This is a genomic window from Microcoleus sp. S13_B4 (assembly GCF_036700885.1).
In the GTDB taxonomy this organism is placed as follows: domain Bacteria; phylum Cyanobacteriota; class Cyanobacteriia; order Cyanobacteriales; family Microcoleaceae; genus Microcoleus.
The window spans coordinates 1-57671 of the sequence record NZ_JAUBPU010000026.1 but is presented as its reverse complement, the minus strand read 5'-3'; the positions used below and the strand labels follow the sequence as shown (position 1 = coordinate 57671).

Annotated in this window: 50 protein-coding genes, 1 other RNA gene and 2 pseudogenes (1 of these 53 running past the window's edge); 32 read left to right on the top strand and 21 right to left on the bottom strand. The window is 45.9% G+C overall.

All coding sequences use genetic code 11. The features are described 5' to 3' along the window. The 6 genes from rimP to QT994_RS15595 all read left to right on the top strand — a co-directional run. Positions 1-409: the 3' portion of a ribosome maturation factor RimP gene (rimP, locus tag QT994_RS15620; RefSeq protein ID WP_333050528.1), read on the top strand. The gene continues 59 nt to the left of window position 1, outside the view; the window shows 409 of its 468 coding nt (coding positions 60-468); its start codon lies off the left edge, out of view; its stop codon occupies positions 407-409. Positions 410-686: 277 nt separating this feature from the next. Beyond that, a complete protein-coding gene (nusA, locus tag QT994_RS15615) occupies positions 687-1976 on the top strand; it encodes a transcription termination factor NusA (RefSeq protein ID WP_333175963.1) in 1290 nt (429 codons plus the stop codon). 93 nt (positions 1977-2069) lie between these two features. After that, on the top strand, positions 2070-2384 hold the full coding sequence (locus tag QT994_RS15610; RefSeq protein WP_333175961.1) for a YlxR family protein: 315 nt from the start codon (positions 2070-2072) through the stop codon (positions 2382-2384). Positions 2385-2766: 382 nt separating this feature from the next. Continuing rightward, positions 2767-5955, top strand: coding sequence for a translation initiation factor IF-2 (infB, locus tag QT994_RS15605; RefSeq protein WP_333175959.1), 3189 nt, complete (start codon positions 2767-2769; stop codon positions 5953-5955). 401 nt (positions 5956-6356) lie between these two features. Continuing rightward, the gene (locus tag QT994_RS15600) at positions 6357-7097 is read left to right on the top strand and encodes a low-complexity tail membrane protein (protein WP_333175957.1); all 741 of its coding nucleotides are present in this window, start codon (positions 6357-6359) and stop codon (positions 7095-7097) included. A gap of 241 nt (positions 7098-7338) precedes the next feature. Further along, a complete protein-coding gene (locus tag QT994_RS15595; protein ID WP_333175955.1) occupies positions 7339-7563 on the top strand; it encodes a hypothetical protein in 225 nt (74 codons plus the stop codon). A gap of 416 nt (positions 7564-7979) precedes the next feature. Here QT994_RS15595 and epsE read toward each other — a convergent pair whose 3' ends face one another. The 7 genes from epsE to QT994_RS15560 form a co-directional block, all read right to left on the bottom strand. After that, positions 7980-9248, bottom strand: a complete 1269-nt coding sequence (epsE, locus tag QT994_RS15590) for an exopolysaccharide biosynthesis GT4 family glycosyltransferase EpsE (protein ID WP_333175953.1) — start codon at positions 9246-9248, stop codon at positions 7980-7982. A 296-nt stretch (positions 9249-9544) separates the two neighbouring features. Then, a complete protein-coding gene (locus tag QT994_RS15585; RefSeq protein WP_333175952.1) occupies positions 9545-10762 on the bottom strand; it encodes a DegT/DnrJ/EryC1/StrS family aminotransferase in 1218 nt (405 codons plus the stop codon). Between the two features lie 625 nt (positions 10763-11387). Then, complete coding sequence (locus tag QT994_RS15580) at positions 11388-11963, bottom strand: alpha/beta hydrolase (RefSeq protein WP_333175950.1); 576 nt, start codon at positions 11961-11963, stop codon at positions 11388-11390. A 333-nt stretch (positions 11964-12296) separates the two neighbouring features. Next, a complete protein-coding gene (locus QT994_RS15575) occupies positions 12297-12605 on the bottom strand; it encodes a DUF3493 domain-containing protein (RefSeq protein ID WP_333045141.1) in 309 nt (102 codons plus the stop codon). A gap of 167 nt (positions 12606-12772) precedes the next feature. Further along, positions 12773-14005, bottom strand: a complete 1233-nt coding sequence (locus tag QT994_RS15570) for a DUF445 family protein (protein WP_333045142.1) — start codon at positions 14003-14005, stop codon at positions 12773-12775. 85 nt (positions 14006-14090) lie between these two features. Next, complete coding sequence (gene ubiE / locus QT994_RS15565; RefSeq protein WP_333175948.1) at positions 14091-14798, bottom strand: bifunctional demethylmenaquinone methyltransferase/2-methoxy-6-polyprenyl-1,4-benzoquinol methylase UbiE; 708 nt, start codon at positions 14796-14798, stop codon at positions 14091-14093. Positions 14799-15019: 221 nt separating this feature from the next. After that, entirely contained in the window at positions 15020-15964 is a 945-nt protein-coding gene (locus tag QT994_RS15560) for a response regulator (RefSeq protein ID WP_333175946.1), read from the bottom strand. A 157-nt stretch (positions 15965-16121) separates the two neighbouring features. Here QT994_RS15560 and QT994_RS15555 point away from each other — a divergent pair, with 157 nt between their 5' ends. Then, the gene (locus QT994_RS15555; protein ID WP_333175944.1) at positions 16122-17222 is read left to right on the top strand and encodes a RuBisCO accumulation factor 1; all 1101 of its coding nucleotides are present in this window, start codon (positions 16122-16124) and stop codon (positions 17220-17222) included. 86 nt (positions 17223-17308) lie between these two features. Here the strand turns inward: QT994_RS15555 and QT994_RS15550 are convergent, their stop codons facing one another. Beyond that, positions 17309-18313, bottom strand: coding sequence for a DUF4349 domain-containing protein (locus QT994_RS15550; protein ID WP_333175942.1), 1005 nt, complete (start codon positions 18311-18313; stop codon positions 17309-17311). Positions 18314-18479: 166 nt separating this feature from the next. Between QT994_RS15550 and QT994_RS15545 the strand changes: the two genes are divergently transcribed. Further along, positions 18480-20936, top strand: coding sequence for an ATP-dependent helicase (locus tag QT994_RS15545; protein WP_333175940.1), 2457 nt, complete (start codon positions 18480-18482; stop codon positions 20934-20936). Positions 20937-21108: 172 nt separating this feature from the next. Here the strand turns inward: QT994_RS15545 and QT994_RS15540 are convergent, their stop codons facing one another. Then, positions 21109-22839, bottom strand: coding sequence for a pseudouridine synthase (locus QT994_RS15540; protein ID WP_333175938.1), 1731 nt, complete (start codon positions 22837-22839; stop codon positions 21109-21111). A gap of 247 nt (positions 22840-23086) precedes the next feature. Here QT994_RS15540 and QT994_RS15535 point away from each other — a divergent pair, with 247 nt between their 5' ends. Then, complete coding sequence (locus QT994_RS15535) at positions 23087-24769, top strand: tetratricopeptide repeat protein (RefSeq protein ID WP_333175936.1); 1683 nt, start codon at positions 23087-23089, stop codon at positions 24767-24769. A 138-nt stretch (positions 24770-24907) separates the two neighbouring features. Here QT994_RS15535 and QT994_RS15530 read toward each other — a convergent pair whose 3' ends face one another. Continuing rightward, entirely contained in the window at positions 24908-25744 is an 837-nt protein-coding gene (locus QT994_RS15530; protein ID WP_333175934.1) for an MBL fold metallo-hydrolase, read from the bottom strand. Between the two features lie 219 nt (positions 25745-25963). Continuing rightward, complete coding sequence (locus QT994_RS15525) at positions 25964-26773, bottom strand: SDR family NAD(P)-dependent oxidoreductase (RefSeq protein ID WP_333175933.1); 810 nt, start codon at positions 26771-26773, stop codon at positions 25964-25966. Between the two features lie 945 nt (positions 26774-27718). On the opposite strand from QT994_RS15525, the gene QT994_RS15520 reads away from it, so the two are divergent. Together QT994_RS15520 and QT994_RS15515 are read left to right on the top strand one after the other, a co-directional pair. Next, entirely contained in the window at positions 27719-28033 is a 315-nt protein-coding gene (locus QT994_RS15520) for an RNA-binding protein (RefSeq protein WP_333045160.1), read from the top strand. 409 nt (positions 28034-28442) lie between these two features. Next, positions 28443-29054, top strand: a complete 612-nt coding sequence (locus QT994_RS15515) for a hypothetical protein (RefSeq protein ID WP_333045161.1) — start codon at positions 28443-28445, stop codon at positions 29052-29054. Positions 29055-29169: 115 nt separating this feature from the next. Here QT994_RS15515 and egtD read toward each other — a convergent pair whose 3' ends face one another. The 3 genes from egtD to egtC all read right to left on the bottom strand — a co-directional run bounded on the left by egtD (position 29170) and on the right by egtC (position 32649). Next, positions 29170-30216, bottom strand: coding sequence for an L-histidine N(alpha)-methyltransferase (gene egtD / locus QT994_RS15510; RefSeq protein WP_333175931.1), 1047 nt, complete (start codon positions 30214-30216; stop codon positions 29170-29172). 380 nt (positions 30217-30596) lie between these two features. Beyond that, on the bottom strand, positions 30597-31889 hold the full coding sequence (egtB, locus tag QT994_RS15505) for an ergothioneine biosynthesis protein EgtB (protein WP_333175929.1): 1293 nt from the start codon (positions 31887-31889) through the stop codon (positions 30597-30599). Next, positions 31861-32649, bottom strand: a complete 789-nt coding sequence (gene egtC / locus QT994_RS15500) for an ergothioneine biosynthesis protein EgtC (RefSeq protein ID WP_333175927.1) — start codon at positions 32647-32649, stop codon at positions 31861-31863. Before egtC ends, egtB begins: the two co-directional genes overlap by 29 nt. A 165-nt stretch (positions 32650-32814) precedes the next feature. On the opposite strand from egtC, the gene QT994_RS15495 reads away from it, so the two are divergent. Then, positions 32815-33033 carry a hypothetical protein gene (locus QT994_RS15495; RefSeq protein ID WP_333045167.1) on the top strand — a complete coding sequence of 73 codons (219 nt, stop codon included), beginning with the start codon at positions 32815-32817 and terminating at the stop codon, positions 33031-33033. Between the two features lie 74 nt (positions 33034-33107). Here QT994_RS15495 and QT994_RS15490 read toward each other — a convergent pair. After that, positions 33108-33278, bottom strand: a pseudogene (locus QT994_RS15490) (transposase); the annotation flags it as partial. Between the two features lie 957 nt (positions 33279-34235). Between QT994_RS15490 and QT994_RS15485 the strand changes: the two are divergent. Continuing rightward, complete coding sequence (locus QT994_RS15485; RefSeq protein WP_333175925.1) at positions 34236-35813, top strand: methyl-accepting chemotaxis protein; 1578 nt, start codon at positions 34236-34238, stop codon at positions 35811-35813. Between the two features lie 637 nt (positions 35814-36450). Further along, positions 36451-36738, top strand: coding sequence for an RNA-binding protein (locus QT994_RS15480; protein ID WP_333175923.1), 288 nt, complete (start codon positions 36451-36453; stop codon positions 36736-36738). A 269-nt stretch (positions 36739-37007) separates the two neighbouring features. On the opposite strand, the gene QT994_RS15475 is transcribed toward QT994_RS15480, so the two are convergent. After that, on the bottom strand, positions 37008-37454 hold the full coding sequence (locus tag QT994_RS15475) for a hypothetical protein (protein ID WP_333045172.1): 447 nt from the start codon (positions 37452-37454) through the stop codon (positions 37008-37010). Between the two features lie 464 nt (positions 37455-37918). Further along, on the bottom strand, positions 37919-40405 hold the full coding sequence (locus QT994_RS15470; RefSeq protein WP_333175921.1) for a putative PEP-binding protein: 2487 nt from the start codon (positions 40403-40405) through the stop codon (positions 37919-37921). Positions 40406-40477: 72 nt separating this feature from the next. Here QT994_RS15470 and QT994_RS15465 point away from each other — a divergent pair, with 72 nt between their 5' ends. Further along, entirely contained in the window at positions 40478-41164 is a 687-nt protein-coding gene (locus QT994_RS15465; RefSeq protein WP_333175919.1) for a ComF family protein, read from the top strand. A gap of 135 nt (positions 41165-41299) precedes the next feature. On the opposite strand, the gene QT994_RS15460 is transcribed toward QT994_RS15465, so the two are convergent. Beyond that, positions 41300-41854: a 2'-5' RNA ligase family protein gene (locus tag QT994_RS15460; protein ID WP_333175917.1), complete on the bottom strand. Its 555-nt coding sequence runs from the start codon at positions 41852-41854 to the stop codon at positions 41300-41302. Positions 41855-41974: 120 nt separating this feature from the next. Here QT994_RS15460 and QT994_RS15455 point away from each other — a divergent pair, with 120 nt between their 5' ends. From QT994_RS15455 to QT994_RS15400, 12 genes are all read left to right on the top strand, one after another. Then, positions 41975-42241, top strand: coding sequence for a YciI family protein (locus QT994_RS15455; RefSeq protein ID WP_015179070.1), 267 nt, complete (start codon positions 41975-41977; stop codon positions 42239-42241). A gap of 23 nt (positions 42242-42264) precedes the next feature. Next, positions 42265-42361: signal recognition particle sRNA small type (ffs, locus tag QT994_RS15450), an RNA gene on the top strand. Between the two features lie 23 nt (positions 42362-42384). Further along, a complete protein-coding gene (locus tag QT994_RS15445) occupies positions 42385-42765 on the top strand; it encodes a phasin-related domain-containing protein (RefSeq protein ID WP_333045180.1) in 381 nt (126 codons plus the stop codon). A gap of 198 nt (positions 42766-42963) precedes the next feature. After that, positions 42964-43407, top strand: coding sequence for a hypothetical protein (locus tag QT994_RS15440; protein WP_333175915.1), 444 nt, complete (start codon positions 42964-42966; stop codon positions 43405-43407). Positions 43408-43441: 34 nt separating this feature from the next. Further along, positions 43442-44017 (top strand): Uma2 family endonuclease, encoded by a 576-nt coding sequence (locus tag QT994_RS15435; protein ID WP_333045184.1) that lies wholly within the window; start codon positions 43442-43444, stop codon positions 44015-44017. A 90-nt stretch (positions 44018-44107) separates the two neighbouring features. After that, positions 44108-45454, top strand: a complete 1347-nt coding sequence (locus QT994_RS15430; protein ID WP_333175980.1) for a DNA phosphorothioation system restriction enzyme — start codon at positions 44108-44110, stop codon at positions 45452-45454. 84 nt (positions 45455-45538) lie between these two features. Further along, complete coding sequence (locus tag QT994_RS15425) at positions 45539-45814, top strand: hypothetical protein (RefSeq protein WP_333045185.1); 276 nt, start codon at positions 45539-45541, stop codon at positions 45812-45814. Further along, positions 45811-47877: an AAA family ATPase gene (locus QT994_RS15420; protein ID WP_333175913.1), complete on the top strand. Its 2067-nt coding sequence runs from the start codon at positions 45811-45813 to the stop codon at positions 47875-47877. Before QT994_RS15425 ends, QT994_RS15420 begins: the two co-directional genes overlap by 4 nt. Next, entirely contained in the window at positions 47867-48523 is a 657-nt protein-coding gene (locus QT994_RS15415) for a Uma2 family endonuclease (protein WP_333175911.1), read from the top strand. The genes QT994_RS15420 and QT994_RS15415 overlap by 11 nt, the downstream gene beginning before the upstream one ends. 12 nt (positions 48524-48535) lie before the next feature. Next, complete coding sequence (locus QT994_RS15410; RefSeq protein ID WP_333175910.1) at positions 48536-48856, top strand: nucleoside triphosphate pyrophosphohydrolase; 321 nt, start codon at positions 48536-48538, stop codon at positions 48854-48856. Between the two features lie 88 nt (positions 48857-48944). Beyond that, positions 48945-49415: a DNA phosphorothioation-associated protein 4 gene (locus tag QT994_RS15405; RefSeq protein ID WP_333045190.1), complete on the top strand. Its 471-nt coding sequence runs from the start codon at positions 48945-48947 to the stop codon at positions 49413-49415. A gap of 208 nt (positions 49416-49623) precedes the next feature. After that, complete coding sequence (locus tag QT994_RS15400; RefSeq protein ID WP_333045191.1) at positions 49624-50484, top strand: endonuclease/exonuclease/phosphatase family protein; 861 nt, start codon at positions 49624-49626, stop codon at positions 50482-50484. A gap of 12 nt (positions 50485-50496) precedes the next feature. On the opposite strand, the gene QT994_RS15395 is transcribed toward QT994_RS15400, so the two are convergent. The 3 genes from QT994_RS15395 to QT994_RS15385 all read right to left on the bottom strand — a co-directional run bounded on the left by QT994_RS15395 (position 50497) and on the right by QT994_RS15385 (position 52831). Then, positions 50497-50889 carry a type II toxin-antitoxin system VapC family toxin gene (locus tag QT994_RS15395; protein WP_333175908.1) on the bottom strand — a complete coding sequence of 131 codons (393 nt, stop codon included), beginning with the start codon at positions 50887-50889 and terminating at the stop codon, positions 50497-50499. Then, positions 50890-51141 carry a DUF2281 domain-containing protein gene (locus QT994_RS15390; RefSeq protein ID WP_333175906.1) on the bottom strand — a complete coding sequence of 84 codons (252 nt, stop codon included), beginning with the start codon at positions 51139-51141 and terminating at the stop codon, positions 50890-50892. 97 nt (positions 51142-51238) lie between these two features. Beyond that, positions 51239-52831, bottom strand: a complete 1593-nt coding sequence (locus QT994_RS15385; RefSeq protein WP_333175904.1) for a DGQHR domain-containing protein — start codon at positions 52829-52831, stop codon at positions 51239-51241. A gap of 201 nt (positions 52832-53032) precedes the next feature. Between QT994_RS15385 and dndB the strand changes: the two genes are divergently transcribed. From dndB to QT994_RS15360, 5 genes and pseudogenes are all read left to right on the top strand, one after another. Next, positions 53033-54145: a DNA sulfur modification protein DndB gene (gene dndB / locus QT994_RS15380; RefSeq protein WP_333175902.1), complete on the top strand. Its 1113-nt coding sequence runs from the start codon at positions 53033-53035 to the stop codon at positions 54143-54145. A 165-nt stretch (positions 54146-54310) separates the two neighbouring features. Continuing rightward, positions 54311-55279, top strand: coding sequence for an HNH endonuclease (locus QT994_RS15375; RefSeq protein ID WP_333175900.1), 969 nt, complete (start codon positions 54311-54313; stop codon positions 55277-55279). A 22-nt stretch (positions 55280-55301) separates the two neighbouring features. Then, the gene (dndC, locus tag QT994_RS15370) at positions 55302-57017 is read left to right on the top strand and encodes a DNA phosphorothioation system sulfurtransferase DndC (protein WP_333175898.1); all 1716 of its coding nucleotides are present in this window, start codon (positions 55302-55304) and stop codon (positions 57015-57017) included. 130 nt (positions 57018-57147) lie between these two features. Then, positions 57148-57402: a GxxExxY protein gene (locus QT994_RS15365; RefSeq protein WP_333175896.1), complete on the top strand. Its 255-nt coding sequence runs from the start codon at positions 57148-57150 to the stop codon at positions 57400-57402. Positions 57403-57447: 45 nt separating this feature from the next. Beyond that, a pseudogene (locus tag QT994_RS15360) lies at positions 57448-57671 on the top strand (ISKra4 family transposase); the annotation flags it as partial.

Genomic DNA, 57671 nt, shown 5'->3' with positions numbered 1-57671 from the left:
GGGATTGGAAGTAGTGGGAGCAGTGTTTCACACCAACCAAAATCCTCCCGTCTTGCGGGTAGACATCCGCAACCTCCAACAAGACACCGGTTTAGCCGACTGCGAGCGCATGAGCACAGCCCTCGATGCCGAGTTAGAGGCAGCCGACATCATACCCGATGCCTACGTGCTAGAGATTTCCAGTCCCGGAATATCCCGATTGCTCAGCAGCGATCGAGAATTCATTACCTTTAAAGGTTTCCCCGTGACAGTCAAAGCCAGCGAACCGGACTCGCGAATCAAAGAGTGGAAAGGACTACTCCTCTCCCGGGATGAAACAGCGGTTTATCTCAATCAAAAAGGGCGACAGGTTAAAATTCCCCGCGCTCAGATTGTCAAAGTTGAACTAGACGAAGGAAAGGAGAGGTAAAGGGAAATTTTGAGTTTTGAGTTTTGAGTTTTGAGATTTGAGTTTTGAGATTGCCTCGCAGCAAGCTGAAAACGCTTGGCTGCGAGTTAATTTTTAACAATCACATCTGTAGGATCGGGTTGAATAGGAACAACAAATAAATTGTTACACCACCTAGCTTCCCTAATCCTATCCAGTAACTCATCAATCATTGGTCATCACTCTTTATCTAAAATTTCTCAGGATCAATTACCAATTACCAGTTACTTATTACCACAGCAAAAAAGGAGAGTTTTATATGTCAATGGTTCCCCTGCCCGGACTAAAAGAAATGGTCGAAGGTATTAGCAAAGAACGCAATTTACCCAAACACGCCGTCCAAGCAGCCTTGCGAGAAGCCCTGCTTAAAGGATACGAACGCTACCGCCGTACCCAAAAACTCGATCACTTCAGCGAAGAATACTTCGACAACTTTGATGTAGAACTCGACGCAGAACAAGAAGGTTTCCGCGTTTTAGCCAACAAAACTATTGTCGAAGAAGTCATCAATCCCGATCACGAAATCTCACTTACGGAAGTGCAAGAAGTAGCCACGGAAGCTCAGCCGGGTAGCATCGTGCTCGTAGACGTAACACCAAATCAAAAAGAATTTGGTCGCATGGCCGCGATCCAGACCAAACAAGTTCTCGCTCAAAAACTGCGCGACCAACAGCGCAAAATGATTCAAGAAGAGTTTAAAGATTTAGAAGAAACCGTTCTTCAAGCAAGAGTGCTCAGGTTTGAGAGGCAGTCGGTAATTTTAGCAGTTACCAGCAGCTTCGGTCAGCCAGAAGTAGATGCCGAACTCCCTAAGCGCGAACAGTTGCCTAACGACAATTACCGGGCAAACGCTACATTCAAGGTTTATCTCAAAAAAGTAGGCGAAGGATCTACTAGAGGGCCGCAGTTACTTGTTTCTAGAGCCGACGCAGGTTTGGTGGTTTACCTGTTTGCTAACGAAGTACCAGAAATAGAAGACGGGGTGGTGAGGATTGTTGCCGTAGCCAGGGAGGCAAATCCGCCATCCCGGCACGTCGGCCCCCGGACTAAAATAGCAGTTGATACTCTCGATCGCGACGTAGACCCCGTAGGAGCCTGCATCGGAGCGCGGGGATCGCGGATTCAGGTAGTAGTCAACGAATTGCGCGGCGAAAAAATCGACGTGATCCGCTGGTCTCCAGACCCAGCAACTTATATTGCCAACGCTTTGAGTCCCGCTAGAGTAGATGAAGTGCGTTTAGTTGCTCCCGAAGGCAGGAGAGCTCACATTTTGGTCGCTGAAGACCAACTGAGTCTTGCCATTGGCAAAGAAGGTCAGAACGTGCGCCTCGCGGCCCGCCTAACCGGTTGGAAAATCGATATCAAAGATATTGCTAAGTACGATCGCGCCGCCGAAGACACCAAATTGGCAGCAGAAGCAACCAGGCTCGAAGAACTAGCAGGCGACTACGACGGAGACGAAGCAGGCGACTACGACGGCGACGAGGAAACCGCAGAATTTGAGGAAGAGGAGGCAGCAGCCACGGAGGAAACCGAAGCCGCAGTCTAAAAACTGTGACATTTACAAGATTTTCTCTCTTCGGGAGACCAGGAGGACTTGTCCCCTACTCCCCCCTCTCCCCCTACTCCCCTCTCACAAGAAATGAAACCGAACTACCGGTGCTGTGCAAGTTGTCGGAAAATAGCTCCTAAGGAAGCTTTTTGGCGAGTAGTCAGGCTCTATCCTTCTCATCAGGTACAATTAGATCGTGGCATGGGCCGTTCTGCTTACCTTTGTCGGGAAGCCGAATGCCTCAAAGCAGCTCAGAAAAAAAATCGACTTGGGCGATCGCTCAAAGCGCCTGTGTCTGACGAACTGTACCAAACACTTTGGCAGCGTTTAGCCACATCTGACTGTACATCTTACTCTGGCTCACCCGGACGAAAAACCGACAATAGTTGGGCATCGACTGTATAAACCCTCTTGGCAGCCCTACCAGTAATTACTGGTAGCGCCAGCTATAAAACCCCAATCCGATCTGCCCACCAGTCTGGAAAGATTTGTGTCAGATTAGATAAGGGTAGGGTACTAGCAGAGGTATCCTCAAGGTGGAAAGGCAAACTTTGAAGCTTGAGAGAGTGGGTTTTGCCAAAACTCAGACTTCGGAGTTCCAAGTTCCCAAACAGACTTGAGAATTCTTCAACCGCAGACTTCAGCGAGTTGCATCTTTTAGGTAAAATTGCTGAGCGAGTACCAAAACCCCGATTCCTGACACTGAATCAATCACACCGAATGATGTCGTCATTAGCACAAAAAATCACAATGTAAAAACTGGTTGGCACAAAAGAGGGCAGAGTGGATGAACAACGGCAAAGTAAGAATTTACGAATTATCACGGGAACTAAATTTGGATAATAAAGACATCTTGGCAGTATGCGAGCGGCTCAATATTTCAGTCAAGAGCCACAGCAGCACAATTACAGAATCAGAAGCAGAGCGCATTCGCAAAACGGCGGAAAAATACGTAGCCAGTAGCCACTCTTCCCCCGGCAAGCCAGCTCCACCCGAAAGAGCAGCAGCGCCATCTAGAGAATCTGGCCCTCACCCTAACGACCAACAAAAAAAGCAGCAAATTTTAGAAATACGCAGTCCAAAAGTACGGCCGGCTGGTGCAAACTCCCAGCCTGCGGGCAACGAGGAGCAAAAAACCCAGCCTGGGGCCACCGTGGCAACTCCTCCCAAGTCGCCCGCAGCTCAACAACTCCAGCCTCCAGCTAAACCAAATATCAATCGACCTGTACTGTCGAAGCCAAATGTCGCTGTCTCGGCGGCTCCGTCAGAAACAGTCTCGGAAACAGTCTCGGAAACAGTCTCGGAAACAGTAGGTGCGATCGCGGAAACAACCGCGCAGGCTCAGGCACCTCTGACACCTCAACCTTCATTGGAAAAGGCTCCCGAACGCACCAAGCAACCGCCGATCGCCCCTCCCGCGCCTTCGGCAAAACTCACGTCGCCGCCAGTCAGAGGGGCGTCAGAGTCGGCTAGCCGTACCCCACAAAATCTGGGGAACAAGCCGGTACTCAAACTTGCAAAAACCGAGCAAGAGCAATCAGAACAGTCAGAAACTCTGGAAGCGCCGGCTAAACCGAGCCGCCCCAGCAGACCTACACCGGGAGGTACCGAATCCCGCGACGCGCAAAGACCGCGCCGGGAAGGCGCTGGTGGCCCAGTCAAAACTCCACTTGCCGATCGACCCCAGCCCGGTGGTCCGCGCCGGAGCCTTGCCCCCGCAACGTCAGCTACCGGACTGCGTAGCCGGGGCGGTGACACCGGAGCCGCAGGGGATGACACGGATGACAATGAAGAAGATAATACGCCGTTGCTGGGGATTACTCTCCTCGAAAGGCCGTCCCTCCCTCGTCCTGCCAAAAAGACATCGGTCATTTGGGAAGAAGATGATGACGAAAACTCAGATGCTGCCAAAGCTGCCAAGGCTGTTAAGGCAAAACGTTCTCGCCTCAAACCAATAGATGAGGATGACGACGACTTAGAAAACGGCTTGGATATGCCAGCACCAGTCACGGTCAGCCTGTCCCTAGCCCGCCCAGCTAAGGCGAAGTCACAAGCAGCACCCAAGTCAACACCAACTCCGGGCGCACCCGGAAGCAGTGGAAAAAATAAGAGACCGGGCCCTTCTCACGATAAAAGTTCTTCTTCTGGCTCGAGTGGGGGACGCGGCAACCGGGGCAAAACAGCCGAAGCTAAGGTAGAACGTCCAGAAAAGCTGCTGCTGAGCAGGCCGATGACCGTTCAGGAACTAGCAATTACTTTGGCAGTTCCCGAAACCGAAATTATTAAGCGGCTGTTCTCTAAAGGTATTGCGGTCAACATTACCGAAACCTTGGACATTTCAGCGGTGAGAATGGTAGCCGAAGAAATGGGCGTAGAGGTGGAAACCCCAGAAAAAGTAGCCCCAGCTATCAAAGTGATCGAGATGCTGGACGCAGCCGATTTGGAATACCTCGAACGCCGTCCGCCAGTCGTAACGATTATGGGTCACGTGGATCACGGTAAAACTACTTTGCTCGACTCGATCCGCAAAACCAAGGTGGCTCAGGGAGAAGCTGGGGGCATTACCCAGCACATCGGTGCTTACCACGTGGATGTGGTACACGAAGGCAAGAGCCAGCAGGTGGTATTTTTGGATACGCCGGGTCACGAAGCCTTTACAGCGATGCGGGCTCGGGGAACACGGGTTACTGACATCGCCATCTTGGTGGTGGCGGCCGACGACGGCGTGCGACCCCAGACAATTGAAGCGATCAGCCACGCGAAAGCGGCGAAAGTGCCAATTGTCGTGGCTATCAATAAAGTTGACAAGGAGGGTGCTCAGCCGGAACGGGTGAAGCAAGAGCTTACTGAGTACGGCTTGGTGGCAGATGACTGGGGCGGCGATATCACGATGGTTCCCGTCAGCGCGATTCGAGGCGAAAACCTAGATACGCTGTTGGAAATGATTCTGACAGTGGCGGAAATGGAAGACCTTAATGCCAACCCGCACCGACCGGCTAAGGGTACTGTGATTGAAGCTCACCTCGACAAGGCAAGGGGACCTGTGGCAACTCTGCTGGTGCAGAACGGCACTCTGCGAGTGGGCGATATTGTGGTCGCAGGCTCGGCTCTGGGCAAGGTGCGCGCAATGATCGATGACCGGGGCGATCGCGTAGAACACGCAACTCCATCCTTCGCGGTGGAAGTGCTGGGGCTGCGGGAAGTTCCTCGCGCCGGAGACGAGTTTGATGTCTTCGCAAATGAAAAAGAAGCTGCGGCGATCGCCTCTGGAAGAGCTACCTCCCAACGAGATTCCCGCCTGCTGCAAGGCGGCCGGATCAGCCTCAGCGGCTTCTCTCAACAAGCTAAGGAAGGCGTTCTTAAGGAACTAAACTTAATCCTGAAGGCAGATGTCCAAGGCTCCCTCGAAGCAATTGTCGGCGCTCTGACTCAACTTCCTCAAAAAGAAGTTCAACTCCGACTGCTGCTATCTGCTCCTGGGGAAATTACAGAAACGGATATTGACCTCGCTGCAGCCAGTAATGCTGTAATTATCGGGTTCAATACTACTCTCGCCACCGATGCTCGCCTCGCGGCTGACCAAGCAGGCGTAGACGTGCGGGAATACAGCATCATCTACAACCTCTTGGATGACATTCAAGGGGCCATGGAAGGCCTGCTGGAACCCGAATTGGTGGAAGAACCTTTGGGTCAAGTCGAAGTCCGCGCTGTCTTTGCGATCGGTCGCGGGGCTGTGGCTGGATGTATGGTACTCTCTGGCAAAGTCATCCGTAACTGTAAGGTGCGGGTGCGCCGGGGCAACAATGTCGTTTACGAAGGTGTCCTCGACTCCCTAAAACGGATGAAGGAAGATGCCAAGGAAGTCAATGCTGGCTTTGAATGCGGCATTTCCTTGAGCGGGTTTAGCGACTGGGCGGATGGCGATATGATTGAAGCCTACCGGATGGTTACTAAGCGCCGGACTCTCTCTCAATAGTTTTGAGTTGTGAGTGTTGGGTTGGAAGAGAAGTTTTGAGCGAAGGCAACTAAATTGCCGATCGCTCGCAACTATTCTCTTCACTCAATACTCCTAAACTCATCACTCCCAACTTTTGTTTTTAACTTATAGCAGAAGGAAGAAGGTTTTAGTTATGTAGGAAAGAATGAAGAAGCAATAAAAGCAAAGATATAGCAATTAACAACCTCCTAATCGTCTTGGCTGTTGCTGAAAATTCAAAATTTAAAACTAAAATAAGACTTACGCAAATCCACCGAGTTTCCTCCCACAATGCTCGGTTTGACCGGAAATATACTTTTCGCACCGGCTTTCTGGGTCAAAAGTGCGTCCCAGACTCTCAAAATTCAAAACTCATAACTCATAACTCATAATTATTTAAAGTGCGTTCTTTTTGGTCAGATCCTTTTTTGTGGATTCACCTTTCTGGGGCGGCTACACTGCCGATTTTCCTAGGACTGTGCTTGCTGGGACTGGCAGTGGGTTCTCCCCTGCTCCCTGTGTGGTTAGAAATGTTTTTAGTGGCTGTAGCAGGTATTGTTCCTGTGCTGTGGATGCAGTGGTTCCGCCCTTTTTACATTTTTAGTATTTTAGTTGTGGCGGTAAAACCGCAGAATTTAACTTCTGTGCAGCATCGGCTTCTGACTCGGTTTAAAACAAAGTTAAATCAAGGAATCGCTCTTTTTGTCGCTGTTTTGCTGGCAGTAATTTTGTGGCAGCTTTACCGACTGGCTCCCCTCGCGGCTTCGGTGGCTCCCTTTCCTCCTTCGGGGCGGTGGGCTGGATTGTTGTTGGCAGTTGCTGCTTTTTTAGCTAGCAATTTGTTTTTGCAGGTGTCTGCTAGTGTCATGGCGGTTTTGCTGACGCCGGAATCAGAATTTGCAGCGACAAAGCCTCATGTTTTAGAAAAAATTCGGCAGGATTTTACGATCGCGCCTTGGCAAGTCGATCGACTTTTGCCGGCTTTGGCAGCCGAGACAACTGCGGCTGTGCCTGCACCCGTAGAGTCAATTGGGTCAGCATCCGGCATAGGGAATCCGTCAGTGGGTAGTATTGTCAACCCAAAACCTGCTGACACCAACGACGTTACATCTCTACCCGAACAGTCGAGCGAAAAAAAGTGAAATAAAAAATTAAGAGGAGGACAATTGTAGTTTAAGCTACTTTAATTTGTACAGATGTATGCTGTGAAAAAAATAGTTAAGGCCTCTCTTCGGATAGAGATTATTAATAGTCTTAATATTTAATTTTTAATCGCAGGTTGTGGATATTTTATGTTGGCTCTTTGGAGAGAAGAATCTATAATAGAGAGTGTCAAGGTCAGCTTTCAATCCTTACAAGGGATTAAAACAGATGTATAACAATATGGCGAATTATCTACCGCTCGCAGAAGAACCTCAAGCCGCAGCTCCGATCGAGCTGTGCGAAGATTCTGAAATCTGGGGCAGTCTCAAATCGGCGATCGGCGCAAGTTCAGGATTTCAACGCTGGCAGCTAGAACTCAATTTTGAGCGTCAGCAGCAAAATGTCACCATCGATCAGCAGGTTCGTTCCTATCTGCGGGAAACTTTAGAAACTTTGGCTTACTGAGAGCAGCCAAGCCAAATTCTGTAACCGATAGTACCTTCCCATCGCCCCATGTTTAAAACCAACTTGAAACACGGCGTTAATGTCACGATTTTTCAGAACAAAGGGCGTTTTAGAATGAATCATAGATATCCTAGCTCCTTCTATTGAGGAGCTAGGACGTTATCGATACCTACTCAAAAAAATCACCCTGTTCAATCTTATAAAAATGAGCTGAGTTCCTTGGCGGGGCGACAACGCCTATCTTACCTTGATGGTCAAAGCATTGAATCCCCCGAACCTCAAAAAAGATAGCGGATTCTGGACAGGCTTATTGACTCATAAGATCGTATGAGATAGGCGTGAACCTGATTCTCTACGATCGCCACTCTCTTTTATTGACTCAAGCCCGTGAAGATATTTTCGCTTGGTCATTTAACTCAAAACCTTGACCCAGCAATGCTTTCAACCTGCTTTTCACCCCGTGAACTGAGATCCTCCAAGGATTGAAGTAATATCTGAGCACTACGCCGATGGTGGAATTTAGCAGCAATCTTCTGTCGTGATTTGTGAATCAGGCTCAATGTTAATTCTTTGTCCTTTAGCAATTTTGCTATGGCCTCTGCCATTATTTCGGGATTTTCCGGCGGGACTAGCATACCGTCAACACCGTTATCTATCAGTTCCGCCATTCCACCCACCTGCGTCACTACTACAGGAGTTTGCATAGCCATTGCTTCCATAACAGCTACAGAAATTCCCTCTTTCAAGCTGGGTAAAACAAAAATATCAGCCTCTTGATAACCTTGGCGATTTCGTTCTTCTGAGACAGAACCAAGCAGCTCAACATAATCAGACATTGATTGCTCTTGAATGAATTTTTCGAGTTCTTTACGGTAGCCATTACCCGATTTTGCATCCTCCCCAGCAATCTGCAAGCGGACATCAAACCCTTGTTGTCGAAGCAACTTAATTGACTCAATCAGGTACTTTTGTCCTTTGGCTATATTGAGACGGCCACAAGTGTAAATTAGGCATTGACTGCCTTCCTGCCAAGGAGTATAGGGAGTTTCACGCTTAATTTCATCGAGATTTACACCCACTGGTGACACCCTCACATCCTTTGGCAAGAAGCCTGCCAGGTCATTTTTAACAGAGTTGAGGAGTTGTTCAGACATTACAGAAGCAAAAGCAGAATGTTTCCATTTTTGTTCTTGATTGGGCCCAAAATCTTCTAACTGACCGAGAAGAGCCAGACTATAAGTGATGTCCGAAAGTATGGAGGCAAATAGGGCTATATTAGCAGCATTGCTACAGGAATGAACGTGGACGTGAGACCAGCCCTGGGTTCGGGCAAGCCAAGCTAGCTTAGCCCCCATAACAACCCATACCAAATAGTTAAGCCTTTGAGAAAAGGATATATTTTTAGTATTAGCAATTACACTGAGGCAGCGCCACCAGGCAATGGGGCCCGCTTTGATGAGTTCTATGGGAACCTTCACAAAATCTTTGATTTCAAAGGGTATCAAATAATCAGTCATACTTTGCGCTTTCTCAGCCCAAGTATGTACAACTTTAGTGGGCGGACGGCGGGTTGATATCATGTGAGGTTTCATACCAAGATCGAGCATTGCTTGATATTCTCGCCATATCCAAGTATGAGTTTGTCCGGGAAATTCAGGGATAAAGTAGCCAATCTGTTTATTCATTATTGATTCTTTTCCTTAGCAACTCGACAAATTTAAATATGCTAAACAATCGGTTGTTTGTTCACGATCAAAGATTTTTAGCTGGCGGAACCCACGCCCTGCCATTTTTTTGGTATTAGAACTTTTCATAGCTACAAATATAGTTTTGGGTATACCCAAAACTATATTTGTATCTACCAAAAACTCCAATCCCACTACGTTGAAAGAGTGTAAAATTTTAGGGGACTGAATGTGAGCCGTCATTCAATAAATGCTGACTAGCCGGAGAGGTTTCACATTGTTTGGTGGCTAATAGTCTAGGCGACTTGGCCGGCTGTCACTTCTAATGGAGGCCGATCTTTGCCCAGCGCCAAACATTTTTTAACACCAGCAATTACATCTTCCACATCTGCATCTGTTAATTTTGCCGAAATCGGCAAGCTAATTGTATGTAGGCCGATGTAGCTAGCATTCGGATAGTCTTCCGGCTGCCATCCAAACATTTGTTGATAGACAGGATGTTCCGGCATACTCATGTAATGTACGCCGACACCGATATTTTCAGCATTGATAGCATTGAGAAACTCGTCGCGGCTGATTCCTGCTTTGGCTTCATCTACCAGAATGGTGTACAGGTGATAAGCATGAATTGTATCCGGTTCGGGGTTTGCGGGCAAAGTAATCGGCAGATCCGCAAATGCTTCGTTGTAGCGCTGCCAAATTTGCTCCCGCCGCTGCCAATAAGGGGTGACTCGTTTCATTTGATGAATGCCGATCGCAGCTTGCAGATCCATCATATTGTATTTAAAACCGACTTCCACCACTTGGTAGTGCTTGTATCCTGAATCGCCGAAGCGCTTCCAAGCATCTTTGCTCATACCGTGCAGCGCCAAAATTTTGAGCCGGTCGGCGTATTCTTGACTGTCGACGAGAATCATTCCTCCTTCGCCGGTCGTGATATTTTTGGTAACATAAAAGCTGAAGCATCCGAAGTCGCCAAATGTGCCTGCTTTCCGTCCCTTGTACTCTGTTTCGATCGCGTGAGCGCAGTCTTCAATTAACTTCAAGTTGTGACGGCGAGCCATCTCGCAAAGCGCATCCATATCGCAGGGACGACCCGCGAAGTGAACCGGCAAAATTGCTTTTGTTTTTGGAGTTATTTTAGCTTCGACTTGAGCGGGGTCAATATTCATAGTCACCGGATCTACATCCGCCAGTACCGGTGTTGCGCCTGCGTGAATAATCGCATTAACTGTGGCACAAAAAGTCATCGGAGTAGTAATAACTTCATCCCCCGGTTGTAACGAAGCAGCGAGGATGCTCAAGTGCAGTGCCGCGGTACAGGAATTGACAGCTATCGCGTACTGGGAACCTTTGTAAGCTTTGAAGTCATTTTCAAAACTCATGACTTTAGGACCTGTACCCAACCAACCTGTTTTCATGGTTGACACCACTTCTTGAATTTCAGCATCTTCGATCGCCGGAGCACCGAAAACCAAGAAACGGTCTTTTGAACGAATAGGATTGTTGTTCATGTTGCTAATGTTACCCAGTAAATACGGTCTATAGAGTGAAAGTGGACTATCCTGGCAAGTACGGTTTTATTGGGAATTGAGGTGCTGTTAGTTAATACAGTCTCTCACTTTTTTTTTTCAACTTTTTTAGTCAAGAGTTTTAGCCTATAGGTTGCGTAATAGTGTCTGTTATAGCACGAGCTTACTAATTACCCGTGGTTTTTCCCCAAGCGCCTGACTCTGACAGCGTTGCTCTATCTTAAGATAGATAATCTGCAATGTCCACCCGATCGTATTTCAGTTTATGGGCGATACACAAGCTCTTGCCCGGTTTTTTATTCTTCAATAGTTTTATTAATCAAAATATACATATATTTTATTTTAAATTTGTGTAAACCATCGAACGTTTATCCGGACACTTCCTTTACAGCCAACTTATACCCTTTTAGATTTTAGATTTTAGATTGGAGAATTGGGAATGCCTGATTACCGTCAGGTTTGGAGCTTGTCTACCGTTGCATTCTTTTTTTTAAGTCGTGTCAAAATTAGGCAAATTTTGCACAAAAAAAATGTAACTCCCCTGTAATTGATGCAGGTTCAGCAATATTCTGCGATCGCACGAATCAACCCTCCTTGCCAAAATCCGCTACAGTCTAGGCAGGCGAATTCTGTTCAAAATATCTTGCAGCCGTTCTGAAACGCCACCCAATTGTTCAGACAAAGCTACAAGCTTGCCGTAAGCTTCAACTAAGCGATCGCCCTCAACATAAACCTCTGGAGTCGGATAATTCTTCATCGCTTCCAGCAGGGTAATCTCGTTATCATTAGTTGCAGAAAGCACCAAGGCCTCGCGCAAAGCTTCTCGATTTGCATTCCCAGAAGGAGTGCGAATTACCTGACCCACTTCATCGAGAATTATTTCCCCAACTTTGCTGTTGAGCGTCCGATCCAAAAAGCTTTGACTCACTTTCACCGATCTCGTCAGACTGTTGCGAACCGCTTGCGGGTCTTTTTTGGCTTTTCCCAGCAGCATTTCTAAACCGGGCGACATTTGCCCAGTTTCTGCAAAAATTTCTAATTCGCTGACGGGTAAAGTCATTCGGATCGCACTGTATTTGAGCACTACCTTTTCGGCCGCCGCCGCAGCATTGCTGTAAAATACAATTCCCACGCCTGCTGCTAAAAATAACGTCCACCGCCCTTGGAAAAATGACCCGCTCATAGTAAAATCTCCCAACATCTTTTTCTAATTCGACTGTGACACATCTTCAATCTCCCGATCCTACCAAAATGCCGAAAGCCAGCTCTTCTATTAGTGAAGGCTGGCGCTGGGCTTAAATTTATTTGATATATTTAGGGTCTTTATGAGGCTGACCCCAATTGAACGAATTACAAGCGGTTTATGACTAGGGCCTTTAAATTTGCTGACCCCAATTGAACCCACTTTTTGACTATAACAGGGATCGCTAGGAAACCAGGACTTCGTAATATTTTCTTTATCTTTCTAACTTTTCTTTGCCTCAAATAGATTTTTGTCTCGATTTGTAAATTTTTGTTACTTCCCCTTCGGGGCTCGGCTCTCGGCGCGCTGCTCCCAGCGAAACAGGAACACCATCAGGGCCACAACTCCGATTTGGAGGGCAAAATTAGGCAAAGCAGAGCCAATTTCCCGGCCAGAGGCAATTTTAGCGAGGAAAACCAAGCCCCCGATAAAGCCCGAAGCGCCACAAGCTACGTAAACAAACTGTCGCAGAGGGCGGTAGGGAGTGGCCATTTCTGCGGTTAAACGCTCGTATTGTTGGCGGCTGAGGTTGCGCGGGTTTTTGGGGATGTATGTACGATCGTCCGAATTTGGGGCTGGCATAGATTTAGGAAATAGGTAAATTAGGATGGGGCCACAAAACCCGGTTTCTACCAAAAACCCTCTGGCTGAGGTGGCAACTACTGCCGAAAAACCGCGTTTTTGGTACTGTGGGCGTAATTCGAGTGAATATTAGACTACAACAAATATCTCACAACTGCCGAAATAAATCATCGCTGAATCCAAACCACAACTGTCTGCAAACAGCCGACAAAAACACCCAAAAGACCTCCTAAATTTACAATTCCTTGCAATTCGCTTTGGACAATTCCCTGAATTGCTAACTCCAACTCTTCAGGAGAAGTACCTTTTACTCGATCGACAATCACCTGGTCGATATTCAAAATTGGGATAGCCTGAGCTACAATATTTTCTAAATCCCGCTCTAAATAACGCTCTAAAACCAAAGCAAGTTCTTTGCTAACAATTTCCAGGGAAGCACTCATCACCGCTGAAGTTTGCAAGCGATTAAGAAGCAACCGGGAAATATTTTCCCAGTCAATAGATTTGCTCAACCCCTCAAGTACCTCTGTACCGCGCTGTTGAACGTAGGTGCGAACGCTGTCGCGCATAGTTTTTCGCAACTGTCTCACAGTCGAAACCGGTAAATTTTGCATCGACAAATTTTGCAGCCATTCCTGAATTCGCCCGCGAATTCCCAAAGAAATAGTTAACTCTGCTAACCGCTGATTTGTCGCTTCTCTGTCATCCAGACAAAAAGTCCGCAGCCGAGTTAAAGTGTTCCGCAAACCAAACAAATTTGCTACTACCCAATAAGTGCCGCTGGTTTTTTCTCGAAACCCTTCATCGATAATCGAAATATTGCGATCCGTTAAAAAGTCAATTAAAGCCTGCCGCAGCACTTCCGGTGGTATTACTACCTGCAACAACCACTCAGCAAGCTGAGCCGCCTGAGCTTCCGTTAGCTGAATCTCCAGCAAAACTTGGTCAAAAATTTGATTTAGCTGAGCTTCTAAAAAATCTTCCCGGCGCGCCAAAACTTTGAGAATTCGGGGCACAGATTCCCCTAGCAAATCTCGCAGAATGTTAGCGAGAATTTTAGCGGTTTTTTGCTCTGCGTCTGCTTTTACCTGATCCAGCGCCAACTGCAACAGCCAGAGAATCACCGACTGCATCCGCTCGGTTTGCAGGAGGCGGCGCGCTAAGTTTTGCAGCTCCTGTGGCGTCAGCAGCGAACCCATAATTGTGTCGGAAATTCGCTTTGCCAAGCGCTCTTGATTGCGGGGTATCAAGCCTGGAGTGAAAGGCAACTGCCGCCCTTTGATGTAAATAGCTCGATAGGGGCGGAACAGCATTTTGATAGCTATATCGTTAGTGAAATAGCCAATAATTCCTCCCACTACAGGTGGGGCAACCAACAGCCAAATGTCAGACGGATTCATAAAGGATTAAAAATAGGGTAAGGTGCACAGGGATCGGTGCACCCTATAGTTAGATAGCTGATATAGACTGCAAGCCTTTTTAATTTTAAATTGCTTTGCCGAGTACCAATACTCCCATCATAGCTCCGGCAATGGGGTAGTGGGTGGCGGCGGCAAATCCGGCTTTGTTGGCGATCGCGACTTGCTGCTGGCCGATCGGGAATTTTTCTAAACTAGGATTAATGTAAGCATATTCTTGAGTCATGCCAAATTGCTGAGCAATGGGCACTACGAGACTGTCTAGATAAAACTGCTGAAAGCTCCGCATTAGGGAATTGCTGGGGCGGTGGAGGTCGAGAATAGCTGCTTTGGCACCGGGTTTGAGCACGCGGTGCAATTCCTGAAGACTGCGGGGGATGTCAGTCACGTTACGCAGGCCGTAACCCATTGTGGCGCAGTCGAAGTAATTGTCGGCAAAAGGCAAGTCTAGGGCGTCAGCTTCTACCCAGGAAATGGGACTGGCAGGGGTGAGAAAAGGTCGATCGCGCCTGGCGGCCACGGCCAATTGTTCGGGGGAAAAATCTACTCCAAATATGCAACCGGTCGGCCCTGCTTGTTTGGCCAGCAGCAAAGCTAGATCTCCGCTACCGCAGCACAAGTCTAAACAAGTATTTCCGGGGCCCGCACTGCTCCATTTCACCGCCATTTGCTTCCAAATCCGGTGTTGCCCAAAGCTCAACCAGTCGTTCAATTGATTGTAAACTGGTGCAATTCGATTAAATATATTTTTAATTTGTTCGGCGTTATTAGTCATTTCTCATTTGTCATTGGTGATTGATAATTTGTAATTGGTCAGCCGGAAAAAACAATTAATCCGTGCATTCATGTCATGCTGTCGCCAGTCATTAATGCTTTTTTATTTGTTAGCAAGCGATGAGCTTTTGTCGAGAGTCATTGGTTGGCTATCATTTTAAACTCAAGACTTAGAGCCGACTAAGGACTAATGACTGATGACTCATGACTGATGACTAATGACTAATGACCCTTAAAACTCGTCAATACCAAAGCAACTTCTTGAGCGGCGAGGTGAACTGTTGTGAGTTCGTCGGGGCGCAGGGAACAAGGTTGCTTCCACTGCATGGAAATCAGGGCGATCGATCGACCTTTGTGAATCACCGGGATGGTCAGGTGAGCTTGAATGCCGGATTTCTGATAGTGCGGCAGACTCGCTAAGGCTGTGTCAAGCCCAATATTCACAGCACCCTGAATAGTTTGAGAGGTAATTGCTTCTCGCACCAGAGGGTCATCTGCCAGCCAATTTTCCACAGTTGAACCAGTGGTGTGACAGCCTTGGACTGATATTAAAGCATTTCCTTCCACCAGTTGCAAAATGCAAGAGTCCGCCAAAAAGTTATCACTTATAGCAGTAGCAATTGGGTCTAAACTTGCTTCCAAACTCGGATAATCCACAGCCGTTTGCATGATTGTTGCTAACAGTTGTATTTGATTTTGGGCACGATCCAATTCCTCAGTCCGCTGCTTGAGAATTTCATAAGTCTCGGCCGCCTTTTGCACCACCATTTTCAATTCGTTCGGGTCCCAAGGCTTAGTGATATACTTGTAAACCTGTCCTGAGTTAATCGCATCCACCAAGTCTTCAATGTCCGTAAAACCAGTCAAGATAATTCTGACCGTATTCGGAAACTGGGGCACGGTTTTGCTCAAAAACTCCGTTCCCTTCATTTCGGGCATCCGCTGGTCGGAAATGATGACGGCGACCTCGCCTTCGATGCCGAGGACTTCCAAGGCGCGAATTCCGCTCTCAGCTTTGAGCACGTTAAAATCTCGTCGGAAAGTGCGGTAGAGTAAATCCAGATTGTCTGGTTCGTCGTCTACTACCAGCATTTTGGGCTTTTTCGGTCTGTGTAGGGTCATGAGCTGGCGTTTAATTTGATCTAGCTCTGAAATGGCATTATCCATAACAATACGATAAACTCCCCTTTGTAAATTTAGGCGAGCAACTATTCTGTAACAATAGTCTCATAACTCACTTACTATTAATCTATCGCTCTGCCGCGACACGAGCCTTGCCGGTAATCCAATCACACATAACTTAGCCCTGGTTTTTGATTCAATTATGACTGATACACCGCAAGATTCATCCCCTCCTGCATCTGCATCCTCCACAAATGCTGTGGATGCCGAAAAGTTAATTCGATCGCTCCGCCGAAAAGAAGGCACTTGGGTAGAGTGGGGACAGGCCTGCACAGCACTGCTAAAAGCTGGCTACAACTCTCAAAGGATTTTTGAAGAAACTGGTTTTGAGCCAATTCAGCAAAATCAAGTGAGCGTCGCAGCCCAAGTTTACACCAGCATGGTCAATGCTGGGGCTTCAGACGAAGTTCGATCGCACTTCCTGGGCAAAGGTAGTGATATCTTATACGAGTTTCGGATTCTCTCTCAAGTAGAGCGGGCCGGGGCAGCAGCTTTGATGCTAACCCACAATTTGGATGTTGACGATGCTCGCCAAGTTGCTAAAGCGATCAAGGAGTTTTCGCACTTCGGGAGTCTCCCCCAAGGGTTCACAGACACTCCCGGCGATGCTATGGCTTACCAATGCTGGCAATTAGCGAGACAGAAAAGCGATTTGCAAGAGCGATCGCGCTTAATTGCTCGCGGTTTAAAATTAGCTAGCAGCCCAACCGCTAGGGCGCAAATCGAGCAGTTGCTCGTCGATTTTACCGTAGTTCCGAGACGGGAAGCGCCCCGCTTGCCCGTCTACCGACTCGATACCGAGGAACAATTGCCCCGCGTTGTCCCGGTTGTGGGCAAATTGCCGCTTTCTACGAGAGATTTGCTGGCAGTGCCTTTGCCGGAGGAAATCGAGCCGTTCCGAATGGTAAAATTTTCTGGAGCTGGAGCTGGAGCTTGGGTGGCGATTCCCGGATGGCAGGTAATTTTGAACGCTGAAGATCCGGTGGCGGTTTTGGGAATGAGCGATAGATTGCCGGTACCGCTGCAAGGCAAAGTTGAAGAAGTTTTGATTATTGCCGATCGAGCCCAAAGACAGTGGGATGCTGAGAGTTATTTCCTCGCCGATAACGCTGGCAATTTAGAATTGTACTGGTTTGAACAATCCCCGGATATTCCTATTTTGGGACGAGTTGTTCTGGTGATGCGTCCGAAAAAGATTGTGGATGAAGACTATACCAAAGATGGATGGCAAATTGATGATTAGTCAGATGTCAGATGTCAGTTGACTGTTGACTGTTGACTGTTGACTGGAAAGCTAATAACAACGAACAACTCACAACTGACTACTGATTACTGAGGCGGTTTCGGTTCTTGAATTTGCGGAACAGAAGGCTGTTTCTTAAATCGATTAAAGCCGTAAACCGCAGCCGCAATTAACAGAAAATAAGGACTGTAAGCCAACAGCCAAATACCCAAACCAAACAAACCGACCGTCAATTCACCCACCGAATGAGTCGCTTTCCCCCAAGTTTCCTGCACCCGCAAACCTAAAGAAGGTTCCGTAGTTTGTTGAGCCGATACTGCTGCTTCTAGAGTTAAGCTAATAGTCGAATAAGCTACTTGAGTTCGCAAACTTTTTAACTGAGCGTCAATGCGTTCGATCGACTCCCGAATATTGCTCAACTCTTGAGCAGCTTTGAGCACGTCGCCGACCGATCCCGATCGCTCCATAATTTTTAACACCATTTCCTCGGATTTGCGGAGGTTCCGCAGCCTAGCCTCGTTGTCAACTAATTGATTGGTAACATCCTCAGCCGTCAGAGAACGGTTCTCTACTGTTCCGAGTTTTGCCAAAGCCTGTAAAGTAGTTTCTAAACGTTCTTGAGGCACGCGAATTTCGACAGACGCCGTTTGGCGGACACTGGAATCGGGGGGCTTTTGATTTTGGAAACCCAAAATATCGCCTTGCTGTTTTTCGACAATATTAGTAACAGATTTAGTGCTGGCGTCAATAGATTTGACAACTACACTGAGTTCGGCTTTTTTAATCAGTTGGGGACGGGTTGCTGGAGTTTCTGCGACTTTTTTTGATACACCAGCAGTTTTTGACCTTTCGGCTGGTGGCTCGGGTGCGGGTGCCGATTGTGGAGCCGATGCGGCAACTTGGTTTTCACGGCTGCTGGGTGAAGCTGCGCCGCCTGTATCGCTGGACAGTTGAGCTCCTCCGCAGCTAGGCAAAGCAATGGCTGAAGATAAAGTTAAGAATGCCACAACAGCAAAACGAGTTGTGCTGTTGTTGGCTGGGTTTGAGTTTGGCTTGGGCGGGGGGGAATTGATTTTGAGGTGAGTTTTCATTTGGGTGATTCCTATAACAAAGGCTTGGGTATTGAATTTTATGCTGATTTTAATTTAAGCTTCAATAGATAGTGTTAGTTTAGCCGATACCGAAATGGAAACGGTAGAGGTTGCAGATTTTTTTATTTTTAACCGCAGATGAACGCAGATAAACGCGGATGTAATAATGACTGATGAATTTGATTCTGATTTTATGCGATCGATATCCGTTGTCGATCGCCCTGGCAACATTTCCTCTGGGTTAGACTCTGCCGCCGTTTTGCGAGAACAAGCTTGCCTTAAAATTCGCGAAAGCTTGCGTGGGGGGCAGCAGGACATGGCGGATTGGGAAGGCGGCCCCCTTGCTGTTTCGGCGGTTCCGGGGGCCGGGAAGTCTACGGGAATGGCTGCTGCGTCCGCAATTGCGATCGCCCGCAACGGGCTTCACAACCGCCGCCAGTTAATTGTCGTGACATTTACGCGATCGGCTGCTGCTAATATTAAAGCTAAAATTCGGGAAAGATTGGCCCAATTGTCTTTATCTCAAGGCGGTTTTGCGGTGCACACTTTGCACGGTTTAGCTTTGAATATTGCGATGCGGCATCCCGATTTGTCGGGTTTAAATTTAGAAAATTCAACCTTAGTTACTCCCACTCAAAGTCACCGATTAATTCGCACCTGTGTAGAACTTTGGATTGCTGAAAATCCCCGCCGATATCAAGTTTTGTTGGAAGGACAGCAATTCGACGGAGAGGAAACGGAGAGGCTGCGGCGACAATCGGTTTTGCGGACGGAAATTTTGCCGCAGGTAGCTAAAACTGTGATTCACGAGGCGAAATCTTCTGGTTTGTTTCCCGAACAGTTGTTAGAAATGAGCGCTCTTGATACTGGGGATAGTTATGAGATTTTAGCAGTAGCTGGGGGTTTATATCAAAAATATCAGGCTTTGTTGAGGAGCCGGGAATTCATCGATTACGACGAAATGATTTTAGCAGCTTTGCGGGTGTTGGACAATCCGAAGGCGAGGGCGATCGAGCAAAAGCAAGTATTTGCCGTTTTTGAGGACGAAGCGCAGGATTCTACACCTTTGCAAACTCGGCTTTTGGAAACATTGGCGATCGATCCCGAACATCCTACTTTACCTCCCAATTTTATCAGAGTTGGCGACCCAAATCAAGCGATTAATTCTACTTTCACTCCCGCCGACCCGATTTATTTTAACCAATTTTGTGATGAGTGCGAAGTAGAGAATAAGTTAGCGACAATGGACGGTGCAGGCCGCAGCACCCAGGTAATTATCGATGCCGCTAACTTTATGTTGCAATGGGTAAATGGCTCAGAATTAGCAAAAAATGAAAAGCCTTTTCGCGACCAAACTATTAAGCCAGTCCCCAGCCATGACCCGCAGCAGAATGCAAATCCGGCTCCCATTGGTCGAGGCTTAGAATTGCATACTCCCCGCGATATTTACCATACAGTTGAGTTAATTGGCAAGCGGGTAATTGAGTTGATCGAGGAATTTTTACCCAGCGATTTTGAATTTGCAAGAAATGAAAAAGCTATCGATTTAGGCGCGGAAGCTAGCGATGGGGAAAAGAGTGCAAAATTGCCGTTAGAAAATCTGAAATCGATGGCTATTTTGGTACGGGAAAACAAACAAGGTAAGTTTATCAAAGAAGTGCTAGAAAATCCTCAAAAACACGGATTAAGCTTTGATTTGCGGAAATACGGGATTAAAATTGAGGATGTGGGAGAACGGGACAGACATTCTCAAGTACCTTGGGAAATTTTAACACTGCTGCAATTTCTCGATCGCCCGCACTCTCCAGACTATCTGAAAGCAGCCTTAAAGATTTTGAGCGATCGGCAACTGATCCCCAAACAAGACTACAATGCTTTTGCGACTAGCCCTGAGCAATTCCTTTACCCAGGTCCCCTAGACCCGCAGCAGTCAGACCCGGTTCGCAAATGCCGCTATTTTTGCTGCGGTTTGCTGCAAGCTAGCTTAGAACTGCCACCATACCAAATCATCTCATTCTTAGCCTTAGCGCTGCAATACGACCAAACAGAATTAGCCACCGCCGACAAATTAGCAGAACGGGTAGCAATCCAAACAGCAGGCAACAATTCAATGCGGAATATTTTGGATGTACTGAGCGAAATTGTCAGTTCCGAAAGATTTGAACCTGTGGATGCAGATGACAAAATAGAAGAACGTTATACCAGCAAAGGTCAACTAACAATTATTACCATGCACAAAGCTAAAGGATTGGATTGGGATTGCGTATTTTTGCCGTTTCTGCACGAACAAACCATCCCCGGAAATTTGCGAGTTTTGCCGCAAACCCGATTTTTAGGAGATTTCACTTTAGCAGAGGTAGCGAGAGCACAGATTCGAGCAAGTTTGCACGAAAAATATCCTTTACCAAATCTAGGCGAAGCCTGGGAACAAGCAGGTTATTTGAAAACAGCAGAAGAGTTTCGACTGCTGTATGTGGCAATGACGCGAGCAAAAAGCTTGCTGTGGATGGCGGCGGAGAAGAAAGGGCCTTTTACTTGGAACAAACCGGAGAATTTACAGGAGCAAAAACCTTGTCCGCTAATGCCTGTTTTGAAGCAGAGATTTCCGAGTAATGTGATATAAAAGAAGTAAGAAGTAATGAGTAATAAGTAGCTCGTTCCCTGCTCTACTCATGGGTGACAAGTTAAGCTGAAGCCCCCCATTTGTTGCTCCGATTACTCAACAATAAATATGTGCTGCCTCTATCGGTAATTCCTACTGCTCAACTATCCTTCGTTGCCCGATCGCCCTTAGCTCAAAATGGTGTTTCTGTCTGTAGGTATAGCCTTTCTCCCAACTGCGGATGCTCAAACGAAAGTTCCCGCGCGTGCAAGTGTAGCCGCTTCGCAGCAGCCCGACATCCGTAAAGCCGATCGCCTAAAATGGGTATCCCCAACCCTCGAACATCCGCTGCATGAACCCTCAATTGATGCGTGCGCCCCGTCAGTGGCAAAAACTCGACGCGATCATACTTTCCCTCCCTCGCCATTACCTGAAAGCGAGTAACGCTGGGTTTTCCGCACTCCCAATTGACTTGCTGGTAAGGGCGATTTTCTGGATCGCCCCAAAGTGGGAGATCGATCGTCCCCGCATCAATTTTTACAGTACCCGAAATTAGCGCTTCATAAACTTTGTGAACCTGCTTTGTTTCAAATTGCTGCCTGAGTTGACTGCTGGTTTCTTTGTCCCGCGCCAATAGCAAAATACCAGATGTTTCCCAATCTAAACGATGCACCGCCGTCAAACCCCAACTATCCGGCAACAAGTTACGCAAACGACTGAAAACACTATCTTGGTTTTCCAGATAACGACCAGGAACTGACAGCAACCCAGAGGGTTTATTAACCGCAATTAACCATTTATCTTCATAAATAATCGGTAGCATTTGTGTAACGGGCAAGATGCCCGTTGCACAATAAACATTATTGCTTGTGGGGGGGGATTCTAGCCCGCCCGTCAAATCCTCATTTATATTATTAGAAACAGTCGGATTTTGAGCCAATCCTGACAGCAAAAAACCCATCAACGGCTGACACCGATCGCCACAAGCGCCATAAAATTCTCCCTGTATCTTATCGCCCGATGGCGGCCCCCACCAAAACTCAGCCATTGCCAGCGGTTTCAGATTGTGTACTGCCGCGTAGTGGAGCAATTTTGGCGCGCAACAGTCGCCGGTGCCAGTGGGAATAGAATTGGTTGGCATCAATGAGGAGAGCGATCGCGATTTCCCCAAAAAATTTACCAGAGTGTAAGCCGCGTGCATTTGCGTCTGAAGTTCGCGGGAAAGTTCTTTTCGCCGCTGTTTCAGCGCCCGCATCCGCCGATCCGCAGCTTCAATTAATTGTTTTAGCGGCTGCAATGTTTCATCCCGCTGTCGTTTCAATTGTCTGCGTTCAATTTTCTCCAAACGGCTTTCTTGATTCAGTTGTTCCAGGGCAATTTCTAGTGTTTCTCCTGCGAGAGTTTGACACAGTAACTGGCGTTTTTCGTCTCGCTGCAGCTTGCAATTGCGGTGGCGATCGCTCAAAAGTTGCAATTGCGCTTCAAACTCCCGAAATAAGGCTGCATACTCTTGTCGATGCGGGAGTTGATTCAGTGCAATAAGTTCCTGTTTCATCAACTCCAATTGAGTTAACGTGCGCGCTTCCTCGAAAGCAACTCGATCTCGTCCAGGAATCGGTGGCACCCAGCCCTCAACAATGCTGCAACCGTTCAGCAGCCCGGAAAATGCTTTGAGTATCCCCTGTTCCCCCGAAGGCATCTCCACCAGTAATATGCCGTACATCTTGCCTTCGCGATCGTAGGAATCGTCAACAGCAAGGTACTGCATCAAACCCCGGGCGAGATCCTCGGACATTCGAGTACGCGGCAGTCTCAGCAACTCGCCGCTTTGAGGACAACGGCCTTCGTACCAATAATTCGGGCGCGAGTCGATCGACTCCCAATGACAGTCAGTGAAATCTAAAAGCGTGTGCAACTCTAGCATCTTAAATTTGGTTGGAAACCTGAATTAGGACATATCTGCTTGTGTCTTGACGGTATTTTACAGCGGTGTACCGACAGTGGGAAGGGTGCATAATTTTATACCTACTCGAATTAAGTAAAAATGATGTGTCGCATCAAGCCTGATATGCTAAATTTGTTTCAAAACAGCAGCGAGATTAAGAAAAGCATAAGTTAATATATAAGACCGCAAGCTTGTTATCCCACTAAATTTTTTATGTGAAAGGCGTATGCCAGACCTCTCGACTTCGGCTACAGAAAACTCCTCAAATCCCCAACCAGCTTTGCTGCCGCCGATTTTAAGAATTTTGGCAGCATTTCCAGATTACGATCGGGGCAATAGATTGTACGCATCGGGAAGGTACGAAGCGGCAGTCCTTTGCTACGGAAAAGCGGTTCAAATTAAGCCGGACTGGGCCAGGGCGTGGCTGAATCTGGGCAAAGCTTACAAGCAACTGCACTCCTACGCAGAAACCGTAGCCTGCGCCGATCGAGCTACAGCAATTAATCCCGAAGAATATTGGGCTTGGATGCTGCGCGGGACAGGGCTGTTAAGTTTGCAAAATCACTCAGAAGCGATCGCGGCTTTCGACACCGCAATTCAAATCAATTCAGAAAAGCACGAAGCTTGGTATCAGCGAGGCCGAGTTTTAGAGGAATTGCAGCAGTGGGATGCAGCCGCAACCTGTTACAAAAAAGCAACCCAACTTCATCCGAATTTGCCCGCCATGTGGTATCGCCAAGGCAACGTCTTGGTTCAAGCGGAGCGCTATCCTGAAGCCGTGGCGGCTTTCGAGCGCGCCCTGAAACTCGTCCCGATGAATTGGGAAGCTTGGCTCAACCGAGGTTTGGCTTTGATGAAAGCGGAACGCTACGCTGAAGCTGTAACTTCTTACGATCGGGCCATTCAACTGCAACCACAAAATACTCTAGCTTGGTTCAATCGGGGCATTGCTTCAGCAAAATTGCACAAATATGCAGAAGCGGTGACAGCTTACGATCGCGTACTGCAAATGCAGCCCAACGACTGCGAAGCTTGGTTTTATAAAGGAATGGCCCTCAAACACCAGTGGGCCGACGCGGCAATTGCTTGTTTCGATCGGGCAATTCAAATTAATTCTTTTTATCCCGAAGCATGGATCGGGCGCGGTCAAACACTGTCAGAATCGAGAGATTTTGAAGGGGCGATCGCAGCTTTTGACCAAGCCGTTCAAATTAATCCGAATTTTCCCGAAGCTTGGCTGGGTAGAGGCATCGCCCTGGCAGGATTGGAACGCTACAAAGAGGCAATTATCGCTTACAGCAATGCCCTACAAATTGAAGGTAATTTTTTAGAAGCTTGGAACTTGCGAGGCGAAGCTCTGGAAAAATTACAGCAATACGAAGAAGCGATCGCCTGTTTTGATAAAGTAATCTCTCTGACTTCAGAAGCAGAAATTACATCAAAAGTAGGGTTGCAGCAAGGCGCAGCGCTGGAAAAATTGCAGCGTTACGAAGAAGCCGTCGCAGCTTACAACCGCGTACTAAAAATCGTGCCAGACAATTTTGAAGCTTGGTTGAAACGCGGCAACGCTTTGTCAAAATTGCAGCAGTACGAACAAGCTCTAGCATCATACGATCGAGCAATTACTGTCTGGCCGGATAACTATCAAGGCTGGGTACACCGAGGTTTGATCCTAGGGGAAATGCAGAACTATTCCCAAGCACTCGTCGCTTTTGACCAAGTGATTCAACTCAAGCCAGACAACTGGGAAGCTTGGGCGCAGCGGGGCGACGTTTTGCAAAAATTACAGCGAACTCAAGATGCCATTAGCTCTTACGGAGTCGCCCTCGAAATCAAACCCGATTACTACGAAGCTTTAGTCAGTCGAGAGGAATTGAGGCTTAAGGGCGCGATGTCAGGAAAGTGGTAACATCAATGTTGATTGTTGACTGTTGACTGTAGAAGGATGGGTCGGAAAACTGAATAGTTGAGTGTTAAGCGCAGTCCGGCTGCAACTTCCCCAACTGCCTACTTTGCCTAATCAATAGTAAGGATGAAATTTCTAGTTTTAAGATATCCTAGACCCGTCAGCAAATGCTTTTAACTCAATAGCATCGTGACTGCAAAACAGGCGCACATCTTTACTATGCTGCACCGATAATGCGTGCAGCCGGTCTTGATTGAGCAACCGAGCCTTGCGATCGACCTCCATCATCCATTGGTAGGCGCGCAGACCGGGCGTGCAGCGTCGGTTAGCGGCATCCATCTCGTGTCGGTAGAAATAGGCATCCCCTGCGTGCAGGAGCCAGCCCTCGGGTGTATCAATGGCAATGCCAGCATGACCGCGCGTGTGTCCCACCAACGGGATTAGCAAAATTTCCGGCGGCAACCCGTCGAGGTCGCGGACTGCTTCAAAACCAAACCAAGGTTCCCCACCCGCCGAATAGTATTTCCAGCGTTTGACTTCATCCCACTGCCCCGGACGATAGCGCCTTTTTGTGATGAAACCGTGCCGATCCTGTGCCGCATCGATTTCAGCCTGCATGACGTGTACCGTGGCTTCAGGGAAATCCTCTAGACCACCGGCATGATCAAAATCGAGGTGGGTGAGTACAATATGGCGCACATCGCTTGGTGAAAATCCGAGCTGTTCAATTTGATGGATGGCCGTGTACTTGCGATCGAACTGGATGTTATTAAAATGGACGAAAAACGGGCTGAGCCGGGAGTAAGGCGACTGGATATCCCGGAGTCCGAAGCCGGTATCGATCAGAACTAGCCCCTGATTCGTTTCAACAAGCAGACAGTGGCAGACGAGGTGAGCCGTCAGACCGCGACTAAAGCCATCGAAAAGCGCCCCTCCAATGGGACACATACAGCCACAATTGAGATGATGAATTTGCATAAATGTCCTGTACTAAATTACTTAGGCGAGAACCATTTATTCCTCAGTTCCCCTCCAAGACCGATGCTGCATAATGGCATCGATTAACGCCTGAGAAAACAGTGCTAAATCGCCACTACTGGGAGAAGTAAACACGCTTTTATCGGCTGCTATCTTGCCATTATCTGCGATGTTTACTTCCTTTAAATCTGCACATAAGAATAGTAAAACGGGCGGAAATTATTGGTTAGCAGAACCCGGTTCAGTAAGTTGACTGTGCAGTTCGGCATTGACGGTATCAGGCAAAACTTTGCTCGCGTTGGCCAGAATCTTTGTCTTGAGTGAACCTGCAATGATGTTGTCCTTACCGGCCATCAAGGCTTCAAATCCCTGTTTGGCAACCTCGGCTGGATCATCTTTCTTGTCTGCGCCCGCCTTCGTGTCGTCCATTCCCGCCCGATGGAAGAAGTTAGTATCGGTTGGGCCCGGCATGAGCGAGGTGACAGTTACACCTGTATCTTTTAACTCATTGCGGAGTGCCTCGGAAAACGAGTGGATGAATGCTTTGGATGCTGCATAGACTGCCTCGAATGGCCCCGGCATTAGGGCGGCAATTGAGGAAGTGAATAGAATCCGTCCCTGGCCGCGATCGACCATATCCTTAACTACCCGTTTAGCCAAATGCACAGACGAGACAACGTTGAGGTTAATCAGATTTAGTTCGTCCTTCAAGTCTGTCTCGCGGGCAAAGTCGCCGCCGACGCCGACACCTGCATTAATTGCGATCGCATCCACTGGCCGATTAGCCGCTTTAATCTGGTTGTAGAGCGTCTCAACACCTTCGTAGGTAGCGAGGTCTGCCTGCACTGTCTCGACTTGGGCACCGAGTCCCTCACAGGCTTGAGCCGCTTCATTGATGCTCGATCCGGTGGCTGTGACTAGGAGATCGAAGCCGTTTTGAGCGAACTGTTTGGCGAGTTCATAGCCGATACCGTTAGAGGCACCCGTCACGACAGCCAAGGGGCGGGTCAATGAACTGTTTATAACCATCTAAAATCCTCTGTAATTGCTCCACGCTCTTTTGTCTAGGCTTGCTTCTGTCTCTACCAGACAATCTTTGTGGACTGTGGGCTTTCAATTCTTACAATCCTAGGGAGGCAGCCGTGCGATCGCATCTTTCCAAGGACATAAGCTGTTAGGCATTTAGATACGGTATAATCGAAAACAAACTTCATGTAGTTAGTGTAAAAATGACAGCATAGAATCCTCTTAGAGAAAGAGCAAATAGAGAAACTACACAAAGCCTTAAAAAATGAATAAAAGGGAAATATTATAGAAATAATTATGTATGATTATATAGCAATCCTTGCAGAAGTCGTAAAATTTTTACCCCTCCTCAACCCTCCCCGAACTCGCTCTGAGTCGGTAAGAAATTCACAAATGATGCGAGGATTGCTATATATGTATAAAATGCGCGTAGATATGGCTAATAACTCTTTTGATAATTATTTGGGAACCGTCATTCTCTGGTGCTAAATCGGATGCGATGAGAGACGGGAGATGGAAGAGGGGAGATTGAGTCGGAAGATTAATCCTGGGCTAAAAACATTTATCTCTGGTGGAACGGTCAGGATGCTTGCGTAGGGAGAACAGTGCCAGATGTCAGTTATAACTCAATCTCAGGCACTGTTCTCAATCAGACCCAATCAACCTGGTAACAGCGACGAAAAATCTCAGATATCAGGTCGATCGCGCTGCAAGAAACCAAGCGGATGACGCCAAGAGTGTAAGATGTCAGTTATCACGAATACTTGCTGTTGGCGATTACCCCAGGGCACCCAAAATTGAAAATTATGACAGCCAATTGCTGATTCTGCTGGCTTCATGTTATAGTGGTTTTCCAAGAATTAAATTCGGTGGCGTAGTTTGTTGGTGTTTATTTACAAGCGTCTCTCCGAATCTAAGTCTCTGCACCCTAATGATTCTGGAGATTTTATGTCGATTTACGTGGGTAATCTTTCATATGAGGTAACATCAGACGACCTCAACGAAGTATTTGCCGAGTACGGTACTGTAAGCCGCGTCCAAGTGCCAATGGACCGGGAAACAGGCAGGATGCGAGGTTTTGCTTTTGTGGAAATGGCAAGCGAGGCAGAAGAAGCAGCAGCCATCGCAGCTTTAGACGGTGCTGAATGGATGGGCCGTGACTTGAAAGTCAACAAAGCCAAACCTCGCGAAGACAACAAACGCCCCTCGGGCGGTGGCGGCGGCTGGGGCGACAAAGATCGCTCTTCACGCGGACGCTACTAAGCTTTGAGACTGAAAATTTGAGTTGTGCTAGTTGACGGCAGGTGCGAATGCTGCTTTTTTTTCGGGTTGTTCGATCGACCCATCAACTAAAACTCCCAAACCTCTAAATCAGTTTTGCCCCCTCCTTCGAGGGGGCTTTGTTTTTGGCGAAAAATCCCGTCCGGTACGTCTGCGGTGCATTTCCCCGTCTACTTCGTGATTCGGTATCCTCTTAACTGCTTTTTTGAAGAGGCTGTCGGGATTTCTCGGCTCGGCTCCTGTAAACTATCAAACTAGAATTAAGCACGAAGAAAAGTTAGAATAACGGCAAAACTAAATATTGCCCTGAACAACCAAACTATCTTTACCGAAGATTAGTTGAGAAAACCAGCCGAATATCAGCCAATATCTTGATTTTGCCTGAATAAAGATGTCCAAGGTCTACAGCACGGCGGAACTCATTAAAATCCTCGAAGAAGAGCGCCAAGCCTGCTTGTATGGGCGGCGCCTCAACTTGACTGAAACTCCTGCTACAGGCAACCCCGTGATTGACCGCTTTCTCAAATCTGAGGGCGTACAGAAGTTTACTGCTTATCAAAATTTTAAGGCAGCCGTACACGAATACCAGCGGGAACATCAAGTTTCTGGGATTGTCTGGCGGGAAATTGCGGTTAAAGGCAATACTCTACGCTATCCGGCAGTGGATGACGAATTAATAGCTCTACCGGTTGATTTGATTACGTTGAAGGCAGCTAAGATTGCTATGTTGGAATTCTGGCAGCAGGTAACTGCCGGGATGGATTTGTATTTAAGTGTTAACAGCGGAAAGGATTTTCGATCGATCGAGCCGGTTGATGTAGAGGCTATAGCCCAGCGCACAGAATGGGCTAGTCTCTGGAAGTGGGAAAAGTTGGATTTTCTAGAAATTTTGTTGCAGTTGGGCTGGGGGAAGCCGGAGGAAGCTTATTATAAGAGGGGATGGCCGACCTCGGGCAGTGAGTACATTCACGCCGTAAAACCCGGACAGCGGCCGATTTGTTAATGGGGAATTGGGAATTGGTAACAGGATAAGCTGAATTCAGAACCATCGAAAACACAGAAGAAATTGAGGACACGGCGCCCTGCCGTGTCCTGAGTGTGGGTAATATCTGAAGAACTCATTTATTAACTTCTGACATCTGGCAAAGCATCAAGCCAAACCACTGATTTGGATCTGTCCAAACTTGCATCGGCATTAAACCACGCTGCGAAAGTTCTTTTTTTACAGTATTGAGATTAAACTTGCGCGATATTTCGCTGCGGATAGTTTCTCCCGCTGCAAATTCAACCGTTAAATTGAGAGCGCGTAACTGAACTTTTTGCGCTTTTTTACTTTTCAAGTGCATTTCAATTTGACATTCCTCTTGATTGTAAAAAGCCCAATGCTCGAACTGCGCCAAATCAAAATTTCCCTCATACCTCCGATTTAAATGCCGCAGCATATTCAAGTTAAATGCTGCCGTTACTCCTTGACTGTCATCGTAGGCAGGCTCTAAAATATCCTTAGATTTGTCTAAGTCAATTCCCAGCAAAAAATACTCTCCTGGCTGCAACGCACCGACAATTTGCGAGAAGAATAAATCGCATTCTTGAGCGTTGAGATTGCCGAGGGTACTGCCTAGAAAACAAATCATTCGGGTTGGCAACGGCGACGGTGCAATTTTAGCTAATGCTAATTCGTAAGTGCTGACAAGTCCGTGAATCTGGAGGGACGGATAATCTGCCAACAGTTGACAAGCGCTACTTTCTAGGATAGTAGGACTGATGTCGATCGGCAAATAGTGCAGGGGATATTCCCGTTGACTGTAAGCATCGAGGAGAATCCGAGTTTTGGTGGAACTGCCGCTGCCGAGTTCCACAATTTCGCAGGGGCCCGTTAAATTGGCGATCGCCCCCGCGCACTCCTGCAAAATAGCCGTCTCAGTGCGTGTCAGGTAGTATTCCGGCAACTGGCAAATCAACTCAAACAGGTTTGAGCCGCGATCGTCGTAGAAATACTTTGGAGGCAGGGATTTGGGGTTTTGAGTCAACCCGCTAACTGCATCGCTGCCAGCATTGATTTCTGCGGGTGTCAGTGCCGCAGCGCTCACCAGTCGCTCTAAGTGCAGCCGGTTTTCCTTCGTTAAGGCTGAGTTGGTTGTGTCGGACAGTCTTGGGGATTTCATAAAGTAATTTTTAGATGCACATATCGGTATACCACGCAGTTGCGTTGCCAAATATCGCGCTCAAGTCAGATTTTTCATGCCGATCCCGGTTCTGTCTTGTCTCACCGGATGGCGATCGCCTCCACAATTAAAACTTAAAATTTATTCAAAAAAATTATTAAATAATTAACCCAAGTTGTTTTCCTTGAGCTTGTTACATGGAAAAAAGTTGGGCATTTCGCAAACAAATTTTTTCCCCAATTCCCTCTCCAGCCATTTATCTGATGTTCGTCAAATAAGCTTTATAATGCAAGTATTAAGGAATTTATTCATCGGACTTTTCCGATGAATAAATTCCTCAGTATGAACAAATTTGATGGTAATTATAATTACCTAGCAAACTACTTAGCGCAGCGAAAACCAGCAATAATTTGCCGCACGCCCGGATAGTACCAATTCCGAAAACTCGATCGCAGTGCCTGCGGAAAAGTCGCCCAACTTCCGCCTTTTAAAACCCGGTGTTCTCCATCAAAATAAACTTGAGAATATCCCCTGTAAGGATAACTTTCAAATCCCGGATAGGCGTCAAAGGTTGAAGCAGTCCACTCCCAAACATTCCCCAACATATCATAGCAGCCGATCGCACTTGCTCCTTTGGGAAAGGCATCGACTGGCGAGGTATTTGCAATATTATTGCCGTGATTGCACAGGCTGCCGTTTGGCGGTTCTTCTCCCCAAGGATAGATGCGATATGTTTGATTTGTGGCATCCCAACTCGCAGCTTTTTCCCATTCTGCTTCCGATGGCAAACGCTTGCCGATAAAGTTGCAGTAAGCTTCGGCTTCATACCAACTGACACCGCAAACTGGATGGTTGTTGAAAGCTGGATTTTCTGACCAGTAAAGCGGTTGAGAGACGGCTTCGCCTTGCAGCCATTTCCAGCCATCTGCTGACCACCAATCAGGGTTTTGATAGCCGCCGGATTCCATGAAATCTTGGTATTGACGGCAAGTGACGGGATAGCGATCGATCGAGTATGCTTCTAAATAACACAGGTGGCGCGATCGCTCATTATCCAAAGCCTCAGCAGCATCGCTTCCCATGTAAAATTCCCCGGCCGGAATTTCAATCGCCCGGGAATCCGTAATTGGTAATTGGTAATCTGCAATTGGTAATCGATAATTGGAAATTAATCTTCCTTCCTCATTCCCTCTTCCTTCTTCCTTCTTCCCTCTTCCTTCTTCCTTCTTCCTTTGCATTTGCAACACGAAAGCAACAGTTTCGCAGTGCTGGCTTTCGTGCTGAATAATAAACCGCCACAGACGTTCTTGCTCGTCGATCGGTGCTACTTCCAAATAATCTAACACCTTTTTTCTCACCGCGTCCAGATATAATTCAACTTCAGGTAACGTCGGCAGAAAAACCCGTTGTTTTTTCGGCAAAATATCAGCAGCAAACAGTTGGTGATACTCAGGAAAGACTGGCTTCAACCCCGCACACCGCTGCAACAGCCACAAATCCTCAGTATAAGCAATGTGACCTAAGTGCCAGCCAACCGGACTGAAATCAGGATGAGCTTGGCGGCAAAAAGTATCATAATCGATGTCTGCAAATAGCTTGAAAGTGCCGCGGCGACACTGCTGCAAATCGCGATAAATTTCCTCTCTACAAGATTGGATAGATTTCGATATCACGCTCTACTCCGGTACTGATAATGCTCTGGACTGGGCACTCGTGCCAATTGCCCGCAAATAAAGGTTCAGAAGCAATGATGACTGAATTCGGGAAATTTAAATCGTCTCGCAGCCAATAGAGGGAAGGAGGGGTTTTTTGGGAAGCAAAGCGAGAGGCAACGAGCTGGTGTCCGTCGCTGATAATGATATTAGCTGAAAATTCTACTTTGTGAAAGTTTGCTAGCTCTGCCACAGTTTTCAGCGTGTTTTGCAAAGCAGTTTCTAGAGTCACATTGGCGGCTGTCAATTCATTGAGAAACAAGCCGAAGATATGCTCGGAATCTGTAGTGCCATTAATTGATTGATAAAGCGTATCGCTGAGTCGATCGCGAAGTGGTCTATAAAGAGTTTGCCGAAAATTCTTCACGAAGCCGTTGTGTACGAACAGCAGGCGATCGTTCTGAAACGGCTGACAGTTGCTCAAATCTACAGGTTGTCCTGAAGTTGCACTGCGAACGTATCCGATCGCGCATCCAGATTCAACGTATCGACTGATACTCGGAAGGTTAACGTCGCTCCAAATTGGCTGTACATTTTTATAGGTAAACGGGTCAGTATCTAGGTGCGGGTGATACCAACCAATACCAAAACCGTCAGCATTGAGTACGCCAGAAGTCATTTCGCGGGGTTCGTAACTCTGCACAATTAGGGAATGTTCCGGCTTGTACAGAATAGCATCGAGTAAAATCGGCTCCCCGAGGTAGCCAAGCAAACGGCACATAAAATTTTTGCAGCAATTTGATTAGCATTGTAAGTCATTAGCCGAAAAATTGCCCGCTCGCCCATCTTCAGCGCTGGGAACAAGGTTTTTTGTAGCCCGCTGCCAGCATCGCAGTACAAACGGTAAAGTTAAGGTATAACCCCTGCAGCAAAAGGAGACTCTTGAATGTTCCTCGACGAACTCATTCCAATGGCCCAAGAATTGATCCAACAGCCGATCGCCTTCACTGGTGGATTTTTTTCTGGCCTGCTTCGACTCAACCTTCACGAAGAGCCCGTTAAAAGCTGGATCGACGAGCAAGCCGGTTCAACTTCCTACACTACTCCCCCAGCCGAAACCACCAACGGTAAAAGCACGGGGCCTCAGTCAATCTCGATCGACTAAGGAAAAGCAGTAACATCCTCTCAACGCCAAACTGATTAAAGTTATCAGAGATTTTGGTTTAAAATCCCGTCCTTTTAGGACGGCTTTTCTTGATTCTGGATATATCGTTTCAGAACTTCCAAGAACCCGTCGCCAATAGAAGCTACAAAATAATTAGGACTCCCTAGAGCATCCTTCCCATAAGCTTTTGGGTATCCAGCTTGCCCATACCGCCTACTGGATACCCCTTTTAACGCATTTACCATAGCAATGAAAGCCTGCTATGAGTACAGATTTTACCCCACACACCAACAGCGACTGAGCTGAGCTGCGGTTGTTTGGCTGCGTGAGGGTTTTTTGGAATGATGCGCTGGCGTTCTTTCTGTAAGTTTTCCGAACGAGTGCCATGGTATAACAAACTGTCTGCTATGCTTACTCTACGTCAAAGAAAACAGAAGCTAGGTAATGGTTAAAAGATGTTTCCTCAGTTCCGTTACAGCAATCGCTAAGGCATTTAGACATACCATATCGAAATTTTTTCAACTCTCGCACTGGCTAACATAAAGGGAAGAAGTTGGCTCAGCAAAAATTTAATAAAAAGACTAATAATCAATCTCCGGAGTTTACTTGCAGCCGTTTCTTCGCTATCAGCAGCGTATGTTTATTTTACTAAAAGAGGCAACCTCAAGCCTATTTTGTCGAGGGAATTACCCTCGGAACTTAGCTCGGTAACTGTCATTCAAAACTGTGGTAATATGTATTTTTTTGTGTAATTTTTGAAACAAAAACTGATACAATTCAATTTATTAATTCATCTGGGTTTTTCAAAGTATACCCTTATGAATTACTCAGCAATATGATACGTCATCTCTCGAATAAATGCTATATCTTTGACCTCCGAACTTAATGATAATTCTACCCACTTTTTCCAGTGTGCGGGCGTCGGCTTGGTGTGTGTAATTACAGGTTTTAACCTGTAGAATAAAGATGTTTATCAAAATGAATTCAGCAGGATGACAACCAAAGATATACCCTAGCCATGTCATCACCCAACATCTATAGCCATTCTCAGGAACAGGAGGTACTCAGGAATTAATTACTACTTGTCAAACCTAAAACGTAAAATGTAAACCTGTACCTCGTGTAGATGATAAAAATTATACTCTACAATATGTATTCATGACTCCCGCGAGGCTAAGGGTAGTAGAAGTAAAAAAAATATTATGTTGAGAAACCTGAATTTACAAACCAGACTGATCAGTGCATTTCTGATGATGGGACTTTTAGTATTTTTAGTTGCCTGGGTAGGATGGACTTCAACATCTACTCTCAGTCAACACATAGAGACTATCGGTAAAAATAACTTACCGAGTATTGAAGCTTTATTAAAAATTAACGAGGGACAAACCCAAATTGAGTCATCAGAGAGAGCGCTAATTAATCCGGCACTCAGTCCAGTCGAAAGGCAAGATGCCTTAAACAGAATGGACAAGGCTTGGCAGCAAATTAAAGATGGGTTTAAAGCATACGAAGCCACTCCACGTACCGCAGAGGAAGATGCACTATATAAACAAATGCTTAAGTATTGGGAGGAGTGGAAGCAGGAAGATCAAGAACTCCTGCGAATTAATCAAGAATTTGAAAAAGTGGGAATTTTGAATCCTTTGGCTTTGCAGATAGAACTAATTAAGCAGGGTAAAAGTAATTCGCCAGAGATGGCAAGAGCAAGGACAGCTAGTAACCTCTTAAATAAACTGAGCCAGCAAGCTAAGCTAATTCGCGTTAAATTTATCACATCGGAAAAATCAACCTTAGCAGTTGCTGATTATAACCGAAAACAAGCAGACAACGCTTATAAAAGCGCGCAAAATGATATTAGTAAGACTCAAGGATCTGTCTTACTGGGGATGACAGTTGGACCGCTAACAGCGATTATTTTAGGAATAGCTTTAAGTATAGCGATCGCCAAACCTTTAGATAAAGCGCTGAAAGGTATTATTAATATGATTGTCAGTTCTTCTACCGAGATCGCTGCTACAATTGAGCAACAGGAACGTCTTGCTGTACAACAAGCTGCTTCTGTTAATCAAACAACTACCACAATGGATGAATTGGGCGCATCATCGAGGCAATCAGCTATGCAAGCCGAATCAGCCCTTGAAAATGCCAGTAATGTCTTAAATATGGCAGCAGAAGGCAGTAAAGTGGTGCATAAAACCCAGGAGGGAATGTTGAGTTTGACGGAAAAAGTCGGAGCGATCGCCGATCAAGTTTTACATTTGAGCCAGCAAACCAATCAGATTGCTAATATTACCAATTTAGTCAGCGATTTGGCTAATCAAACTAATATGCTGGCAATTAACGCTACAGTGGAAGCAGTACGCAGCGGAGAACAAGGAAAGAGTTTTGGGGTGGTGGCGACGGAAATTCGCAGACTGGCAGATCAAAGCAAAAAATCCTCGGATCAGATTAATGATTTGATAAACGGTATTAAAAATTCCATTAATAAAACAGTGATCGTAACAGATGAGGGCAAGAAAACTTTAGATAATAGCCTAAAATTGACTGAATGTACGGCGGATAATTTTAACAATGTTGCTAATGCTATTAACAGTGTTGTTATGAGCAGTCAGCAAATTTATCTGAATAGTAAACAGCAGGCGATCGCTATTGAGCAAGTGGTAGATGCGATGAATGTTCTGAATAAAGGAGCAACGGAAACAGCCAGCGGTATTACCCAAAGTCGAATTGGCACTCAAACACTTAACAAAGCTGCTTTAAATCTCACATCCTTAGTTTAATTGAGAAAAGTAATATCCTAAACTGGGGATTAAGGAGATGGAGATAAAATTTGTCCCATTCCTCATTTCCCATTTGCAATTCCAAATTTTGCCCAAGGATTGAAGGTGAGATCTCCCCGTTTAGGCAAGGGCTGGGGAGATGTGAATTAAGTTTCCTCAAAGGGCTATGTAGATGTGTATAGCAATTCTCAAGTGAATGAGGTACAGATTTAGATTTTAGATAAAAGAATTGAAGAAGTGGGGAATTGGTAATTAACTGACAAGTACCTCACGAAAGTTGAGAACCGCTATCTCAACGATCGTGGCCCAGATCAACCTAATATATTATACGTTGTTAGTCGCTTTGTTTCCAAAGATGCTTGGTGATGCGTCGCCCACATATCACTGATCTGATTAAAATTAAGTATTGTTCATGGGTGCGATTCCTCGCCGCCCCAAAACTCATATCCTGACTCGCCCTGCGGATGAGTGAGGATATGAGTTTTGATTAAGCTAACTATTGCAGCTAGTACAAAGAGTTTGTCAGTGTGGCAAACCCTTGTAGTCAGAGTCGATCGCCCAGTTGTATGCTAGATAGCACTTGACAGTTAAATTAAAAGGTTATTATGTATAGCACAACAAGTTCAGTTCGATCGACATGACTATCTACATTGGAAATCTGTCTTACCGCGCCACCGAAGAAGACCTGAAAGCAGTATTTGCAGAATACGGCACAGTCAAGCGAGTTGTCTTGCCTACCGACAGGGAAACCGGTCGGATGCGCGGTTTTGCATTTGTTGACATGATGGAGGATGTCCAAGAAGACGCTGCAATTGCCGAATTAGACGGTGCAGAGTGGATGGGACGCCCCTTGCGAGTGAACAAAGCTAAACCGAAAGAAGAGGGAAATCGAGGCGCAGGTATCAAGAGAAACGACGGATATTAGTCTGCGATGCGGCGGTTGACATCCTCTCGAAACCCACCTGATGCACCAGTATGCCACTAGCGCCGAATTGCAAGCAGCAGTTGATTTTGGGGATGAAATGTCAAATCCGCTGCACAAAAACATCGATTCTTTGTAGGCTGCACTTGATTTATAACTTTTTGAGAAAGACAGAATTTATGCACGCTAGTCTAGAAACCCGATTTCTTCCCGGATACCTCCCTGCTAAAACCAAGATTTATCAGGAGAAACCGGGTTGATTAGCGTTAATCTTAGAAAGAGTAAACTCGCCCTTTTTCATCAATATAAACTGAGCGGTCTTGCGTAGTGCGGGGATCTGATCTGGTGATGCGAATCGTCACAATGTTTGTCTGCGAGTCAACGTTATAGTCGTATTTCAAAGTTGCGGTTCCTCCTGTGGCATTAATCGGAATATTGGCAATGTCGCCGGTGCGATTGCTGATCCGAACAATGATGTTTTTGCTGGTTCCGACGGGCAAGGATGACAAGCTGGCACCTGATTGACCGTATTCTAGGTTTAATCCCGTTTCATTTAACAGTCTGAGGGTAATGTTGCGAGTATTGTCCACCTGCGCTTGAGGTTGCCAGAAGCCGGGTTTTTTGCCACCGTCAGTTGCAGGTTGAGATAATGCTGGATGAGGATGCAGAAAGGCTAGGGTGGCAAGTATTGCTGCGGTTGCAATAATTTTTGATTTCACGGTTTGTACCTCCGGGTCAAGAATTGGTTATATTTCTATCCTAGCTTTAAAATCGGATGTTAGTGGAAGGAAGAAGGAAGAAGGAAGAAGGAAGAAGGAAGAAGGAAGAAGGAAGAAGGAAGAAGGAAGAAGGAAGAAGGAAGAAGCAATAAAAACAAGGGTTTCACCAATTACAAAGATCCTCACTGTCTGCACGGGTGATATATAGCAATCCGATCTGAGTCTCACAACACAACGCCCTCTTGTATTCCTAGACTTCTTGTATAGCAATACTTTCAGATTTTACATATCTAGAAAATCACTTAGGATTGCTATATCTAATTAGAAACCGGGTTTCTGTAGTTGTTAATAGTCCTGGACGCACGGGTTGTCTAGAAACCGGGTTTCTGAGCGGGTGGCTGCTTGCCAAAGCTATGATTTAGAGTAGAAACGGGATTTCTGAGGTCAAGTGCCTCCGGGAGTAGTTAATTGTTAATGATCGATCGAGCGGCTTCTAGCAGCAGGCGCTGTTCGGCGCGGACGATCGCCCTACAAGTTTGTTCTACAGCATCGACATTGACCGAAATAGACGAAATCCCCCACCGCACGAAGGATTCAACTGTGTCGGGATACAATGCTGGAGCGTCGCCGCAGATAGAGCAAGGAATGCCGGCGGCCCGGGCCTGACGGATTAATTGTTCGATCGCCCTCATCACTGCTCGATCGCGCCCGTTGAAAGCACTTGCTACCTGGTCGGAGTGGCGGTGAATGCCTAACAGCAATTGGGTTAAATCGTTGGTGCCGATGGAAATTCCTTGAACTCCTGCTTTTACGTAATCTGGCAATAAAAATAACACCGAAGGAACTTCCGCCATAATCCACAGTTGAAAGTCGGCTGAGCGGTTTTTCCAAACTGTTTCTAAGCGCTGGCGGCAGTAGATAAACTCGTCAACTGAGCGCACGAAAGGCAAAATTAAATTAACATTTGTATAGCCTGACTCGCAGACTTTTTGAAGTACGCATAGTTCCCAATCAAATAACTCGGGTTCAAAGGTATTACTGAAACTGCCGTGGGCGCCTGACTCGCGCAAATCGAGAGAACGATAAAATATCGGCCGCGGCGAAACTGCAGCAGCAAATAAACTCAGGCAATCCGCCATGCGATCGACAAATTCCGATTGGCGGCCGTTTTGCAACCAAATTTTGGGGTTTTGACAGTCCAAAGCTTCCAATGCCATTAATTCCGATCGCAGCAATCCGATGCCGTCTATTGGCAGATTTTTGAGGCGGTCGATCGAACTTGTTTGGCTGACATTCACTAGCACTTGAGTCGCCGTTGGTGGGCCCCAAACATATTCGGCAGACTCTGATTGTCGAGATTTAGGCCCGGAATTGGACGATCGATCAGAGGTAGAAGATTGGTGCTTGGCTATTGACATTTTGGCTGCTGTACTGTATATGTCGGCATTTTTTGCTGTGTCCCGAAGTCTGCCGCTGTCTCCTGTCTCGATCGCATCCTGTTGGGCGAGGGCAAAAACTTCTCCGCTATCGCCGTCTACCAACACGGAATCGCCCGAGGCGATCGCCCGAGTGGCCCCTGCCACTCCCACAACGGCGGGAATCCCCAATTCTCTAGCTAAAATGGCGCCGTGGCAGGTCATGCCTCCTTGTTCCGCCACCACCCCAGCAGCAACCTTCAGCCAAGGCAGCCAATTCGGCTCGATTGTCCGGGCTACCAAAATGCCTCCGGCTAAGAATTCCGCGTTTTCTGGGTGGGAATTAGTCATAACTTGGGCAATTGCTTCTGCTTTTCCTGATGCTGCTCCCACACCTCTAAGTATCGCAGGAGTTCGGGCTGGGGCGATCGAGTTTGGCTGCGGGAGGGCGATCGAATTTTCCTCTAGTGGCGCAACTTTTTCCCCTTTGACAAGACGAACTTGAGTGAAATAAAACTGCGGTTCGCCGCTGTTTGCTGTCTGGTTTAGCGTCCACTCCAAAATTAAATCCGAGTCAAATTCGGCGCTCACTTTTTTACTCAATTCTATGATTTCTTGCAGTTGCGATTCCTCTAAAACGTATTCTGTTTGTGCTTCCTCTCCCAGCGCTAAAACTTGCACGCAACAATCAGCAAAATCAGGAATTATAAATGCACAATCGGGAATTGGGAAAGCAGAAAACTTGCCGATATGCAGTTTTTTTTTCGGTTCTCCATCGCCGACTTTGAGATTGTAGGCTAATGTTTTGTAACCGATCCGCTGGAATTTAACGGCGCTTGTTTCTGGCTGCACTTGATAGTAATCGGGGATGGTTTCTCCCCTAGCGAGGGACAATCCCAAACCGCTGGTGGCTTGGATTTCCCACTGTGTACCCGCCTTTGTTTTTACCTCGCCCGCAGCGATCGCTTCTTGAAGTGGCTGCACCAAAACTGCGGGATTGATTTGCTGTACCCGCAGGCCGCACCGCTGCCAGTAAAATAGACTTCGGGCTCTGAACATTTCTGCCCAAGCTCGTTTGAGTCCTGCCCCAATGGCTTCGGGTTCTGCCCGTACTGCCTGAGATTCCAGAATGCCGACTGTTTTCGGGTTCCAGGAAGTCAGGGAAGGGCGAAAAATTAAGGCTGTGGAGTTTAAGTTTGAGTTTGAGTTGAGTTGAGAAACCGCAGACTCTAGGGTGGAGAGCAGTGAATCTGGCAGTTGGCCGGCGAGGATTTGGTGGCGGATGCTGCGGGCGATCGATTGCAGTTGTCTGGGTTCATCGACATTCAAGTGCAGGGAAGAGTGTGGCCAGTCAGCAAACAGCGGTTCTAGCCAGTCGATCGACTCTAAAAACTGCCAGAATGTGGTAGCCGGCACGACAAAACCCGGTACAACAGGATGATTTTTCTGGAGCAAACAGCTCAAGTAAAATGCTTTTTCTCCCACTGCATCTCGGTCTGAAGGTTGAATTTTGTCTAACCAGTAGAGGTTTTTCACGCTACGAGCCTGTCCGTGGAAACAAATTGAATTTGATAGTTTTTCCCATTAATCACTTACCACAATTTTAGGATGAAAAAGCGACAATGGACGGGATTAGTCAAATCTTTTCTCAATCTATTTCTTAAGTCTAACTGTCCTCTTTGTCAGCGACCGGCCGCCGGAGAGTTTTGTCCGTACTGTCACAAGCAACTTCAGCGATGTCACTTAAGCGATCCTGGTCGATTTTGGCATTCAGAGCAGCGTGTTTTTGTGTGGGGTGAGTATGGCGGGGCTCTCAAACGGGCGATCGCAGCTTTGAAATATGACGGCAATCCGCAATTAGCCAAACCTCTAGGCGGCTGGCTGGCAGAATCTTGGCTGAGTTTTCCAGAATTAGCTATAGACAATCTAACAGTTGTACCGATTCCCATGCACAAAGAAAAGGTCAAGGAGCGCGGTTTTAACCAAGCAGAACTTTTGGCTGAAAGTTTTTGCGAGCTGACTGGTTTGCCTTTGCAGCGGCACGGTTTGGAGCGGGTGAAAAATACTCAGGCTTTATTCGCTCTGACGCCACAGCAGCGGCAAGCGGAAATGAAAAATGCTTTAAGTTTGGGGAAAGATTTTCGCCGTCGGCTCCCGCGCGATCGAGTGCTGTTAGTTGATGATATTTACACTAGCGGTACTACGGTTAAGTCGGCAATTCAAATATTGAAACTGTCGGGAATTTCGGTTTATGGAACTGTGGCACTTGCAACTCCGAATAAGAGCGATCGCTAGGCTATTTGGTCTTTAAGTTTAAAAAGGTTTGTAGTGAGGACATGATATTAATCAGGATTGGCTAATAAGATTTTTTTGGGAAAACGAACCGCGAAGACGCGAAGTCCGCGAAGGAAGAGAAAGAAGAGAGAGAGTTTAGGCCGAAAGTGGGAATTGGTTGCGGATGTTCCATCGGCTGCCGTCGTGAAGCAGCAAGGTTAATGCCGAAGCGGTAAACTCAAAGTGGAGCGATCGCCCGGAGAATTCCAACCAAGCCGTTTGAAAATTCTCCTTAGTTAAATCGCGAAAGGCTACTGTCATGTGCGGTACAAATGGGCGAGTCTGAGAAACTCGCTCGACTATTCCCAAAGTTGCCTCGATATAACTCATCAAATCTTTGTGAATCTCCAGCAATTCGGGTGATTTGACAACATCAGCGTAAATGACGCGGGGCGCGAAAGCCGCAAAACCGGATAGAGTAACGGGAATGGGCAGCCGATTTGCAGAAAACTGGTTCAAACTTTCCTCTAATTTTGGAACCTCCTCTGCTAACAAGTGAAAAGGAGGTTGCAGCGTGATGTGCGGCGGCGAATTCAAAGCACCGCGGCTGTTGTAGGCTGTCGCAAAATACTGTTGAATCTCAGTAATATGCTGTTCAATATCGGGAGGTGTCACTAGGGCAATAAAAAATCGCTGTTTTGACTGGTTCATGGGATAACATCGCAGTTAAGAAAGGATGGTGCAAAATGGAATATAGAGCATTTGCCCTAGATCCCATTGCTGATCACCTATGCCCAATCTAAAATATAAAATCTAAAATCCCAAATAAAAATGCCTTGGTTTGTCAAAATTGAGCAAGGAATTGTCGAAAAGCCTGTCTTTGACCAATACGTGCCAGCTCACAGAGCTTATGTCCGAGAGTTGATTTCTAAAGGACACCGAGCGAAAACTGGCTACTGGGCGCGGCGGGGCGGCGGTATGTTGCTGTTTGAGGCTGGTTCGATGGATGAGGCGAAGGCGATCGTCGCTGAAGACCCGCTGGTGAAGAACGGTTGCGTTATTTATGAAATTTATCACTGGTGTGTGGTTGAAGAATAAATAACTGTGTTATACTCATATATGAACTGGACCCACGCGATTCCAACGCCCAAATCTTGTCAGGACCGGAAGGTAGCAGCAACACGGGATGCTTGTAATAGGCGTGGTCTCCGGTTCACCCAGTTTTATGAGGTGTAGCTCCTATGCCTGGTTTCGGAGATATTTTACAAAAAGCAGTTTACCTTGGTGTCGGGCTAGCTTCCTACGCTGGTGAAAAAGCTGGCAGCAAGTTAACTGAATTACGCACTGAAGCCCAAAAGCTGGCAGACGAATTAGTCAAGCGTGGCGAGATGTCAACGGAAGAAGCTCGCCGCTTTGTTGATGATATGGTACAACAGGCTCAGCAGCAGCCTCCCGTAGAATCGGCCAGGGAGCAAAAACCGGCTGAACCTCGGCGGATTGAAATTATTTCTGAGGAAGAAGATGTTTCGGCAAAAGATGTTAAAGAGACAGGCGGCGTAGACAAGCTCCGCGAACAGGTGCAGAATTTACAAGAGGAATTGCGGCGGCTGAAGCGAGATTAAACTCAAAAAAGCTCGCTCAGGAAAGCATGAAGGGAACTCAGGATAATACTCTTGAGTTCCCTTTTTGAATATCTCCCCTGTCTGATGTGGACGGATATCAGGCAATAGGTAATAGAATTGAAAGTAGGTGCGATCGCTTCGCATGAGGCTGGCTGCACCTGTATGTAAAATATTTTGTAATAGCAAGCTGTCAAATTCATGGAAGATTGGTCTAAAGATTTTTTCGGAGTAATGGAAAATGCTGTTTCTGAAGTAGAGCATTTTTTCAGCGAAATGAGCGAAGAGTTTGTCGAAATGCTGGACGTTTTGGCAAAAATGTCGGAAGAGTTTACAGAACAAGTACAAAATAATCTGATTAACGACATTGACGGTTATTTCAATGAATTTGACGGTTTATTTAATGAATTTATCGAACCGATAATTGAAATTTGCCGCGACTTCGACCCGGAGTTTGATGAGATAGATTTGTCGATGGTGACTTATGTAGACCCTTCGCCGACGCAGCAGCCGGCTTGTCGCGGTTGTCGCAACTATCACGGTCAAGTTTACGGGGGAAATTTGTTGGTTTGTGCGATGCACCCTACCGGTGTGGAATCGGAGAGTTGTGCTGATTGGGAAACTGACAGCGATATAAATTTTTAAGACGGCAGTTGAGTTGTTGAGGGGTTAATGGCTTATGGTAACGTCAATTCAGTCTCCGTCAAAGATTTCTCTGGAAGAGTTTCTGCTATTGCCAGAGACTAAGCCTGCTAGCGAGTATGTTGACGGTCAACTTTATCAAAAAGCTATGCCGCAAGGAAAACACAGCACGTTACAATTCGAGTTTCCATCTGTTATTAATCGAGTTGGCAAACCGCAGAAGTTAGCTTATGCGTTTCCAGAATTGCGCTGCACTTTTGGGGGACGTTCTCTTGTGCCCGATATAGCAGTGTTTGAGTGGTCGCGCATTCCTTTCAATGCTAATGGAGAAATAGAAAATAGGTTTGAAATTGTGCCGGATTGGACAATAGAGATTTTATCGCCGGATCAAAATCCAACTCGGGTCATTAATAATATTTTGTTTTGCTTAAATCACAATGCTAAACTGGGTTGGTTGATTGACCCGGCAGAAAAATTAGTTCTTGTTTTTAAACCGCAGCAGCAACCAGAGGCGAAAGAGAATGAGGATATTTTACCTGTGCTCGATGTGCTGTCGGATTTGCAACTGTCGGCGGATGATTTGTTTGGGTTGTTAAGGTTGGATCGCCCGTGAGTTACAGTTGAGTATAGGGAATATTGCATCTAACGGCATTTAAAGGTGAATCGCTCAACGGCTAATAATTCGCAATTTGGATTTCCGAAAATGCCGCCATCGCTGCAATTGCGACAGTATCAGCGAGTGGCGGTTGCTAATTGGTTTGCGAATCAGGGACGCGGTACGCTGAAGATGGCGACGGGTAGCGGCAAGACGATTACTGCGCTGGCGATCGCCACTGAATTATACAATAAAATTAACCTGCAAGTCCTGCTCGTAATTTGCCCTTACTGCCACCTGGTGAATCAGTGGGCGCGCGAATCCGAGAAATTTGGTTTAAAACCTATTTTGGCTTTTGATAGCGCCCGCAGTTGGCAGAATAAGCTGGCTGGGGGTTTGTATGAAGTGCGATCTGGCGATCGGCTATTCCTCACAATCATCACTACTAACGCTACCTTAATGGGAGATAGTTTGCGATCGCAACTGCGCTATTTCCCAGAAAAAACCCTGATTATTGGAGACGAAGTTCACAACTTAGGCGCGCCCCGTTTAGGAGAAAGTTTGCCGCGCAATATTGGACTGCGACTCGCCCTTTCCGCCACCCCAGAAAGGCATTTCGACGAACAAGGAACTGAAGCTATTTTAGATTATTTCGGCCCAGTTTTGCAGCCGGAACTCACTTTAGCCGACGCCATCCGCCAAAAAGCATTAGTACATTATTTATACTATCCAATTTTAGTAGAATTGACAGAAGCCGAAACCCGCAAGTATTCCCGCTTAACTCAAAAGATTGGCTGGGCGCTTTGGGGCGATGAAAAAGTAGAAGAAAACGATGCTTTAACAACTTTATTAATGCAGCGAGCTCGGTTAATTGGGGCAGCGGCTAATAAATTAACAGCTTTGCGAGAATTAATGATTCACCGTCTCGACACAAGCCATACTTTATTTTACTGCGGCGACGGTGCGATCGAAGGAGGTGCGCGCCGAAATAACAACCGCCAACTAACAGAAACCGCGAAGTTATTGGGCTCAGAATTAGGCTACCGAGTTAACACTTATACTGCGGCAACTCCTTTAGGAGAAAGAGAACGATTGCGCCACCAATTTGAGATTGGAGAATTGCAAGGTTTGGTAGCGATTCGGTGTTTGGATGAAGGCGTGGATATTCCTGCAATTCGCAATGCTGTAATTTTAGCAAGCAGCAGCAATCCGCGCCAGTTTATTCAGCGCCGGGGACGGATTTTGCGGCCACATCCGGGGAAGGAAAGGGCAACTTTATTTGACATGATAGTTTTGCCTCCAGATTTGGGCAGAGAAACCTTAGAAGTTGAGCGCAATTTGCTGCGAAAAGAGTTGAGGCGGTTCTTGGAATTTGCCGATTTAGCCGACAATGCTGGGGAAGCTAGAGTGAAATTGTTGCAACTTCAGAGACGGTACGGTCTATTAGACATTTGACATTTATTAAGCTTCGGTTTATGTTTGACAATAGAGAATTATTTGATCGCAGTTTGAGTTGCTAGTTTTAATAATTGAAAAAAAATGACTGAAAATCTGCATGAAAATCTGATTATGGCATTTAGATATGAAGATAGTGCGATCGCAGCCTTACCGACAAGCATTTTAGCAGAAAAGCGTTCTTCTTATCAAACTCATCAGGAATTCAGCGACGTACAGCAACCTATTACTAGCGCGCCGCCCGAAGTGCGACAAATTATCGAGCGGGTATTGGAACTTGAAAAAGATAAGTTGTACATGAGAGCTCCCCGCCACATTAACGATGACATTTTAAAAATCATTAAGGAAGCAATTGTATGAAGTTAATCTCAATTACTCTCTGCAATTTTCGTCAATTTTACGGCAAAAGTCCTGAAATTAAACTAGCTTGGGGTCGGCAAAATATTACAGTAATTCACGGTAATAACGGCGCTGGAAAAACGGCATTAATGAATGCTTTTACGTGGGTACTTTACGGACAATTTAGCGCGGCTTTTGCGGCGGAAGAACAATTAGTAAACAAGCGCGCTCTGGCTGAGGCGGAAATGGGAAAAGCCGTAGGTTGTTGGGCAGAAATTGTGTTTGAACACGACAGCACGCGCTACCAAGCAAGACGAATTCGTCGTGCTTATAAAAGTGAAAACACTGTAGAACATGGCAAGGATGAATTGTTTCTGACTGTGGCAAAAGATAACGGTCTGTGGCTGAAGCCGGAGCAGCATCCCGATGATATTATCGGGCGGATTTTGCCGGAAAGTTTACATAAATATTTCTTTTTTGATGGGGAGCGAATCGAGCAAATTGTCCGCTATGACAAGAAGGCCGAAATTGCGGAAGCTACTAAGGAGTTGCTGGGGGTGGAAGTGTTGAATCGATCGCTCCGGCATTTAGGAGAAGCCAAAAAATCTCTAGAGACAGATTTAAATATAATTGGGAATGCTGAAACGAAGAAACTTTTAAAAGACAAGCAAAAAATTGAGCAAGAAGCTGAGCAACTTTCGAGCAGACAAGTAGAAATCGAGCGGGAATTGGTGAACCAAGGGGAGTTAAAAAAAGCAGTTAATGGTAACTTGTTGGAACTTAGCGGTGCTGCGGATTTACAAAAGTTGCGAGATGAATTGGAAATCCAGAAAAGTTTATTTAAGCAACAAATTTTACAGGCTACAGATGCTTTAAAACGAGCAATCTCTGTGCGCGGTTACGCGGTATTTCTGTCGGATGCGGCGGCTGAATTTGAAGTGATTGTCGGGGGTTTGCGGGAAAAAGGCGAGTTGCTTTCGGGGATTCAGCGGCCGTTTTTGGAAGAGTTATTAGCGCAGCAGCGGTGTATCTGCGGTGCGGAATTAGTGGAGGGTTCTGAATCTCACCAACAGGTTAGCGGTTGGATGGATAAGGCGGGTGTTGGCGATGTGGAAGAAACAACTATTCGGATTAGCGATCGGGTAAATGAAATTGATAAACAAGTGGCTGATTTTTGGGAGGAAATTGACCGACAGCAAGGCAATATCAGCCGCGACAGAACCGAACTTTCTCGCGTGGAAACGCAGTTAGACGATATTCACAACAAGCTGCGAAATTTTCCTGACGGCGATGTCAGCCGCTTGCAAAAGCGCTTGGATGAAATTGAGGCCAAAATTGGCGATTTGCACCGGGAAACAGGCTCTAACCAGCAGCAGATTGAGAGTTTGAATGTGCAGGTGTCGGCTTTGGACAAGCAAATCGATAAGCAGCAACTGAATGAGCAAAGGCAAGTATTAGCCCAGCGCCGGATTGCTGCGACTCAGGATGCGATCGATCGCCTAACTGAAGTGCGATCGCGCTTAGAAAAACAGTTTTGTTCTCAGCTAGAAAAGCGAGTGCAAGATATTTTTAGTCAAATTTCTTTTACTCCTTATATCCCCAAGTTGAGCGATAAATACGAACTGACGCTAGTAGAAAATACGTCGGGTAAAGAATCTTTGGTGGCAGCTTCTACAGGAGAAAATCAAATTCTCAGTTTATCGTTTATCGGCGGAATTATTGACGGTGTGCGGGAGTGGAGTCAAAAGAATACTTTGATGGGCCCGGATAGCAGTACGTTTCCAATTGTGATGGATTCTCCCTTTGGTAGTTTGGACGAGATTTATCGCAAGCAAATTGCAAATAAGCTGCCGAAGTTGGCGAATCAATTGGTAGTTTTGGTAACAAAAACTCAGTGGCGCGGAGAAGTTGCTCAAGAAATGGAAAGTTGCACCGGTAGGGAATACGTGCTGGTGTACAATTCTCCGAAAGCTGATTGTGAAGAAGATGCGATCGAACTCGGCGGGACGCGCTATCCTTTAGTTAGGCGCAGTCCCAATGAATTTGAATATACGGAAATTGTAGAGGTGGATTATGGCTTCTAATTCGGCAATTACGCAGGTTTTGGAAACGGATATTTGGGTGAAGGCGACGTGGGAAGAGTTTCTAGCCTTCGTTGACGATTCAGCTTGGGAAAAGGGCAAGTTTTATTATTATCAAAAACACATGAGGGTAGAAATGTCACCAGTAGGGCCATTGCACGGGCGTCAAAATTCAATTATGGCCTGTGTAGTTATTCTGTTTGCAACATTGAGAAATATCCGAGTAGTTCAGTTTACTAACACCAGTTTTCGCAAAGCAGGTATCGGCGAGTTTCAACCTGATTTAGCTTACTACATCGGTTCAGATTTAAGAGTGCCTCCTGATGATAGCAATTCTGCTGTTGATTTAAATCAATACGACCCGCCTAATTTGATAGTGGAAATTGGGGCGTCTTCTTTTAATGATGATTTAGGCGGCAAGCGGTTGCTTTACGAAGACGCAGGAATTAGTGAATATTGGGTTGAACGTGCAAACACGCGGGAGGTTTTTGCGTTTGCGATTAATGGCGGAGGTAGCGGGAGAATTCAAGAGTCGCGGGTTTTACCGGCGCTGGAAATCCGGTTAGTTGAGGAAGCTTTGAATCGGAGTCAAACGCAAGATGATGGGGAAATTAATCGCTGGTTGATTCAAACTTTTAGTCAAGGTTGAAAGGAGTTTGACGTGGAAAAAGAGTATCATAAGTTGGTGCGCGATCGCATTCCTGAAATTATTCGCCAAAGTGGGAATGAATGCGAGGTTGTAATTTTGTCTGATTCAGAATACCGTCAAGCTTTGCGGCAGAAATTGATTGAAGAAGCGGGGGAAGCGGCAGAGGCCCACGAGGAAGATTTGGTGGCGGAATTGGCGGATTTGTATGAGGTAATAGATGCGGTGATGGCGAGTTTTGGCATTTCGGGCGATCGACTTTTGGCCGAAAAAATGAAGCGGCGGGAAGCCAGAGGAGGTTTTGCCCAAAAAATTATGTTATTGCGGACATACTGAAAATTATCTGCGTTAATCTGTGTTTATCTGCCTCAAATCTGCGGTTACTCTATCAAATGACTCACTTAAAAATTACATATTAATCCCCATGGCTGCTAACAAAATTAGAATTGCTAAAGATAAAGCCGATTTAGTCAAATCCTTAACTTTATCGGATAACAACTCCGGGCCTTTTCAGACTTACGCCGATGTCATCGCTTTCGCCGCATCCTTGGGAAAGCAGCGGAAAAAACGATCGCCTTTGGGGGAAATTTCTAAACGAGAACCCGGTGCGATAGATGTTGATATTTTTGTATCCAGGGGTTACGATATGGCGATTAAATTAATTGCGATCGCCGAAACCAAAAATCCTCAAATTCTCTCTCATCTCGACGAAAAATTGGAAGCAGAACGCTTGCAAATTTTTGAAGAATATGCTAATGGTGGACTGGAAATTTTACGCGAAGAGTTGCGGGGGGCGGCGGATTATACCGATCGCCTTTTGTTGGTTTTGATTTCTGAAAGAGACAACCAACATCGGTCAAATGAAGAATTCGATTTAAGCAAGTTTTTATTTTAATAGGTTCCCAATGAAGCACATCCCAAAAGATATAATCAAGAGATGCTTAAAGCAAGCTGCAAAATTTCTTGCTTACAGTTACTCAGCATTTATTATCTGCTATTTCCTTCTCAAACTAATCTTTTGGGATCGGCTGTGGATTATTGCCTTAATTAGCACTTTTAGCCCCTTAATTTTATTCCCAATTTTCTTGCTTCCGATCATCGGAGTGTCAATTATCAAAAAAAGATGGTTCACTATTATTTCTGCGATCGCCTGCATTATCCTAATAAGTTGGCTGCACATGAAATACTTTAGCCCCAAAGCAATAAACATCACAAATTCGCAGCACAGCATCAAAGTTTTATCTCATAACCTCAGTTGGTATAAAACTCAGTCACCTACTTTACTCAAACTGATTAACCAGCAAAAACCAGATATTATCTTTTTACAAGAAATCGTTAGGAAACATACCGAAAGAGCTTTCACCTGGTTAAAAGCAGACTACCCCTATCAAATTGGCACTCCCCCTGTAGGAATTCTCAGTAAATATCCGATTGTATCCAGCGAAATACTGCACTTAGCCGGCCATCCAGAAACGCAGCAGCGGGCAATTATTAAATTTAACGAACAAGAAGTAGTGATTTATAATATGCAAGCTACCGGGCCGTGGTTGAAGATATCTAAAAAATTAGGTTTTATCAAAATTCCAGTTTACAAATATGACAAACGATCGCCTGAAATTCAAGACTTAGTGCAGCGAGTTGAGCGAGAAACCCTGCCAGTAATTGTCGCGGGCGATTTTAACATGACAGACGAAACTCAAGACTATGACATGGTGCAGAAAGTCATGCAAGATTCTTTCCGAAAATCGGGATTTGGGTTTGGTTTTACCTGGCCTCAGGGTTGGGAACTTAAATTCTTGGTAAAAAGGTCGAATTGGAGATTAAATTATCCGGTTTTCCGGATTGATTATATTTGGTATTCAAAGCATTGGGGTGCTAAATCGAGTTCGGTTTTGGAGGCAACTGAGTCCGATCATTTGCCTGTAGGAGCCGAACTTATTTTGTTAAAGGAAGCTAGATTGTGAGAAGTTTTTTAGTCAATACCAGTCTGCGATTGCGAGGTCCGAAACTCTAGAAAATTCGTTGACATTGTGGGTGACGAGAGTCGCTTGGAGGGCTAAGGCTGTCCCTGCAATCAAAACATCGATCGGGCCGATGGGAGTACCTTGTTGCTCCAACTGGGCGCGAATTGTAGCAGCCGCAAGAGCAGCATCGCGATCGAAAGGAATAACGTTAACTCTGCTCAAAAATTCCTGAAGTTGTTGGGTGCGTTTTGCCGGCGAATTGGATTTAGCAATGCCGACTTGCAACTCAAAAAGGACGATCGTAGAAACGACTATTTCCTGGGGAGAAACATTAGCAATGTTCTGAGCAACTTGTCCTTGACCTTTGAAATAGTAGATCAAAGTGTTGGTATCCAAAACGTACATTTACAGACTCTCCCGCAGGATGTCTTGTCCGGATTCAGCACGAATATCTTCTAGGGATGGAAAATCTTTTGCCCAAGTTCCAGCAAGGGAAAAAACAAGTTCAGTCCAAGGAATCGCAGAGTCTACGGTTTCTGTTGGTTGGTTTGCGCTTAGGTGCTTGGCACAAACGAATTCAGCGAAAGTGAGAATTTCGCTGGCTTGGTCTTTGGGAAGGGTTTTGACGATTGCGTAAATCTGTTCAGCGATGGTCATAATCTGGTTCTAGGTAAGGTGCAGATTCAATTATACAAAACCCATTTGCTTCATGCTTTATCAGTCTTCCTCACTGTGGACTTTGCCAAATAAAAACTTAGCTAAGCACTGGCGGCAATCCTACCTCTTGCGGCTGCACAAACCTGCCATTAAAACTAACAGCTTTATCCTCAAAAGTCCTCGCTTCCGCTACCGCTTGCCGCAAATGAGCTCGCTCCATATCGTCCTGAATTCCTCCCACCAAATATACAATTAACTTCGTCGCTAAATCCTTTCCAGAAACTAGCATACGCTTTTTGTTTGGATCGTACAAAATCCCGTACCACGCAGACTCAGGATTGTCCATGTGGCTAAATCCTTCATCCACATCGTACCTGCGGAGTTTGTCGAAAATAGATTTCAGGGAAAGTTTCTTCCTAAATACTAGAATTCCCAAAGCATTAGCTAAAGCAACTTGACCGACTGGACGGAACAAAATATTTCCCTCGCCCCCTGGCTTTTCAAAACTAAATCGGCGCAATTCGGCCGTTTCTTCGCCGCTTTCAATTCTTTGATAGCTGGGTAAAGTTGCTAAATGATCGAACAATTTCTTAAACTCTTCTATTCCCTCTTTTAGTTCCTCATCTTCCGGGCGCATGGGAATTAAACCTTTTCGTTCCGGCTTCCAATGAGGGAATTTGTATTCTAAATACCGTTCGGACATATCTTGCAGCGCTTGCAATGTGGTTAAGACAGTTGATTTTGCTGCAACTGTGGCGCTGTCCCAGTTGACGCGGGGGTTTCTGTCATCTTGCTCTTTTAATAAGGGATGGGTGACGGCAATTTTTCGGGCTGCGATCGCAAATCCGTTGTCCTCGTTCAATAATGCTAGCTGACCCTGACTCAGCGTTACCGCCATTAGGTTAACGTGCACAAAGATCGATCGCACGCGCCGTTGTGCTTGCTGTCGCGTTTCCCCTGCTACCGCCGCCGGGATAAACTCAATCCCGATTTTTTCGTGAGCTAATTTATACACTGTTTCGGGGTCGATTTGATACTCTTCTGCTAAATCTTCCAGAGTAATTGCAGCGCCGACTGGTTTTTTATTTTTGTTGTATCTTTGCAGGATTCCGGTTTTAATTAAACTCATTAAACCTTGAACTCCCATCAGCCGATGCTGGCCGTCTAAGGCAAAAATTGAGACTTTTTGAGAGACATTCAAAAGCCCTAAGTTCTCGTTTTTATCAAAGGATGTAAATTCAGTCGCCGATTTGGTTGCTACGCCATTTTTATCCCATTCCTCGGCTAGAGGATTATCTACCCACGGGGGACTGACGACTACTAAAACTGCGGGGAATTTGTGCGATTTTCGGGCTGCTAAGTATTGAGTGAGGGCGGCTTGGCGCGACCAATCTAAGGGACGCTGGATAATTTCGTCAATGGTTTCGTCGTCGCGGACGATGTTGTTCGTTTGGAGGTCGAATTTTTGGCGGAAAAGCGGCATTTGCGAGGCGAAACGGACGCGAGAGTCTAACCATTCTAGGGTGACTGAACCGATGTATGCTTCGCTGTTTCCCATCTGGGTTTTTTGTACGAAAATGCGATCGTCCTTTCCTAAATAATTATCTAATAAAAGTGCGATTTCCTGTCTGTCGCTATTTTCTTTTTCTAAAATTTTGCTAGCGAGGTCATCCGCTGGGCTGGTAGTCATCGGCGGTTTTTATATAATTAGGGTATTTTTTCAAAAAATATCATATATTAAAGTTTGTGTCAACACTTGTTTTTAAAAAAACATTGTGAAATACTTAATTTATGCCCTAAGCGCCCACCCTTTTACCATAAAACTTGCAAAAAATCAATAGCTATTAATGCTTAATTCCCATGCCCCATGCCCCATGCCCCATTCTAAAATATGTCTACTCCTTCCTTTGAATACATTTTGCCGGTCATCCGGGGAATTCAAGCGGGCCGCGAATATTACGTGTCGATGTGTCCGGTGCGTTTTTTGCCGAAATTGTTTCCCTTTGAATCTGAAGATTTGCCACCGTCTATGCGGGCGAAACGCGCGCTTAACAAAGCTAGGATTCCCGAAATAGCTGATTATTTTGTCAAGAATCCTACAAATTATACTTGTGGGGCTATTGCTGCTTCGATTGATGCGGATATTACTTTTGAAGCAGTTGGAAATGAGGCAGAAGAACGGAAAATCGGTCGCTTGCGAGTGCCGATGGATGCTAAGTTTACTATTAATGATGGACAGCATCGCCGGGCGGCTTTTGAGATGGCTTTGAGGGAAAATCCGCAGTTGGGATATGAGACGGTGGCGCTGATTTTGTTTCTCGATATTGGGTTGGAAAAATCGCAGCAGATGTTTGCTGATTTGAATAATTTTCAAGTTCCTTTGGAGGCGTCGCTAAGTCTACTTTACAACCACCGGGACGATCGCGCTTTTGTGGTAAAGTCGGTTGTTAAGCAGGTTGAGGTTTTCCGGTGTTTGACTGAGATGGAGAGGGGGAGTTTGAACGGGCGATCGCACAAATTGTTTACGCTGAGTGCGATCGATCGTGCGATCGTGGCTTTGCTGTCTAATATTCACCGCAGCGAACAGGCAAAACCCTCTGGTTCTGGCGCCAAAAAAGAACATAAAGAGGAAGAACTTGCTCAAAAAATACAACTGGCGGTTAGTTATTGGAATGCGGTTTGCAGTTTTATTCCAGATTGGCAATTAGTTCTGCACAAGCAAGTGGCGGCGGGGGAAATGCGCCGGGATTGCGTGCACTGTCACAGTGTTGTGCTTGAGAGTTTGGGGGAAGTTGGGGCGGCTTTGCGATCGGTTTTTCCTGAGAGTTGGGAGGAACGTTTGAACCTTTTGCAGCAGGTTGATTGGTCGATTTCTAATCCTGATTGGGAGGGTGGGATTTTGTTGAAAGGGGGGATTTCTAAGTCGAGGGCGAGTGTTAGTTGGATGACTGATTATTTGAAAAAGCGGTTGGGTTTGGAAACCGCAGATGCACGCAGACAGTGATATAATTATCTCCTGTTTAGGCTATAAAATTACTTTTTAGTCTGCTGACACTGCTTAAATTGTCTAGTTTCTGCGTTATGGTTGTGCCTTGCGGTGCTTAACTTTTTGTTGAAAAGAGTGTAAAATTTTAGATTAGATTCTATTTAATCATAGCGGGAGGAGGAAATGACTAAAGGAGAAGAGTCCGTAAATAAAAATTTAGCATACTATCGACAACGTTTTGCTGCTCTTAATGTAAGTAATACACGCCAACGTGGTAAAGCTAATCATAAGCCAATATTACTATTGTCAATCATCGATCTAATTGCTCAAGGAATAATTAGGGATAATCGAATTTATGTTTCCGACGACTTGATTAAAACTTTTAACAAATATTGGGATATCTTAGGTTCTGAATCTCACAATCGTGGTTTGTACTATCCATTTTGGCATTTGGAAGGCGATGGTTTCTGGCATAAAACATTAAAGTCGGGATTTAATGGTTCAAAGCCTAAGACCACTAATAAGCTAAGAGAAGCTGTAGAATACGGTAGTTGGGATAATGAATTATTCAATTTACTTCAAGATCAAAATTCGAGATCTGAATTAATAGATACACTGATTGCGACATGGTTTTCATTAAATAGGGAGGATATTGGAGATATTTTGCAAGTTAATCAAGACTTTGAAAAAGTTACTCATACAGAAACGGAACTATCAGACTCAGCAGGAATTCCTGACGGAGAACCGAAATTTTATTTAACAAAATCTGCTGTTAGAAATGCTTTTTTTAGGAAAGCAGTAGTACATACATATGATTACAAGTGTGCATTTTGTCGATTGAAAGTCATCAGGAATCTCACTCAAACTATTGTAGATGGCTCACATATTAAGCCGTTTTCAAAGTTTTATGATAATCAAATTAATAATGGAATATCATTGTGTAAAAATCATCATTGGGCTTTTGACCAGGGTTGGTTTGCTATAGATGATAATTACAGAATTATCGTCGCTAATGACTTAGAAGAGGAATCCCCCAATGCCAGATGTATGAAAGATTTTCATAGTGAAACTATTCTCCTGCCCACTTCCGACCAAGATTTACCAAGACTTGAATCGCTAGAATGGCATCGGCGGAATGTATTTAGAGCTTAATAAAGTAACTGAGGTTGAAGACATGACAGAAACAATGCTACCACTTTTTCCACCCCGTACCGTTAGGGACTTAGTGGAAGAAATAAAAAAATTAAGTCAAGAAATTAGAGATTTATATTGTTTAGATGATCTACCTTGGGTTTTAGGATATTCCGGTGGGAAAGACAGCACTGCGGTAGTGCAGCTTATCTGGTATGCAATAGCAGAATTACCACCTGAAAAAAGGACGAAAAAAATTTATGTAATTACCACAGATACACTGGTAGAGAACCCGATAGTTTCTACTTGGGTACGTCACTCATTAAAACAGATGAAGTCTGCGGCTATAAAGCAGCAGCTCCCAATAGAGCCTCATATGCTTTATCCAGATGTCAAAGATACTTTCTGGGTCAACTTGATGGGAAAAGGCTACCCAGCACCGAGACATGGATTTCGCTGGTGTACTGAACGCCTGAAAATCCTTCCTTCTAATCGGTTTGTTCGTGATATGGTGAGAATCAATGGAGAAGTAATTCTTATATTGGGTACTCGCAAAGCTGAAAGCATTAAACGCGCTGTTTCAATGGAGAAACATGAAATAGGTCGCATGAGTGACCGTCTAAATGATAAATCTAGTTCCATTAAATCTCTGCTTTATCAGAGTCCTAGTCTGCCTAATTCCCTAATTTATAGTCCGATAGAAGATTGGCGAACTGATGAAGTCTGGATTTATCTGAATCAGTGGCCTAATCCTTGGGAAAATAGCAATAAAGATTTATTTACCATGTATCGAGGCGCAACAGCAGACAATGAATGTCCTTTAGTTGTCGATACGTCTACACCTAGCTGCGGCAGTTCTCGCTTTGGCTGCTGGGTTTGCACAATGGTAAGCCAAGACAAATCTATGGAGGCCATGATTCAAAACGATGAGGAAAAAGAATGGATGCAACCTCTCCTCGATATTCGCAACGAATTAGACATAAAAGACGATCGCCCAAAAAGAGACTTCCGACGCATCTACGGTAGAGTAGAACTGTTTGAACGCAACATGGGCGACGACACAACCTCCGTCGAACCCATCCCAGGGCCCTACACCAAATTCTGGCGAGAACACTGGCTCAGACGAGTCTTGGAAGCACAAACCCAAATCCGCAAAACCGCACCCCTAGAAATGCGCGACATCACCTTAATTACCCCAGAAGAACTTAGCGAAATCCGCCGAATTTGGCTGGAAGAAAAGCATGAATTTGACGACTCTTTGCCCCGGATTTACGAAGAAGTTACGGGCGAACCTTTTGAAGATTCCCGTCCCGCCGCTGAAAGAAAACTCCTCGGTAGCGATGAATGGACTGCGATCGAAGAGATTTGCAGCGAGGACAAAATGCACCTCGAATTGATGGCAAAACTCCTGGATACAGAACGCCAATACTACACGAAGCCCCGCCGTACAGGCATTTACGGCGATTTGGACAAATGCTTTGAAACCAGTTCGCGATCGAAGGAAGAAGCGATTGGCAACGCCCACTATCAACGCAATTTAAAAAAAGCGGTGGAAGATATTAAAGCAAATCCGACGGAAAATATTCAGCAATTCAAAGATGCGATCGCCCAAACCAACAGTTCCGCCAAAAACGATACTGTTGATATTGCCAAACTTAAAGAAGAACTCGAAAGCAATAGCAATCAAAGCAGACAGTTGTCTTGGGCAGATATCAAATTTTCACCGCCCAATTCAGGAGAGGAAAAACCTAGCGATTAGCACGCGCTAGCCTGCGGTTAAACCCAAATTTGTTGACAGCCACCCCGCCGAGCGATCGGATACAATAGGCTGTCAACTAACCTCATTATTACCCAACCCTCATCGTTTAAATTACAAAATTTTTACGACCATGATTAATCCTAATATTCCCCATCAGGATATTACATACAGCATCATCGGCTGTGCCATGAGAGTACACCGGAGGACGCAAAAAGGTTTAAGAGAAAAACATTACCAAAGAGCCTTTGATGCAGAAATGATAGAAGCCAGTTTAACAACAGAAATGGAGTATCCCAGACAAATTTACGACGGTGAAGTTTGGATGGGAATCCTCTATCTAGACCGGGTGCATCTCACTTTGGCGAATATGTCGCAAAAGGGTTAAAATGGAAAAGCTAGTAAAATTGCCAAAAAATATGAGGTAAAGAAAATGACACCCTCAGACCAAGAACAGCTAAAAGCCTACTTAAAAGCGGCAGCATCCATTCTTTACAGAAATACAGATCCGACCGAGTTAGAAAGTTTTGACAGCATAGAAAAATCTCTCCGTCAGAAAATGCTAGAACAAGTGGGACCAGAACTAGGTAGCTTTTTTTTTCAGCAGTATCAGGGATTAAAACAGGAAAATCCAGAAAAATAAAATCAATAGTCGGT

Coding starts and splice junctions, on each gene's coding strand:
- nusA (WP_333175963.1), top strand. CDS start 687: ATGTCAATGGTTCCCCTGCCCGGACTAAAAGAAATGGTCGAAGGTATT.
- QT994_RS15610 (WP_333175961.1), top strand. CDS start 2,070: ATGAAACCGAACTACCGGTGCTGTGCAAGTTGTCGGAAAATAGCTCCT.
- infB (WP_333175959.1), top strand. CDS start 2,767: ATGAACAACGGCAAAGTAAGAATTTACGAATTATCACGGGAACTAAAT.
- QT994_RS15595 (WP_333175955.1), top strand. CDS start 7,339: ATGGCGAATTATCTACCGCTCGCAGAAGAACCTCAAGCCGCAGCTCCG.
- epsE (WP_333175953.1), bottom strand. CDS start 9,248: ATGAATAAACAGATTGGCTACTTTATCCCTGAATTTCCCGGACAAACT.
- QT994_RS15585 (WP_333175952.1), bottom strand. CDS start 10,762: ATGAACAACAATCCTATTCGTTCAAAAGACCGTTTCTTGGTTTTCGGT.
- QT994_RS15580 (WP_333175950.1), bottom strand. CDS start 11,963: ATGAGCGGGTCATTTTTCCAAGGGCGGTGGACGTTATTTTTAGCAGCA.
- QT994_RS15575 (WP_333045141.1), bottom strand. CDS start 12,605: ATGCCAGCCCCAAATTCGGACGATCGTACATACATCCCCAAAAACCCG.
- QT994_RS15570 (WP_333045142.1), bottom strand. CDS start 14,005: ATGAATCCGTCTGACATTTGGCTGTTGGTTGCCCCACCTGTAGTGGGA.
- ubiE (WP_333175948.1), bottom strand. CDS start 14,798: ATGACTAATAACGCCGAACAAATTAAAAATATATTTAATCGAATTGCA.
- QT994_RS15560 (WP_333175946.1), bottom strand. CDS start 15,964: ATGGATAATGCCATTTCAGAGCTAGATCAAATTAAACGCCAGCTCATG.
- QT994_RS15555 (WP_333175944.1), top strand. CDS start 16,122: ATGACTGATACACCGCAAGATTCATCCCCTCCTGCATCTGCATCCTCC.
- QT994_RS15550 (WP_333175942.1), bottom strand. CDS start 18,313: ATGAAAACTCACCTCAAAATCAATTCCCCCCCGCCCAAGCCAAACTCA.
- QT994_RS15545 (WP_333175940.1), top strand. CDS start 18,480: ATGACTGATGAATTTGATTCTGATTTTATGCGATCGATATCCGTTGTC.
- QT994_RS15540 (WP_333175938.1), bottom strand. CDS start 22,839: ATGCTAGAGTTGCACACGCTTTTAGATTTCACTGACTGTCATTGGGAG.
- QT994_RS15535 (WP_333175936.1), top strand. CDS start 23,087: ATGCCAGACCTCTCGACTTCGGCTACAGAAAACTCCTCAAATCCCCAA.
- QT994_RS15530 (WP_333175934.1), bottom strand. CDS start 25,744: ATGCAAATTCATCATCTCAATTGTGGCTGTATGTGTCCCATTGGAGGG.
- QT994_RS15525 (WP_333175933.1), bottom strand. CDS start 26,773: ATGGTTATAAACAGTTCATTGACCCGCCCCTTGGCTGTCGTGACGGGT.
- QT994_RS15520 (WP_333045160.1), top strand. CDS start 27,719: ATGTCGATTTACGTGGGTAATCTTTCATATGAGGTAACATCAGACGAC.
- QT994_RS15515 (WP_333045161.1), top strand. CDS start 28,443: ATGTCCAAGGTCTACAGCACGGCGGAACTCATTAAAATCCTCGAAGAA.
- egtD (WP_333175931.1), bottom strand. CDS start 30,216: ATGAAATCCCCAAGACTGTCCGACACAACCAACTCAGCCTTAACGAAG.
- egtC (WP_333175927.1), bottom strand. CDS start 32,649: ATGTGCCGTTTGCTTGGCTACCTCGGGGAGCCGATTTTACTCGATGCT.
- QT994_RS15495 (WP_333045167.1), top strand. CDS start 32,815: ATGTTCCTCGACGAACTCATTCCAATGGCCCAAGAATTGATCCAACAG.
- QT994_RS15485 (WP_333175925.1), top strand. CDS start 34,236: ATGTTGAGAAACCTGAATTTACAAACCAGACTGATCAGTGCATTTCTG.
- QT994_RS15480 (WP_333175923.1), top strand. CDS start 36,451: ATGACTATCTACATTGGAAATCTGTCTTACCGCGCCACCGAAGAAGAC.
- QT994_RS15465 (WP_333175919.1), top strand. CDS start 40,478: ATGAAAAAGCGACAATGGACGGGATTAGTCAAATCTTTTCTCAATCTA.
- QT994_RS15460 (WP_333175917.1), bottom strand. CDS start 41,854: ATGAACCAGTCAAAACAGCGATTTTTTATTGCCCTAGTGACACCTCCC.
- QT994_RS15455 (WP_015179070.1), top strand. CDS start 41,975: ATGCCTTGGTTTGTCAAAATTGAGCAAGGAATTGTCGAAAAGCCTGTC.
- QT994_RS15445 (WP_333045180.1), top strand. CDS start 42,385: ATGCCTGGTTTCGGAGATATTTTACAAAAAGCAGTTTACCTTGGTGTC.
- QT994_RS15440 (WP_333175915.1), top strand. CDS start 42,964: ATGGAAGATTGGTCTAAAGATTTTTTCGGAGTAATGGAAAATGCTGTT.
- QT994_RS15435 (WP_333045184.1), top strand. CDS start 43,442: ATGGTAACGTCAATTCAGTCTCCGTCAAAGATTTCTCTGGAAGAGTTT.
- QT994_RS15430 (WP_333175980.1), top strand. CDS start 44,108: ATGCCGCCATCGCTGCAATTGCGACAGTATCAGCGAGTGGCGGTTGCT.
- QT994_RS15425 (WP_333045185.1), top strand. CDS start 45,539: ATGACTGAAAATCTGCATGAAAATCTGATTATGGCATTTAGATATGAA.
- QT994_RS15420 (WP_333175913.1), top strand. CDS start 45,811: ATGAAGTTAATCTCAATTACTCTCTGCAATTTTCGTCAATTTTACGGC.
- QT994_RS15415 (WP_333175911.1), top strand. CDS start 47,867: ATGGCTTCTAATTCGGCAATTACGCAGGTTTTGGAAACGGATATTTGG.
- QT994_RS15405 (WP_333045190.1), top strand. CDS start 48,945: ATGGCTGCTAACAAAATTAGAATTGCTAAAGATAAAGCCGATTTAGTC.
- QT994_RS15395 (WP_333175908.1), bottom strand. CDS start 50,889: ATGTACGTTTTGGATACCAACACTTTGATCTACTATTTCAAAGGTCAA.
- QT994_RS15390 (WP_333175906.1), bottom strand. CDS start 51,141: ATGACCATCGCTGAACAGATTTACGCAATCGTCAAAACCCTTCCCAAA.
- QT994_RS15385 (WP_333175904.1), bottom strand. CDS start 52,831: ATGACTACCAGCCCAGCGGATGACCTCGCTAGCAAAATTTTAGAAAAA.
- dndB (WP_333175902.1), top strand. CDS start 53,033: ATGTCTACTCCTTCCTTTGAATACATTTTGCCGGTCATCCGGGGAATT.
- QT994_RS15375 (WP_333175900.1), top strand. CDS start 54,311: ATGACTAAAGGAGAAGAGTCCGTAAATAAAAATTTAGCATACTATCGA.
- dndC (WP_333175898.1), top strand. CDS start 55,302: ATGACAGAAACAATGCTACCACTTTTTCCACCCCGTACCGTTAGGGAC.
- QT994_RS15365 (WP_333175896.1), top strand. CDS start 57,148: ATGATTAATCCTAATATTCCCCATCAGGATATTACATACAGCATCATC.